This window comes from Pseudonocardia yunnanensis, assembly GCF_039534065.1.
Lineage (GTDB): Bacteria > Actinomycetota > Actinomycetes > Mycobacteriales > Pseudonocardiaceae > Pseudonocardia > Pseudonocardia yunnanensis.
In genome coordinates, this window is sequence record NZ_BAAAUS010000001.1 from 228,631 (window position 1) to 285,615 (window position 56,985).

Below are 56,985 nucleotides of genomic sequence, written 5' to 3' on the forward strand. Positions count from 1 at the left end.
GATCCGGGTGCGGATCTCGATGCCCTTGGGGTCGCAGCGCACCAGCTGCCCGTCGGTGTCGAACCGCTCGTAGCCCTCCACGTACCAACGCTTGCGCTTGATCCCCTGGTCGCCGATGCGCAGGTCGGGGTAGTCGGAGGGGTCCTCCGGTAGTGCGTCGACGACGGCCTGCAGCTCGTCGAACGGGGTGTCGGTGTAGTCGGCGAAGCTGCCGTCGGGGTGGAGCAGCGCGCACTCGTGCTCGATTCCGTAGCGGAACTGCACCGTTCGGCCTCCAGGATCTTGGTGGTCCACATGCGGAAGAAATAAGGCTAGCCTTACAGCAACTCTCACGGTCGGAGGTGTCGGTGAGCGGTGCGGATCCGCTGTCAGTACTGCGGGATCGACGATCAAGGGCTGCGCTGGCCTCGCCCGCCCCACCCCGCGAGACGCTACAAGAGATCTTGGTCGCCGCATGCTCCGCGCCCGACCACGCGCGTCTTCGCCCGTGGCGGTTCATCGTGGTCGAGGAGACGGCACGGGAGGCTCTCGGCGATGCCTTCGCCGCGGCCCACGCCGAGCGCGATCCGAACGCCGGTCCCACCGATCTGAGCCGCACCCGGGTGAAGGCGCTGCGCGCCCCGCTGATCGTCGTGGTCGTGTCGGCGCCGCGGCAGCACCCGAAGGTCCCGTTCTGGGAGCAGCGCGCGTCAGCGGCCTGCGTGGCGTACGGCGTCGTGCTCGCCGCCCACGTCCGCGGTGTCGGCGCGATGTGGCGAACCGGGTGGTACGGCGACGCGCCGAAGGTGCGTGCCCACCTCGGGCTCGACGACGGCGAAGAAGTGATGGGCTGGGTCTACCTCGGCACACCTACGGGTGCCGAGCCCGCGCCACGTGCGGCAGCCGAGCCGCCCATCACCTGGCTCGGCTGAGCTCCCGGCAGAGATCCATCGACCGGTCGCGGGGAGGATCCGGATCCTCCCCGCGACCGTGACGGTCTCGCCCTGTCAGAGCCAGCGCGGCAGTGCCGGGAGCTTCCCGCCGTCGATGCAGCGCAGCGGCCGGCCCGTGCTGCGCCCCAGCAGCCACGCCACCAGTTCGGGAGCCGGCCCGGTGACGGTCACGGGGTCGGGCACGTCGCGGGTGTTCCAGGAACGCTCAGGGGCGACCAGACGCAGGCCCGGGCAGTCGGTCTTCTCGCCCATCATCGACGCCACCTCGGTGAGCAGCTCCGCGAGCATCGGCGCCGGAAGGTCGGCGAACGACGCCCCGACGTCGAGGTCGACGGCATGGATCCACATCTCGCGCGCCCGCATCCACGGGATGTCGGACGCCGGGATCTCCCGGCCCTGCACGTTCGTGACCCGCGCCGACCACGCCTCGCGCGGCATCTTCCGCACGACCTGGGCCAGCCGGTCCGACGACGTGACGACGTCGTCACGGATCTCGGCGGGCTTGCGGGCTGCTCCGGCCTCGATGTCGGCGCTGCGCTGCTCCAGGCTGGCGTAGGCAGGTGTGCGCACGCCGGTGCGGGCCCAGGTGAGCAGGTTGACCATGCCGTCGGCGCTGCGGGCGAGGTGCGTCAGCACGTGTGCCCGGCTCCAACCCGGCAGGGCCGACGGCGCCGCGAAGGCGTCGTCGCCCATCCGCGTCATCAGCCCACGTAGGTGCGCTGCGCCGTCGGCCGCCCACGCGAGGCTGTTGGTCAGCGACCGCGGGCTCGTGCCGATGTTGGCCGGGCTGGTCATGGCACCGGCTCGAGGCGGCACGTGTTGCGGCACTCGCCGACCCCGGCCACCGTGGTGACGACCTTCGCACCGTCGGTCAGGTAGCGCGGAGGCTTGCGGGCGTGGCCGACGCCGCCGGGCGTGCCGGTGGCGATCACGTCGCCGGGGTTCAGCGTCATGATCGTGGACAGGTAGACCACGAGGTCCACCGGGTTGAACACGAGCTCGGCGGTGCTGGAGCTCTGCAGCGTCTCCCCGTCGACGACGGTGGTGACCTCCAGGCCGCCGTCCGGCACCTCGTCGGGCGTGACCAGCCAGGGGCCCAGCGGCGTGGTCTTCTCGAAGGTCTTGCCCTGCAGGAACTGCGAGGTGCGGCTCTGGTAGTCGCGCACGCTCACGTCGTTGAGCACCGTGTAGCCCGCGATCGCCTCGACGGCCTGCTCAGGCGTCGCGTGCCGCACCGGACGGCCGATCACGACGGTGAACTCGACCTCCCAGTCGATCTTCTCCGACACCCTCGGCAGCACGATGTCGTCGTAGGCACCGACCAGCGACGTGGCGTACTTCGCGAACAGGGTGGGGTAGTCGGGCATCTCGTGGCCCATCTCCCGCACGTGGTCGCGGTAGTTCAGCCCGACGCAGATGATCTTCTCGGGGGACGGCACCAGCGGCGCGTAGTCCAGGCCCTCCAGAGGGTGCGACGGACCGGCCGCGTTGGCCGCATGCGCAGCCCAGTCGGGGCGCTCCAGCAGCGCCCGCACATCGGCCTCGCCCGTCTCGACGGCTGCATTGGCATCCACCCGGACCGCGCGGTTCCCGGTCGCCGTGCGGATCGTCGCCAGCCTCATCGCGTCTCCTCACCTGTCGTCACGGTGCGAGTCTCGCCGAGCGCCGCTGCGACCACACTTTCGGGGGGCTGCATCGACGCGGCGTACCCGAATCCGGCTTCAGAGGTTCGCGTAGAGCGCACTCTCGAAGGCGTTGTACACCACGAGAGCCTCCTCCGGGACGAACGGCAGTGACTGGCTGTAGATCGCACCTGTGATCCCCGTGGTGCGGTCTACCCAGAAGTGGGTGTTCATCAGCCCGGCCCAGGCGCCGCTGCCGGCTCGGCGCATCCCTGGCACGTCAGCGGTGTTGAGCAGCAGACCGTAGCCCCACTTGTAGCCAGGACCCGGATGGAATCCGTGAGACGAACGAGGGTCCGCGGTGTCGATCGAGGCGGGGAAGTCCAGGTCCCCGATCTGGTTGGTGAACGCGGCCTCCACCGTGGCCGGCTTCAGGATCGTGGCGTCCTCGAAGGTGCCCCCGCCCAGCAGGGCCCGTTGGAACCTCAGGTAGTCGCGCGGGGTGGAGTAGAGCCCGTGCCCGCCCGCCCAGAAGTCCGGTGTGGCCGAGAGGATCTCTCCGATGTCGGTCCACCGGCCGTCCTCGCCCTTGACGTGTACCGCGGCGGTGTTCGCGCGCTGCGCGTCGGTGGGCGCGAACGAGGTCTCACGCATCCCGAGCGGGCCGGTGATGCCCTGCGCGATCGCCACGTCCAGGGTCATCCCGGACGCCGCCTCGATGACCCGCCCCAGCCAGTCGGTGTTGATCCCGTACTCGTAGCGGCTGCCCGGGTCGGCCACGAGCGGCGCGGTGAACACGATGTCCTTGCCGGAGGTGACGGTCGGAGTGCCGGTCAGCTCCTGCCAGCGGGCGATGTCGGCGTTCCAGAACCAGTAGCTCAACCCGCTGGTGTGCGTGACGAGGTGCCGTACCGTGGCCCGGCTCGCCGGCGCCCGCAGCCGGGGGGTGTCCCCGTCGAAACCCTCCAGCACCTGCACCTCGGCGAACTCCGGGCGATAAGCCTCCACCGGCGCGTCCAGGTCCAGTGCGCCCTGCTCCACCAACTGCAGCGCGGCCACCGTGGCCACCATCTTGGTCATCGACATGATCCGGAAATGGGTGTCGGGCGACGCCTGATCGGCGCCGCCTGCCACCCGGGGGCCGGCCGCCCCTTCGTAGATCACACCGTCGCGGTCGGCAGCGATCGCCACCGCATTGGGGACCGCCCCGCTCTCGACCGCGTCACGCAGCACCGCGTCGATCGCCGAGGCATCGATGGTCGAGCTCACCGGCAGCTCCTCCCCGTCCGGACGTGTGTCACTCCGGTCACACTGTGGAGCGATCAGCCGACGCGGTCACGCGCGAGCGCACCGCGCCCTATCCGGACGGGGAGGAAACCGGGGAGGCTCAGATCTCCCCGCCCTCCACGACCTCACCGTGACGCAGGGGCAGCGTGGCGAACGCGGCGGGCGGCTCGCGCCAGAAGTCGGCCGGGTTTCCGCTGCGGGCGTCCTGAACGGCCCGCCACACCCGCTCCGGGGTGCACGGGAGGTCGACGTGCCGCACCCCGAGCGGACGCAGCGCGTCCACCACCGCGTTCTGCACGGCGGGCGTCGAACCGACCGTGGCGGACTCGCCGATCCCCTTGGCGCCCAGCGGGTTCATCGGAGTGGGCGTCTCGGTGTTGGCGGTCTCGAACGTGAAGAGGTCGGCCGCGCTCGGCATCCGGTAGTCGGCCAGTGTGGCGGTGAGCGGCTGCCCCTCGGAGTCGAACACGACCTCCTCGTACAGCGCCTGCGCGATGCCCTGCGCGAGCCCGCCGTGCTGCTGCCCGTTGACGAGCAGCGGGTTGAGGATGCGCCCGCAGTCGTCCACCGCGACGTGTCGCAGCGGCGTCACCCGGCCGGTCTCGGTGTCGACCTCGACGACGGCCACGTGGGCCCCGAACGGGAACGTCGCGCCCTCCTGGCGGAAGTCGAGCGCGGCCGCGAGCTCTGCCCCGTCGCTCTCCGCCGCGCCCGCCACCTGCGCCCACGTCAGCGTCACCGACGGCACACCAGCCACACCGAACTCGCCGTCCTCGGTGAGCTGCACGTCGTCGACCGACGCCTCGAGCATCGCCGCGGCGCGCCGCCGGGCCTGCTCCAGCACGTCCTCGGCCGCGGCACGGACGGCGTTGCCGCCCATCTGCAGCGACCGCGAGCCGCCCGTTCCGCCACCGCGCGGCACGGCCGCGGTGTCGGACTGCACGAAGCGGATCTTCTCCATCGGGATGCCGAGGCGGTCGCTGGCGAGCATGGCGAACGCCGTGGGGTGGCCCTGGCCGTGGCCGGACGTACCGGCCGAGATCGTGGCCGAGCCGTCGGCGTGCACGGTGACCGAACCGAACTCGGTGCCGCCGCCACCCGCGGTGATCTCGACGTACACGCTCACCCCGACACCGAGCATCACCGGGTCGCCGGCCTCCCGGCGGGTGGCCTGCTCCTCCCGGACCTTGTCGTAGTCGACGAGGCGTAGCGCCTCCCGCAGCGGGAGGTCGTAGTCGCCGATGTCGTAGTGCGCGCCCGGGATCGTCTTGTACGGGAAGTCGGTCGGCTGGATGAAGTTGCGCCTGCGGATCTCCACCGGGTCCAGGCCGAGCTCGTCGGCGGCGAGATCCATCATCCGCTCGAGATAGGCCGTGGCCTCCGGACGTCCGGCTCCGCGGAAGGCGCCGACCGGGGTGGTGTTGGTGAGCGCCGCCGCCGCGTCGAACCCGATCTTCGGGATGCGGTAGACGCCTTGGCTCATCAGGAACGTCGGGCCCATCACCAGCCCCCCGTTGAACCCGGCGTAGGCACCGGCGTCGGCCACGACCCGGGCCCGCAGGCCGGTGATGACGCCCTCGCGGGTGAGCCCGAGCTCGTAGTACCCCACCTGTGCCCGGCCGTGCGGCATCGACACGAGGTTCTCCGAGCGGGTCTCCACCCACGTGACCGGGCGGCCGAGCGCGCGAGCCGACCCGATCACGACGGTGTGCTCGGCGAGAAGACCGGCCTTGCCACCGAACCCACCGCCCACGTGCGGGGTGATCACCCGCACGCGGTCGGCGTCGAGGCCGAGGACGGTGGCCGCCTGGTTGCGGAAGCCGTGCGGCATCTGGGTGGACACCCAGATCGTCAGCTCGTCGTTCGCGCCCTCCTCGCCCCACGGGCCCGGGAGCGCGGCGATCGCGTTGCCCTCCATGGGCATCACCGCGAGCCGCTGGTTGACCATCCGCGCCCGGACGACCACCTCGGCGTCGTCGAGCGGGTCGTTGTCGGAGCGGGCGCCTGCCGCGATGTTGCTTCCCAGTTCCGGGAACTGCGGCTCGGAAGCAGGATCCAGTGCCGCCTCCATGTCGACGACGGCGGGCAGTGGGTCGTAGTCGACCTCCACGAGCTCGACCGCGTCGACGGCGGCGGCCTTCGTCTCGCCGATCACGACCGCCACCGCCTCGCCGACGAAGCGCACGCGGTCGGTGGCGAGCGGCGGGCGCGGGAGGTCGGGGTTGACGACCATCAGCCCGTGGTGGGCGGGGAGGCCGAGATCCGCCGCGGTGAAGACCGCGACGACCCCGGGAGAGGCCTTCGCCTCGGTGGTGTCGATCCCGAGGATCTTGGCGTGGGCCAGCGGGGAACGGACGAAAGCGGCGTGCAGGACGCCATCGAGGGCGAGATTCCCGACATAGGTGCTCTCACCGGTGATCAGTTGAAGGTCTTCCACTCGGCGGACGGAGGTGCCGAGAATCGATCCAGCCATGGCGCTGACCCTACGGATATCTGATTAGCCATGCCCACAAGTTGACGTTCCGGGCTCCACGGGAGAAGGTCTCAGGGCGTGCTTGCGCGGTCGGCCCGTCCGCTCGCGCGTCCCCGGGGGGTCGGACTGGTCGGGGGCCGGTCCGGCCTCCCGACCCACGCCCCCCTCACTCCATCACCAGCGCGCTGTTACTTTCGGTGCGTGCCCGAGTTCCGCCACACAGACGTGCTTCCCCTCGGCCCCGACGACACGGAGTACCGCCGTCTCGACCTGCCGCCGGGACAGGTGATCGAGGCCGCGGGTCGCACCTTCCTGAACATCGACCCCACCACGATCACCGCACTCGTGCGCGAGGCCGTGCACGACATCCAGCACATGCTGCGCCCGTCGCACCTCGCGCAGCTGCGCGCCATCGTCGACGACCCGGAGGCCTCGCCGAACGACCGGTTCGTGGCCACCGACCTGCTGCGCAACGCGTGCGTCTCGGCGGGAGGCGTGCTCCCGATGTGCCAGGACACGGGCACCGCGATCGTCATCGGCAAGCGCACCGAGACGGTACTGACCGGCGGCAACGACGAGGAGGCCGTCTCACGCGGCATCTTCGAGGCCTACGACGAGCTCAACCTGCGCTACTCGCAGATGGCACCCACGTCGTTCTGGGACGAGAAGAACACCGGCACCAACCTCCCGGCGCAGGTCGAGCTCTACAGCGCACCGGGTCAGGCGCCGAAGTACGAGTTCCTGGTGATGGCCAAGGGCGGCGGCTCGGCCAACAAGACGTTCCTCTACCAGGAGACCAAGGCGCTGCTGAACCCGAAGAAGCTCGCCGGGTTCCTCGACGAGAAGCTGCGCTCGCTCGGCACCTCGGCCTGCCCGCCCTACCACCTCGCGATCGTCGTCGGCGGGATGTCCGCCGAGTACACGCTCAAGGTCGCCAAGCTCGCCTCCGCGCGCTACCTCGACACGCTCCCCGACGCCGGTTCCGACATCGGCCACGCGTTCCGCGACCGCGACCTCGAGCAGCAGGTCCTCGAGCTCACCCGCGAGTTCGGCATCGGCGCCCAGTTCGGCGGCAAGTACTTCTGCCACGACGTGCGCGTCATCCGGTTGCCCCGCCACGGCGCGTCGCTCCCGGTCGGCATCGCGGTGTCGTGCTCCGCCGACCGGCAGGCAAAGGCCAAGATCACGCCGGAGGGTGTGTTCCTGGAGCAGCTCGAGCGCGACCCCGCGCGCTACCTGCCCGAGACCAGCTCCGAGGACCTCTCCGAAGAGGTAGTGCATGTCGACCTGAACCGGCCGATGGACGAGATCCGCGCACAGCTCTCGTCGCTGCCGGTGAAGACACGCGTCTCGCTCACCGGCCCGCTCGTCGTGGCGCGCGACATCGCGCACGCGAAGATCGCGGAACGGCTGGAGGCAGGCGAGCCCATGCCCGAGTACCTGCGCAACCACCCCGTTTACTACGCCGGGCCTGCCAAGACGCCTGAGGGCTACGCCTCCGGCTCGTTCGGGCCCACCACGGCGGGCCGCATGGACTCCTACGTCGAGCAGTTCCAGGCCGCAGGCGGCTCGCTGGTGATGCTGGCGAAGGGCAACCGGTCGAAGCAGGTCACCACCTCCTGCGCCACCTACGGCGGGTTCTACCTCGGCTCGATCGGCGGCCCGGCCGCCCGGCTCGCCCAGGACTGCATCCGCAAGGTCGACGTCCTGGAGTACCCGGAGCTCGGCATGGAAGCGGTGTGGAAGATCGAGGTGGAGGACTTCCCGGCGTTCGTCGTGGTGGACGACAAGGGCAACGACTTCTTCGCCGGGGTCAGCCAACCGACGTTGCAGGTGTCGTTCCGGCGGTGAGCGCCCGCACCGCGTAGCGGTCGGGGGTCGTCTCTCAGATGCGGCGGGGGCCGCTTTCCTGCCGCGTGGGCGGCGGCCCCAGCACGATCCGCGCTCCGGTGACGAACACGCCCTCGGCCGAGGCGAGCACCGGGTCGAGGGCGAGCGAGCGCACCTCCGGCAGGTCCTCGGCGATCCGGCCGACGCGCAGCACCAGGTCCTCCAGTGCGTCCAGCCGGACCGGCTCGGTGCCGCGGTAGCCGGCGAGCAGCGGGGCCGCCCGCGGTGCGCGGACCAGTGCGGCCGCGTCCTGGTCCGACACCGGCACCACCCGGAACGCACGGTCCCCGAGCAGCTCGGTGGCCATCCCCGAGAGCCCGAACGACAGCAGCGAACCGAACGACGGGTCGTCGACGACCTCCAGGACGCACGACACCCCCTTCGGCGCCATCCGCTGCACGTAGACCTCGCCGCTGCCGGTCAGCCGGGCGATGTCCGCGTGAGCGCGGCGCACCCCGCCGCTCGTGCCGACGTCGAGGTGCACTCCGACGAGATCGGTGCGGTGTCGCCAGCGGTCACCGACCGCCTTCAGCACCACCGGGTAGCCGAGCTCCTCGGCGGCGGCGACGGCGGCATCGGCTCCGCAGACGCGGCGGAAGTCGACGACCGTGATGCCGAAGCAGGCAAGCAGGTCGACCGCCTGCTCGTCGCTGAGCTCGGTGCGTTGCCCACCGCCGAACCGCTCCACCAGCTCCCGGGCCCGCTCCGTGTCGAGCCCCGGCGGGCAGACGAACTGCCCGACGGGCCGCGAGCGCCACCGGGCGTACCGGCTGACCCGAGCGAGCGCCGCCGCCGCCCGCTCCGGGCTCGGGTAGCTGGGCACCGATCCCGGCCCCGGCCCGCCGTCCTCGCGGGGAACCGCCAGCTCGGCCGGCACCCCCTCCGCCGCGAGGAAGACCGCGACCACGGGCTTGTCCGCTCTCGCGACGGCCTCACGCAGCGCCCGTGCGTAGGCCGCACCCGGGACGGCGATGGGGGGCACGAACACCACGACGAGTGCGTCGGCCTGCCCGCTGGCCTCGCCCGGCGCCCCGGCGTCGCCGATGGCCCAGGCGACGGCGGCGGCGAGCTCCTCGGGTGGAGCGCTCGCACCGACGTCGACCGGGGGCCCGGCAAGCTCCATTCCCTCGTCGAGCAGCGCATCACCGACGAGCAGCCCCAGCGCGGTGGAGTTGCCCACGACGGCCACCCGCGGCCCGGCCGGCAACGGTTGGTAGGCCAGCAGGAGCGCGGTGTCGAAGAGCTGCGACAGCGTCTCGACGCGGATCACGCCTGCCTGCTCGAACAGGGCCTGAACGCTCGCCTCGTCGATCGGTACACCGCTCGCCGCGAACGCCGGCACGGTGGCGGAGTGGCGGCCGCTCTTCACCGCCACGATCGGCTTGGTACGCGCCAGGCGGCGCGCGAGCCGGGCGAACTTGCGCGGGTTGCCGAACGTCTCCAGGTAGAGCAGCACGACGTCGGTGGCCGGGTCGGTCTGCCAGTACTGCAGCAGGTCGTTGCCCGAGAGGTCCGCCCGGTTGCCCGCGGAGACGAACGTTGACAGGCCGAGCCCCCGTTCCTTGGCGGCGGCGAGGATCGCGATGCCGAGCGCCCCTGACTGGGAGAAGAACCCCACCCGGCCGCGGCCGGGCAGGTCAGGGGCGAGGGTGGCGTTCAGCCGGACCTCGGAGTCGGTGTTGGCGACCCCGAGCGCGTTCGGACCGACCACCCGCATCCCGTGGGCCCGCGCCTCCGCGACGAGCCGCCGTTCCGCGACCAGGCCTCCCTCCCCCGCATCGGCGAACCCCGCGCTCATCAGAACCAGCGCCTTCACGCCCTTGGCCAGGCAGGAGTCCATCACCGTGTCGATCCCCGCGGCGGGCACGGCGACCACCGCGAGGTCGACGGCGTCCGGGATGTCCGTGACCGAGCCGTAGGCACGCACGCCGCGGACCGAGCGGGCCTCGGGGTTGACCGGGTAGACCGGCCCGCTGAAGTTGGCCCGCAGCAGGTTGGACAGGGCGGCATGGCCGATCTTGGCGGGGTCGGTGGACGCGCCGATCACCGCGACGGAGGTGGGGTGCAGCAGGTTGTGCACGCTGCGCGCCTCGGCCCGCTGCTCGCGGGAGTCGCGGACGGCGAGCGAGCGCTCGGTGGGATCGACGTCGAACTCGAGGTGCAGGACGCCCTCGTCGAACTTCCGGCTCACCTGGTAGCCGGCATCCCGGAAGACCCGGACCATCTGGTGGTTCTCGATGAGCACCTCGGCCTCGAACCGGCGAAGCCCGTTCTCCCGGGCGGCGGCGGCCAGGTGTTCCAGCAGGATCGAGCCGAGACCGCGGCCCTGGTGCGAGTCGCGGACGACGAACGCGACCTCCGCCGAGTCCGAGCCCTCCGTGCCCGAGGTGCCACCGGGCCCGCCCTCCCCGGGAAGGCCCTCGTAGCGCCCGACCGCGATGATCTCGTCGCCCAGCAGGCAGATGAACGCCACGCGCGTGTGGTGGTCGACGCGGGTGAACCGCTCGAGGTCGCGCGGCGAGATCCGCGGATAGTGCCCGAAGAACCGCAGGTAACGGGTGCGTTCCGACAGGCTCGCGTGGAACCGCACGAGCGCGTCGGCGTCGCTGGGCAGGATCGGGCGCAGATGCACGATGCCACCGTCGGAGGCCACGACGTCGGCCTCCCAGTGGCGGGGGTAGCCCGGCTGCGCTTCAGCGCCCGGCGCGGGGTCGACCTCAGTCACGGGGGTCGTCGGGGTCGAGGCCGTGTAAGGGGAAGACCGCTCGCCTGGTTTCGAGCACGGCGGTGTCGACGCGGTCGGAACCCTCGGTCCAGGGCTCGTAACCGATCTCGCGGCCGTCGGTCATCTCGGTGGGCAGCCGCTGCCCGGTGAGCGCCGCGGCGTGGGCCACCCACCCGGCCGGCAGCGGCCGATGCGGCTCGACGTCGCGATCGAGCACCGTGGAGACGAGGTGCGTCCAGGACCGCGGTACCACGCGGAACAGCCCGTACCCGCCGCCCCCGAGGGCCAGCCATTTCCCGCCCGCGGCGTGCTCGGCCAGCTGACGTAGCTCCCGGTAGATGGCCCGGTGGCCGTCCACGGACAGCCCGAGGTTGGCCAGAGGGTCCTCGACGTGGGTGTCCACCCCGCACTGGGTGACGAGGATCTGTGGGCGGAACGCGGTGATCAGCGACGGCACCACCGCGTGGAACGCACGCAGCCACGCTCCGTCGGCCGTGCCGGGCGGCAACGGCAGGTTGACCGCGTATCCGGCCCCCTTGCCCTCGCCGTACTCACCCGGCCACCCGGTGCCCGGCCACAGCGTCATCGGGTGCTGGTGCAAGGAGATGGTGAGGACCCTCGGGTCGCTGTAGAACGCGGCCTGCACGCCGTCGCCGTGGTGGACGTCGACGTCGATGTAGGCGATCCGGTCGAACCCGTGGTCGAGCAGCCAGGAGATCGCGACGGCGCAGTCGTTGTAGACGCAGAACCCGGACGCGTGGTCGGCCATCGCGTGGTGGAGCCCGCCGGCGATGTTGACGGCGCGGTCGGCCCGGCCCTCGGCGATCTCCCGGGCCGCGAGCAGCGAGCCGCCGCACACCAGCGCGCTGGCCTCGTGCATGCCGAAGAAGACCGGGTTGTCCTCGGTGCCGAGCCCGTGGCCGACCTCGAACGGGGCGTCGGGAGCCGACTTCACCGCCGCAAGGTACGGGGGCACGTGGACCCGCTGGATCTCCTCGTCCGGCGCCTGTTCGGGAACCAGCGGCTCGACGCCCTCCAGAACGCCGAGCCCGGTGGCGAGACGCATCGTCAGGTCGAGACGGACCGGGTCGAGCGGATGCTCGCCGCCGAGGTCATAGCGCAGGAACTCGGGCGTCCACACGACCGCGGCTCGCGGAGTCATGGCGCGACCGTAAGGGATCAGCAGGCCCCGCGCGCCTCAGGGCGCTTGCCTCGGTGGCCGCCAGGCGGGCGTGGGGATGCGGGTGGCAGGTCGGACGAGGCGACCAATGGTGGCAACAGGGTGGCCACCTGGCCGATTCTGTCGGGGTTGGCGCACCTCGACGAGCCACTGCCCCGATAAGATGGGGTATTGACGAAGGGGCTGGGCGCGTGAATGAGCTCATCGACACGACCGAGATGTACCTCCGGACGATCTACGAACTCGAGGAGGAGGGCGTCGTACCGCTGCGCGCGCGGATCGCGGAGCGCCTCGGCCAGAGCGGCCCGACGGTAAGCCAGACCGTGGCCCGGATGGAGCGCGACGGCCTCGTGGTGGTGGCCGGCGACCGGCATCTGGAGCTGACGGACAACGGTCGGGCCCGGGCCGTGTCGGTGATGCGCAAGCACCGGCTGGCCGAGCGGCTCCTCTCCGACGTGATCGGGCTCGAGTGGGAGCTGGTGCACGCCGAGGCATGCCGGTGGGAGCACGTGATGAGCGACGCCGTCGAGCGCAAGCTCGTGCAGCTGCTCGACAACCCCACCATCTCCCCCTACGGCAACCCGATCCCCGGGCTGGACGAGCTCTCGCAGCGCCACGACGCCGCGGCGGTGGGCGTCTCCGCACCGCCCACGCTCGAGGTGGGGCTGCAGCGGCTCGACGAGTTCGCCCGGCGCGGTGGCGGCATGGTGGAGGTGCGGCGCATCGCCGAGCACGTGCAGGTGGACGCCGACCTGATGGCCGAGCTCAAGTGCGCGGGCATCGTGCCGGGGGGCGACGTGCAGGTGCGTTCCATCTCCCGCTTCGGCGATGCGGTGCCCGTGGCGGCCGAAGGCGCGGAGGCCACGGTGGCACCGCTCATCGCTCACGCCGTGCTCGTGCGGGCGCGCTGACCCCGCTCCTCCCCCTCGTCCGGTGGGCGGAAGCGGCATGAGACGGTGTGCGCCGCCGGCCTGCTCCGCCTCGCGGCGGCGGTCGGCGAGACGCCCCGGCAGCCGGCCCGTCCCAGGAGGAACCTCGTGAAGCTGCTCGTCACCGGTGGAGCCGGCTACGTCGGCAGTGTCTGCGCCGCACACCTGGTGGACGCGGGCCACGACGTGACGGTGCTCGACGACCTCTCCACCGGACACCAGGACGCGGTGCCCGACGGCGCCCGTTTCGTGCGGGCCGACCTCGCCGAAGCGGCGGACGACGTGCTGGCCGAAGGCTTCGACGGCGTGCTGCACTTCGCCGCCAAGTCGCTCGTGGGCGAGTCGGTGAAGCGGCCGGAGCTGTACTGGTCGGGCAACGTCGTGACCACGTTCCGGCTGCTCGAGGCCATGCGCCACCACGGAACGCCCCGGCTGGTGTTCTCCTCCACCGCGGCCACCTACGGCGAGCCCGAGCAGGTGCCGATCCGGGAGGACGCCCCCACCCGGCCCACCAACCCCTACGGCTCCAGCAAGCTCGCCATCGACCACGCGATCAGGTCGTACTCGATCGCGCACGGCCTGGCGGCGGTGAGCCTGCGCTACTTCAACGTGGCCGGCGCGCACGGCCGCTTCGGCGAGCGGCACACGGTGGAGACGCACCTGATCCCACTCGTGCTGCAGGTGGCGTCCGGCACGCGCGACGTGGTGCAGGTGTTCGGGGACGACTGGCCCACCCCCGACGGCACGTGCGTGCGCGACTACATCCACGTCGACGACCTGGCCGCGGCTCATCTGCTGGCGTTGGAGTACGCCCAGCCGGGCGCGCACTCCATCTACAACCTCGGTAGCGGCACCGGCTTCTCCGTGCGTGAGGTGATCGAGGCCTGCCGGACCGTGACCGGCCACCCGATCCCCACCACCATCGCACCGCGACGGGACGGCGACCCGGCGGTGCTCATCGCCTCCAGCGAGGCCGCGATGTCCGATCTCGGCTGGCGCCCGCAGTTCACGGACATCACCAGGATCGTGGGCGACGCCTGGCGCTTCACCCAGAGCAGGCAGCCCGTCTGAGCCGCGCCGTGGCGTGATCACGAGCGACCCCTGCGTAGCAGCCGCTCCCGACGGACGGCGCCACCGACCTGCCCCTCGCAGTCGCGCAGCAACTCCCTGATCTGCTCGGGGCGCATTCCGAGCAGACCCGAGCGCACGATCGCGGCCAGCCGATGGCCGGGCCATGCGTGTTCGGCCCGGTCGAGCGCGATGTTGGCCAGTGCCCCGTCGCCGCGCATCAGGGCCGACACGGCCAGCAGCACGGCGGGTTCGGCGGCCTCGGGATCGGGGGTCTCGCGGACCAGCGCCGTCCAGAGTTGTTCGGCTGCCACCGCCGCAGGCCCGATGCACTGCAGCAGAGCTGCATCACGGATGGCCGGAACGGCGAGCGCCGCGGCGAGCGCGACGATCCTGGCGTCATCGAGCACCAGCCGATCGGCTGCGGCATCGGCGATGGCGGCATCGACGACCGCGGCATCGACGGTGGCACCGGGATCGGGTCGGGCCAGCGCTTCGTCCGTAGCCTCGATCAGCAACGCCTCCCGCCTCCGGATCCGCTCCACGTCGGCAGGCGCGACCAGCGCCTCGAGCTCGCGCCGATCGGCCCACACGACCTGGCCCGCGGTGACTGCCGCCGCTGCGAACGTGGTGGTGGAGAAGTCCGGCACAACTCCGGTGCATTCGCAGGTGTCGTAGCAGGACCAGCGGGCGCCTTCGCTCGTGCTCTCCGCCCACAGCACGGTGTGGGCGCGGACCTGGTGCCGTTCCAACGTCTGGATCACATGCCCGACCAGCTCCGCGTGCGGTGCAGCGGCGGCGGCGATCACGACGACCGCTGCTCCGGTGGGTGTGTCGAGGAGCAGGTGCTCGGCGGCGCAGGCGGCGTGGTCGCGGACGTGTTCGGGCGGAGGGAGGTCGACCCGCAGAGTGAGCCCCAGCCTGCGGCCGGACCGACCGCCGGTGGCCACGAGCACGAGGGACTCCCGGGGATGGAAGCCGAGCAGCACGGGAATGGCTGCCACCAGCTCGCCCGGCTCACGGACCCGGACAGGCGAACCTGACGGTGATCGCAAGGGCGAAGCAGAGCGGGGAATGTCGGGAGTTGCCATGCGCCGAGCATCGGGGACGCAGGAGCGATCCGGCCGCCGTTGGCCCTGCACCTGTGGACAACCGGGCCCTCGCGCGCCCGAGATCGGCGCTCGAAGCTGCTCTGTGGACGATGACGCCGGATTGTCGTCGTCGACTGTTAACCTCCTGCGCTTGCCGCGGGGTGCCTCCTCCCACGACGCTGGCCTGCGTGGCTGGGCCGCCACCGGCGCTGATCGGGTGGGCGCCTGCCGAGAGTGCGAGTGGGAGGACGTTCCTGTGTACGACTACGACCTGCTGGTGATCGGCTCCGGGCCCGGCGGTCAGAAGGCGGCGATCGCGGCCGCGAAGCTCGGCAAGCGGGTGTGCGTGGCCGAGCGGCGCAACATGATGGGCGGTGTCTGCGTCAACACGGGCACGATCCCGTCGAAGACGCTGCGGGAGGCCGTGCTCTACCTCACCGGGTTCGCCCAGCGGGACATGTACGGCGCCAGCTACCGGGTCAAGGCCGAGATCACGATCAGCGACCTGCTCGCCCGCACCGCCCACGTCGTCGGGCGTGAGGTCGAGGTGGTGCGCAACCAACTGCTGCGCAACCACATCGACATCGTGGGCGGCACCGCCCGCTTCGAGGACCCGCACACCGTTGTCGTCGAGGGCGAGGGGCGCGGCGACCACAACACCGTCACCGCGGAGAACATCATCATCGCCACCGGCACGAAGCCGGCCAGGCCGCCTGCGGTCGAGTTCGACGAGGAACACGTGATCGACTCCGACGCCATCCTCACGCTGCAGCGCGTGCCCGGCTCGCTGGTGGTCGTCGGTGCCGGTGTGATCGGCATCGAGTACGCGTCGATGTTCGCCGCTCTCGGCACGCGCGTCACCGTCGTCGAGAAGCGGCCCTCGATGCTCGACTTCTGCGATCCCGAGGTCGTCGAGTCGCTCAAGTTCCACCTGCGCGACCAGGCCGTCACGTTCCGGTTCGGCGAGGAGGTCGAGAAGGTCGAGATCACCCCGAAGGGCACCGTCACGAGCCTCGCGAGCGGCAAGCGGATCGCCGCGGACATGGTGATGTACTCGGCAGGCCGTCAGGGCGTCACCGACGAGCTCGCCCTGGAGAAGGCGGGCTTGGCAGCCGACAAGCGCGGGCGGATCACGGTTGACGGGCAGTACCGCACCGCGGTGCCCCACATCTTCGCCGTGGGCGACGTCATCGGCTTCCCCGCGCTCGCGGCCACGAGCATGGACCAGGGGCGCCTCGCCGCCAACCACGCGTTCGGGGAGCCCGTGCGGGAGCTGCAGCAGCTGCAGCCCATCGGCATCTACACGGTTCCCGAGATCTCCTACTGCGGGAAGACCGAGGCGGAGCTGACGACGTCGGCAGTGCCGTACGAGGTGGGGATGTCGCGCTACCGAGAGCTCGCCCGCGGTGCGATCGTCGGTGACTCCTACGGGATGCTCAAGCTGCTGGTGTCCACCGAGGACCACAAGCTGCTCGGCGTGCACGTGTTCGGCACCAACGCCACCGACCTCGTACACATCGGCCAGGCGATCATGGGTTGCGGCGGCACGGTCGACTACCTCGTCGACACGGTGCTCAACTACCCGACGCTGTCCGAGGCGTACAAGGTGGCGGCGCTGGACGTCATGAACAAGATGCGTGCGCTCAGCGTGTTCGGGATCGGGGATGAGTAGCGGTAGGGACAGCCGCTCTCGGTCGGGGCCCTAGACATCTGAAGAATTTCGACGGTCGCTGTCCCCTGCGGTGCCGCCTGTTCGTCTCGATGTCGAGAGATGATCCCCCAAGGAGGCACGGATGAAGTACGCACTGCTCATCTTCCCGAAGCCGGGTAGCCACGAGGCGCTCGGACCCGACGAGTACGGACCGGTGAACGCGGAGTACCTGGCGCTGCGCGAGGACCCGCGCTGCCTCGGAGGTGCCCATCTGCAATCAGCCGAGACGGCGACCACGGTTCGTTACAGCCCTGGCCAGGCCTTGATCACCGACGGTCCCTTCGCCGACACCAAGGAGGTGCTCGGCGGCTACTACGTGCTCGACGCCTCCGACCTGGACGAGGCGTTGGAGTTCGTCCAGCGCATTCCGGCGGTGCGGCTGGGCGGTGCGGTCGAGGTCCGGCCGTTGGTGGAGATCCCGATGGAGGACGGCTTCTGATCGAGGAGGTTTTCCGGCGCGAGTGGGGCCGCGTTCTGGCGTCCTTGGTCGGCTTCCTCGGTGACATCGATCTCGCCGAGGAAGCCGCACAAGAGGCCTTTGCGATCGCGGCCGAGCGGTGGCCCCGTGACGGCATGCCACAGCACCCCGTGGCCTGGTTGGTGGCCACCGGGCGCAACCGCGCCATCGACCGTGTGCGACGCGAGCGGACGCTCGAGGACAAGCGTCGGCTGCTCCAGAACGATCGGCTGACCGCGAGCATGGACGAGATCGACTTCGACGACAGCACGATCCAGGATGAACGCCTGGAGCTGATCTTCACCTGCTGTCATCCGGCGCTGGCCGTCGAGGCGCAGGTGGCGCTGACGCTGCGGGCTCTGGGAGGCCTCACCACCGAGGAGATCGCGCGCGCCTTCCTCGTGTCGGAGGAGACGATGAAGCGCCGGCTCTCGCGGGCCAAGGTCAAGATCAAGGCGACGGGGATCCCGTTTGCGGTGCCGGCTGACCGTGTGCTGCCGGACCGCTTGTCAGTTGTGTTGGCGGTGATCTACCTGATCTTCAATGAGGGCTACCCCGATCGCAGCGATCTTGCTGCCGAGGCGATCCGGCTGGGGCGACTGCTGGCTGACCTGATGGCCGACGAACCGGATGTGTACGGGCTGCTTGCTCTGATGCTGCTCCACGACTCACGCCGTCAGGCGCGTGTGGTGGGCGGTGAGCTGATCCCGTTGGCCGAGCAGGACCGTTCGCGGCACGACCAGGCAAAGGTCGAGGCCGGCCGATCGGCGCTCGATCGGGCACTGGCGTTGCGATCGGCGGCCGGGCCGTACGTGCTCCAGGCGGCGATCGCGTCGCTGCAGGCCGAGGAGGACATCGACTGGAACGAGGTCACGGTGCTCTACGAACGCCTCGAACGTCTCACCGGCTCGCCAGTCGTTGCCCTCAATCGCGCGGTGGCTCTCGCCGAGGCGGGCGCACCCGAACGAGCGCTCGAACTCGTCGACTCACTCGACCTCGGCGAGTACCGCTACCACCATTCCACCCGGGCCGAGCTGCTACGCCGTCTGGGACGCGACGACGAAGCCCGGGAGGCTTTCGAGCGCGCCCTGCGGCTGGCCGCCACTGACCTGGAGCGTCGGTTCCTCGTCCGCCGGCTGTCGGAGCTTCGACCAGCGTGAAGCCAGGCCGGCTCCACACCGGTTACTTCAGATATTCGAATGACGGACCACTAGTAACGGATGCCGTGCTGGTCGAGCCACGGGCGCGGGTTGATCTTCTTGCCTGCCGGGGTGACGACCTCGATGTGCAGGTGCGGCCCGGTCGACTCGCCGCGGTTGCCGACCTCGGCGATCTGTTGGCCGGCCGCCACCTTCTGGCCCACCTTCACGAGCGAGCGGTTGATGTGCCCGTAGACGGTGATCGTGCCGTCGGCGTGCCGGACCCGCACCCAGAGCCCGAAGCCGCTGGCGGGCCCTGAACTGATCACGGTGCCTGCGATCGGGACGCGGATGGGGGTGCCGATGGGGGCGGCGATGTCCAGGCCCTGGTGCGTGGTGCCACCGCGGAGCCCGAACCCGGACGTGACCCGTCCGGTGACCATCTGGATCGCGCGGCCCACGGCCGCCGCAGGTGCCACCTTCTTGGCCTGCTCGGTACGGGCGGCCTCCGCCTTGGCCTGCTCGGCCTTGGCCGCGGCCTGATCGGCGGAGCGAGCGGCTGCGTCGGTGACGGAGCGCTGTAAGTCGGCCACCTTGACGAGCGAGGCCGCGTCGGCGATGACGGGTGCGGGGTCGACCCCCGCCACCGCGGCGGCGGGAGGAGGATCGGCGACCAGCGGAGCGGCGTCGGCTGCCACGCGGAAATCCATGTCGGGGCCGACGAGCCCGTTGATGCCGAGGCTCAACGCGCTCGCGCCGTCGACGACCGCCGGGAGAGCGGTGGCGAGCACGTGCTGGCCTGTTGCGGCGACTGCGCCGCCTGCCACGACCGTTGCGACGAGACGAATCGAGAGTGAGGGGGTGAGTTGCCGGGCTGGGGTCGACCGGTGTGCGCCACCGACCCCCGCTGTCGCCATGGCGAGCGACAGCGGGGGCCCAAGGTGTGCGCGCCGGCCCGAGGGGGAGCGGTGCCGTGCCACAACCATTCCTTCCGGATCTGAGCGACCCGGCCGGACGTCCCGCTCGGGGGTGCGGGGCGAACCGCTCGGGGTTGCGGTCCGTGTCCGGTCTGTGACCAGGTCGTGATCGATCCGGGGGAAACGTTAAACGCCGATGACCCGCCTTTGACCCACGCGGCACCGGAACTGAGGCCGCTGAGCAGCACCGGGCGACGAGTGGCGGAATAGGCATGTCGGCCGCGACACGCCGTTCGAAGGGCTCCGTTCGGCGCAGAATCGGCCCCAGTCCTCCGCCCGATCGGCGTTCCGTCGTAACCACAGAGCGGCCACGGTGGGAGCGGTACCAGCGAACGGAGCAGTCACGGTTGCCGGTCGCCGCAGGATCAACACCGCACACGGGCCGCGTCGTGATCGAGAGCACGGGAGCCTCCGAGCGTCAAGGGTCGGCAAAGCTTTCAGAGTGTTGGTCATCTTCGAATAAAGAGCGCTTCACGATGCGTATCAGGACAGGACACGCAAAGCGCCTGTCCGGGTACGGTTCGACCAGCCCGGTGCACGCGCGAGGGGAGCACGTTGTTCCGCAGGTCCGACCCCAGGGACGAGCCCGCCGACGAACGCGCGGTGGCCGCGCGCAACGCCGCGACACAGGCCTTCCTCGCGCTCGACGACGAGCAGCGCGCCGTCGCCGAGGCGGTGCTGGCCGCCGAGGAGCTCGAGATCGCGCCAGGACTCGCGGAGGCCTGGCGCGAGGTCGCGGCCATGGGGGACGCGGCCACGGAGGCCTACCTGTCGGCGACCGCCAACCGGCCCGCGACCGGGAGTCACGCGGCCACGGCCGCCCGCTCAGCCGACGAGCGGGCGCTGCGGGAGATCGAACGGGCCCGCGAGACGATCCGCCGATTTCGCGACTCGCACGCGCGTCCGCTCGACGAGGCGGCCTACGCGCGCAGCAGCGTGCCCCGCATGGTGCAGCAGGCGCGCACGGCGCTGATCGAGGCACGCACCGCCGTGGAGGTGGCGGAGGCGGGCGGCACCAGGTCCCGCCGTGCGGCGGAGCGGCTCACCGAGGCCGAGCGGGCCGCCGGACGGCTCGAGGCCCCCGGCGCCCGCTTGCGAGAACACTTGCAGGCCGCCGAGCACACCCTCGAGCTGGCGCGATCAGCGGCGACGCTCGCCGCGGAAGCCCCTGGCACCGCCGAGGCCGCCCGGACCGCGCTGCGCAGCATCGCCACCCGCCGGTCGGCTGCGGCCACCAAAGCCGGGCGCATCCAGCCCGCGCTCTCATCCCTACGCCGGGAGTTCTCCGAGCCCTGCTCCCGCGACCTCACAGGAGCCGAGGCGCTCGCCCACGAGGCGATCGCCGAGGCCGACCGGGCGATCACACAGACCCGGCGCCTGGCCGCGGATGGTGACTGGGACGAGGCCGCGGACCAGATCGCGGCGGCCCGTTCGGCGCTCGGACGTGCCGAGGAGCACCACGACCTCGTCACCGACCGGCTCTCCCTGTTGCGCGACGTCCGGGCCGATCCCGGGCAGCAGGCCGCCGACGCCCGGTTCGTGCTGCGCGACGCCCAGCGGCTCGTGGTGGACCGCGGGCTCGTCGCCGAGTTCGGCCCCGTCCTCGACGCACAGTCGGTGCGACTCGCGAACGCCCAGGAGCGGCTCACGGGCGCGCATCCCGACTACTGGCTCTACCTGACGGAGGTGCGCGGCATCCGTGACCGGGTCAAGGACGTGGTCGCCCGCGCTCGGAGCACCCCACCACGGAGCTGACGAGCCCGTGCCGACCCTCCACGAGCCGGCACGGACCCATCGGGAGCGTTCGCGGCCCCGTCAGCCCTTGAGCGCGGGAGTGACGCCGTCGGTCCAGTTCCCGTCCATCTGCGCCACACGCGAGCCGATCACGGTGACCGCGTCGAGCCGCTCGACCTCGGCGTCAGTGAGGGCGACGGTGGCGGCGTGGGTGTTCTGCTCCAGATACGTGATCCGGCGGGTCCCCGGGATCGGGACGACGTCGGGGGCCTTCGCGAGGAGCCACGCCAGCGATACCTGGCCGGGGGTGGCGTCGTGGGCCTTCGCGATCTCCCGGACGATGTCCAGGGTGGCCAGGTTGGCGTCGAGGGCGCCCTCGGCGTAGCGCGGCATGGTGCGCCGGTAGTCGTTCTCCGGGAGGTCGTCGCGGGAGGTGATCGTGCCGGTCAGCGCCCCACGTCCGAGCGGGCTGAACGGCACGACGCTGATGCCCAGCTCCTTGCAGACCGGCACGATCTCCGCCTCGATCTCGCGCGACCAGAGCGACCACTCGGTCTCCAACGCCGTGATCGGGTGCAACGCGTGGGCCCGGCGGATGGTGTCGGGCGCGGCCTCGGACAGGCCGAGGTGGCGCACCTTGCCCTCCTCGACCAACTCCGCCATCGCCCCGACCGTCTCCTCGATCGGTACCTGCGGGTCGCTGCGGTGCAGGTAGTACAGGTCGACGTGGTCGGTGCGCAGGTTCTTCAGAGAGCGCTCGATGCGCTCACGCATGTACGCGGGCGTGCCGTTCAGCACGGCTGGCGCACCGTTCCTGGGCGCACTGATGATGCCGAACTTGGTGGCCAGCACCACCTCGTCGCGACGGCCTGCGATCGCCTCGCCGATCAGCTCCTCGCTGTCGGTGTAGATGTCGGCGGTGTCGAGCAGGGTGGTACCGAGGTCGATCGCGCGGTTGATCAGGTCGCGGGGGGTGTCGCTGGTGTCCGAGGCCTTCTGCCCGTAGGGCATGGCGAAGCTCATGGCGCCGAAGCCGACGGCTCCGACCTCGAGGTGGCCGCCGAGGGTACGGGTCGGGATGGTCATCACGTGCCTTTCGAATGGCGTCGTCTGCGTCGTGGTCGTCCGCGTCGACGATGTCCACGACTGAGGACAAGCTATATCCACGACTGTGGACATGCAATGACGGATCAGCTTGACTGGAGCCCGTGACCGACGGTCGAACCACCCGTTCCGGCCCGGAGAGCCGGACGCCGCGCACACGGGACGCTGCGGCGACGCGCAGCGCGATCTTCACCGCAGCTCGGCGGCTGTTCACGAGGCTCGGCTACGACGGCGCCGGAATGCGGGAGATCGCTCAGGAGGCAGGTGTGGACGCGCGCCTGATCGGCCGGTACTTCGGCTCGAAGGAGCTCCTCTTCGCCGAGGTCGTCGAAGCCGCCCACCAGAAGACACTTCTGATGGCGCCCGGCGTGAACCACGAGGCTGCCATCGCGTTGCTGGCCCGGAGCAAGGACTCCGAACTCGACGGCATGCTGCTCACGATCCGCTCGGCGTCCAACGAGCGGGCCGTCGCGATCATTCGCTCCAACCTGGAGGGCAACTACCAGCGCAAGCTGACGTCGGCGCTCGACGGCCCGGACGCCGACGGTCGCGCAGCCCTGCTGGTTGCCATCTGCACCGGCGTGCAGTTCATGCGCAACGTCATCGGCAGCACCGCCCTCGCCGACGGCGATCACCCTGAGCTGGTCGACTACCTCGAAGCCGCACTCGATGCCGTCGCCGTCGCGAGGCCGCGAACGTCACGTGCGCCGGCTTCGGACCGGTCGTCGCCGAACACACCGGTGCCGGAGAACGCGGTGGCCGCAGGCGAACGTGACCTGCGATCGGCCGTGATCGACGCGACGGCACAACTGCTCGCACTCGAGGGGCCGAGCGGGCTCACGATCCATCGCGTCGCCTCCGAGGCCGGCTGCTCGACGATGGTCGTCAACCACTATTTCCAGGGGACGCAGGGCTTGCTCGACGCCGTCCACGTCGAGGGCTTCGAGCGCCTGACCGCCGCCCAGCGGATCGCCCGGACCGGCGACCCCGAAGCGGACCTCATGCGGATGTGCCACATCTACCGCGAGGTCGCTCTCGCTCACCCGGCCTACTACCAGGTCATGTTCGGCAGGCCTGCTCCCGACCACCGCCCCTCGGAGGACAGCCGCAGCTACGAGCGCCGGTTTCATGATCAGTTCGTCGAGGCCGTGCGCCGCTGGGGCGGCGACAGACCGTTGACCGTTGACGTCCCGGCCGCCGCGCACATGCTGTGGGCGACCGGGCATGGGCTGGTCATGCTCGAACTGACCGGCAACGCACCACCCGGCGATCCCCGGGCCGCCTACGACTCCGCGATCGCAGTCACCCTTCATGGACTCCGGGCATGACAAGTCGCCGAATTCAGCCCCGTCCCCGTCGCACGTCGCCGCAGCGCTGACGAGCCCGTGCCGGCCCCCGAGACCGGCACGGGCGCGCCGGGCTCGCTACTCGTCCCGATGCTCAGCCGACGCGCCACACGCGAGTCGCGCCTTCTCCGCGGGCACCGGCCCGGAACCGGTGTAGATCACCTTGATCTTCTTGCCGTGTGGAACGGCATGGTCCCCATCGGGGGGCGAACCACGGTGGAAGCGGACCTTGTCGCCCCGCTCCCCCGCCCGCACCGCCTTCAGCTTCGCCCGCTCCTCGTCCGTGAGCGGGCGAACAGTGGCCTTGCCGTCCTCGCACGTGACGACGACTGCTTCGCCCGACGGCTCACCAGGGTCGGGTGTGCTCGCGCTGGCAGCCCCGGTCAGGGCGGTCATCAGGCCCGCGGCCGCCAGGACGGGACCGGCGATCGTACGGATGCGCATGGGTGCTCTCCTCTCGGTCGATCGAACGCGCACAGGCTTGCGCCGGCCTGCTGAAACCGGACTGAACAGCGCTGAACACGTCTTCAGGTTGACCTCAGGCGCCCTGGCCAGACTGATCGGCGTGCGCCTGCTGCTGGTTGAGGACGAGAAACGACTGACCGACGTGCTGGCGGGCGGCCTCGCCGGAGAGGGCTTCGCCGTCGACGTCGCCCATGACGGCCCCGACGGGCTCTGGATGGCCGGCGAGCACGAGTACGACGTGATCGTGCTCGACGTGATGCTTCCCCGGATGAACGGCTACACGGTGTGTGCCAAGCTCCGCGCCGCCGACGTCTGGACGCCGATCCTCATGCTCACCGCGAAGGACGGTGTGCACGACGAGGCCGAGGCGCTCGACACCGGCGCGGACGACTACCTGTCGAAGCCGTTCTCCTACGTGGTGCTGCTCGCCCGGCTACGCGCGCTGGTGCGCCGAGGCGGCCCCGTCCGGCCGGTGTCGATCACGGTGGGTGATCTGACCCTCGATCCGGCAGGGCTGCGCTGCCGGCGGGGACGCGTCGAGATCGCGCTGACCCCGAAGGAGTTCGCCGTGCTGCACACTCTGGCCCGGCGACCGGGCGAGGTGGTCTCCAAAGGCGAGTTGCTCGCGCAGGCCTGGGACTTCGCGTTCGACGGCGACCCGAACATCGTCGAGGTGTACATCAGCGCCCTCCGCCGCAAGATCGACAGGCCGTTCGAGCGCACCTCGCTCGTCACGGTCCGAGGCGCCGGGTACCGGCTCGAGGCGGCCCAGTGAGCAGCCGGTTCACGTCACGGCTGTCCGTGCGCCTACGAGCGACGCTCGCGGCCACCGCCATCGTCGCCGTCGCACTCGCCGTCGCGGCGGCCGCGCTGGTGAGCGTGCTCCGCGGAAGCTTGCAGGACAGCGCCGCGGCCGATGCCGCCCGGCGCGCCGCGATCACGGCCGAGCTGTTGGTCGACGGCAGCGGAGCGGGCACGGCAGGCTCGCCCGGCCTCGCCGTCGACCCCGATGTGGTGATCATCGGCGAGCCGCCGACGCGGAACGTTCTGGTCGTGCCCAAACAATGGACCCCGTCGGCGACCTACACGGTGGTGAGCAAGCCGGTGGACACCGCCGGAGGGAAGGTCCTCGTACAGGCGAGGGCTTCCCTGCAGCCCGTCGCCACCGCACTGGCCACCCTGTGGAGCGTGCTGCTACCCGGCATCCCTGCCCTGCTCCTGCTGGTCGCGGGTCTCACCTGGCTCGCGGTGGGACGGGCTCTCGCGCCGGTCTCGGCGATCCGTCAGGAGCTCGCGGACATCACCGCGAGCGACCTGCACCGTCGGGTGCCGGTGCCCCCGGCCGGTGACGAGATCGCCCGCCTCGCCGCGACGACGAACCGGACACTGGACAGGCTCGAGCACGCCGTCGTCCGCCATCGGCGGTTCGTGGCCGACGCCGCCCACGAGCTGCGGAGTCCGCTTGCCGTGCTCCGCGCCCGCCTGGAGATCGCGCCACCCCAGGCGCTCACCACCGAAGCGCTCACGGACGTCGACCGGATCCAGCGCCTCACCACCGATCTGCTGTTGCTCGCCCGCCTCGACGCCGACGAGCCGACGGAGCACGAGGAGGTCGACTTCGGCCAGGTCGCCGCGGAAGAGGCCTCCCGCGCCCGCTCCCGGACCGAGGTCGGGGTCTCGCTGGACATCAGCAGCGAGATCGTGGTCGACGGATCCGGTGAACAACTGCGCCGTGTGGTCGCCAACCTCGTGGACAACGCCGTGCGGCACGCCCGGACGTCCGTGGTCGTCCGCCTGGTGCGCTGCGGAGGCGACGCGGTGCTCGAGGTCGACGACGACGGACCGGGTATCCCTCCCGAGCACCGGGAGGCGGTCTTCGACCGCTTCACCCGGCTCGACGAGGCCAGGGCCCGGGACGCGGGAGGGTCCGGACTCGGGCTCGCCATCGCCCGCGACATCGCTGTTCGCCACGGCGGCACCGTCGTCGTCGTCGACGGCACGGCGGGAGCATCCCTGCGGGCGAGCATCCCCATGCGACGAGGTGTGCCAGTGTCCGTGGACGCACAGATCCGTTCTTCCTAACGTCGACGCCATGCCGGACGACACCGCTCCCGACCGTCACCTGATCCGCTACGCGGGCCGCGGCGCCTTCAGCCCCGGAATCGTCGACCGCGCGGCAGGCAGCTGGGTGTTCACCGAGGACGGACGTGAGCTGCTCGACTTCACGTCGGGTCAGATGAGCGCGATACTCGGTCACTCCCATCCGGCGATCGTCGCAACGGTCCGCGAGCAGATCGGCCGGCTCGACCACCTCTACAGCGGGATGCTGTCCCGTCCGGTTGTCGACCTGGCCCGGCGACTGGCGGACAGCGTCCCTGCGCCGCTGGACAAGGTGCTGCTGCTGACCACCGGTGCCGAGTCGAACGAGGCCGCGATCCGGATGGCGAAACTCGTCACCGGGAAGCACGAGATCGTGTCGTTCGCCCGGTCCTGGCACGGGATGACCCAGGCCGCAGCGAACGCCACCTATGTCGCAGGCCGCGCCGGCTATGGACCTGCCGCGCCGGGCAACTTCGCCTTGCCGGTGCCGGACCGGTTCCGGCCCGACCTCGTCGACGTCGACGGGAACCTCGACTGGCGCCGTCAGCTCGACCTGGGGTTCGACCTGATCGACGCCCAGTCGGTCGGCAGTCTCGCCGCCTGCCTGGTCGAGCCGATCCTGAGCTCCGGCGGTGTCGTCGACCTGCCGCCCGGCTACCTGGCGGCGCTGCGGGACAAGTGCCACGAGCGAGGGATGCTGCTGATCCTCGACGAGGCCCAGACCGGGCTGTGCCGGACCGGGGACTGGTATGCGTTCGAGCGGGACGGCGTGGTGCCGGACATCCTGACGCTGTCCAAGACCCTCGGTGCCGGGCTGCCGCTCGCGGCCGTCCTGACCAGCGCGGAGATCGAGCAGGAGGCCCACGACCGCGGCTACCTGTTCTTCACCACGCACGTCAACGATCCGCTTCCGGCCGCTGTCGGGAACACCGTGCTCGACGTGCTGGTCCGCGACCGGCTCGACGAGCGAGCCCGTGATCTCGGGAAGATCCTGCAGGACGGGTTGCGGGAGCTGGCCGGCAAGCACCCGGTGATCGGGGACGTGCGCGGGCGCGGCCTGCTGGTGGGGCTGGAGCTGGTACCCGGGCCGGGCATCGGCGACACCGACGCGCTCGGTACCGCGGTGACCCAGCGGTGCGCCGAGCTCGGCCTGCACATGAACATCGTGCAGCTGCCCGGCATGGGCGGGACGTTCCGGATCGCGCCGCCGCTCACCGCGTCCGACGGCGAGATCGGCCGTGGTCTGGAGATCCTCGACGCCGCTCTGAGCGACGTGACGGGCTGAGCCGCGACAGTCGGCTCAGGTCGTCAGCACCAACTTCCCGGTGGTGTGCCCGAGCTCGCCTGCTCGATGGGCGTGCGAGGCCCGTTCCAGCGGGAAGGTCTCGGCCACGAGCACCCGCAGCCGCCGGTCGCCGACCAGCTCGGCGAGTTCGTCGAGACCGTCGCCGTCGGGTTCCACGAGCATGCCGGTGGCGCGCAGGCCCCGGTCCCCCGCCGCGGCCACGGCATCCGCCGCCGCTGCCGAAGGCAGGCAGATGAGCCGGCCGTCGGGGTGCAGCACGTCGAGCGAGCGCACCGCCACCTCGCCGCCGAACATGTCCAGGACGAGGTCGACGGGTTCGATCACCTTCTCGAACGCCTCGGTCCGGTAGTCCACGGCCTCGTCGATCCCCAGGTCGTTGAGCAGGTTGTGCTTGCCGACGGAGGCGGTGCCGATCACGTAGGCGCCCCGGGCCTTGGCGATCTGGACGGCCAGGTGCCCGACCCCGCCCGCGGCACCGTGCACGAGGACCCGCTGGCCCGGCTGCACGCCCGCGATGTCCACCAGCGCCTGCCACGCGGTGAGCCCGGCGAGCGGGAGCCCGGCCGCCTCCACCTCCGACAGGCCGGCGGGCCGGTGCGCGAAGTGCCGCGAGGGAGCGGTGACGAACTCGGCGTACGCGCCGGCTTGCCGCGGGAACCACGGCATCCCGAACACCGAGTCGCCCACGGAGAACCTGGTGACCCCGGGGCCGACCGCGTCGACGGTGCCCGCGACGTCCCAGCCCACGGTGAACGGGGGCGGACCGATCACCGGGGCCATGCCTGCACCTGCGCGCGTCTTCCAGTCCACCGGGTTGACCCCCGCTGCTGCGACGCGAACGCGGATCTCGGTGGGCAGCGGCGTCGGTACCTCCGCCTCGCCGAGCTCGAGCACCTCGGGTCCGCCGGTCGAGAGCTGCGTGATCACGCGCATCGTTCCCACGGTCGATGCCTACCATCAGGACCGCGTGGACACCTGGCGGGGCACGAAATCTGCGGCGACCGGTAGGTGCACCCGCTACGGTGCGCCAGTGGCCACCCTTCCCGACAGCGCTCGTGCCCTGATCGAGTCCGGGCGGCTCGCCCACTGCGCCACGGTCAACGCCGACGGCAGCCCTCACCTGAGCGCAGTGTGGATCGGGCTCGACGGCGACGAGATCGTGATGGCGCACCTTCCCGAGCACCGGAAGGTTCGCAACCTACGACGCGATCCCCGCATCGTCCTGTCGCTGGACTCCGAGGAGCGCAACGCGATGGGGATGCAACACAACCTGCTGATCCACGGCACGGCCACCGTCACCGAGGGCGGGGCGCCCGAGCTGCTGCAGCGGCTCGTCAAGGTCTACGCCGGGCCGGACGCGGAGTTCCCGCTGCCGCCCGACCCGCCGCCCGGCTTCGTGGTGCGGATCGCCGTGGAGCGGGTGGGTGGCGTGGGCCCCTGGATCCAGCACTGAGCAGGAACCGGCCGGAAGCAACCGGCTGCAGGAGCTCGTTCAGGTGCCGGTGACGGCGCGTGCGCGCGGCTCGCCCCGGCGGGCGGTGGCCGGCACGCCACCGATCGCCCAGTCCTCGGGCCGCACCGAGATGATGCGGCCCTGCACCATCCGCCGGTCGGCCCCGAGCACGTCGACGATGATGTCGGTGACGGCACCGAGCAATCGGTGGCGCTGCTCGGTGGACCGGCCCTCCAGGAGGGTGACCGTGAAGTACGGGGCCGAGCGTCCCGACGCGGGGCTACCCGCGGTGGCCCAGTGCTCGGGCCGGTGCAGCGTGACGTAGGCACGCACGTGGTCCAGGGGCGAGTCCAGCAGCTCAGCGCAGCGGAGGCTCATCGCTGTGAGCATCTCGGCGTGCTGCGCGGGGGTGTGCATCCCCTCGACGAGATGGACTTCGAGGATCGGCATGGCGCTCACCGTAGGGGGCCGCCGGTGCGGTACAAGATCGACCCCGCGTCAGGCGGGCTGCTGGTCCACGACGACCGGCTGGTTGCGCTCCCACGCGAGGAACCGCTCGGTCTCGACGAGAACGGCGCCGCCGAGCCACGCCGCGACGATGACGTCGTCGCCGATGCCCAGCAGGGCCAGGAAGGCCTCGGGGACGAGGTCGACCGGCGAGACCACGTAGGCCAGCGCGAGCAGCAGGAGCCCGAGCCGGCCGCAGGTCAGGTCGGGGTAACGCCCCGAGACGGCACCACGCAGCATCCGGGGCACCGAGCGCAGCCGATCGCCGAACCCGGGGGCTCCCGGCTTGAGTCCGCTGACCAGTACACGCCCGAGGGCGGTGAAAGCCGCGATCCGGCGAGGTCCGATGGTGGCCACGTCCGGAACAACGATCAGGACACCGAGAACGTTCCGGGCGGGTGAAGTGCCCCCATTCGGGGCAGCCGCCTCACAAGGACCGATCCGGGCGAGGTCTATCGTCTGCACCTCCACAGATCGCTTTCGGGGAAGTGACGATGGGTCTCGTTCCGCGTGCCACGATGCTGGCCGCCACGCTGGTCGCCTGCGCCTTCGCGGCGGGGTGCGGCGGGTCCGTCGCCGATGCCGACGGCCGCGAGCCGACCCGTGCGGCGCCGCCCGTCTCGAGCCCGTTCTGCGTCGCCGCCCAGCAGAACGTTGCTGCGGTGCGGCCACTGTCGGCCCTGATCACCCGCGGCGGCGCCAGTCCCGAGGAACTGACGAACACCATCGACGGGGTGCGGCGCGCGGGCGCCGCGATGCTGAACTCCGCGCCCGACGAGATTCACGACGACGTCCAGCTCACCGTGGACTCGATGGGTCTGCAGCTCGATGCGCTGCTGGCCAACGGCGGCAACGGGGCGGCAGTGGCCCGCGACCCACAGCTCAACGCCCGGCTCGGGGCGCCGGAGCTCGCCGCCGCACGCGAACGCGTTCAGGCCTATGTGAACGAGACCTGCGGCGCGCTTCCGGGCACCGGTCGCTAGCGACCGATGGACCGGTGGGAGCGCCCGGCCTTCACGGCGGAGTACGCGACCACGCCGACCACCGCCACGGCACCGATCACGAGCGCGGTGCCGAGGAACTCGAACACCGCCCCCAGCACCGCGAGGGCCAACCAGATGACCACCACGATGCCCAGGATCTTCAGCAGCATGTGATCCGACCTCCTCGGTCCCATCCGGTCCCGCGGCTCCTCGAACGACCGGCTCCGTGTTCCTACCAGCCCCGAGCGGGTGACGCACCTCGTTACCCCCGGCGTAATCGACCGGCCACGCTGCATACCCGATCGTCGACATCGACACATTCGGTAGGCGTGAAGGGAAAAGGGACATGCCGCACATCGAGGCCGCGGACGGCACCAGGCTCTACTACTACGACGGCGGCGGCACGGGTCCGGTGGCCGTGTTCGTCCACGCCTGGTCGCTGAGCTCGACCATGTGGGAGTACCAGGTCGCAGCCTTCCGCGAGGCGGGGTACCGCTGCATCGCGCTCGACCGGCGCGGCCACGGCCGCTCGGACGTCCCGGGCACGGGATACGACCTCGACACCCTCGCAGGCGACCTGGCCGCGCTGCTCGACCGGCTGGACCTGCGCCGGGTCGTGTTCGTCGCGCACAGTCTCGGGACTCTCGAGCTGACGCGCTACCTCGCCCGGTACGGCACCGACCGGGTGGACCGCGCGGCGTACGTCGGCGGGATGGCGCCCGGCCGCGTCCCCCCGGAACGCCTGGAGGCGATCGCGGCGGCACTGCGCGCCGACCGTCCGAAGTGGTTCCACGACGGGGCACCGGCGTACTTCGCCACGAGCGGCACGGGCGCGTGGCTCTCGCCCGCGCTGGTGGACGACGCGGTCCGGTCGATCCTGCTCACCCCCCTCGAGGTGCAGACCGACACCCTGCAGGCAATGGGCGCCGACCTGTCGGCGGAGCTGCGCTCGATCGACATCCCCACGCTGGTGGTGCACGGCGACGCCGACGCATCGGCCCCGATCGACTTCACCGGGCGGCCGACCGCCGCGTTGCTCCCGAACAGCAGGCTCGAGGTCTACCCCGGTGCACCGCACGGGCTGTACGTGACCGAGAAGGACCGGCTGAACAAGGAGCTGCTCGCCTTCGCGGCAGGCCACTAGTACGTGACCCACGTCACACGCGATAGCTCTCCGCCGTATCGCGATATATCGTGATGGCACACGAGCTACTCGCTGCTATCGGAGCAGGAGGCTCGCACCGTTCAAGGAGACACCGAGATGAACGCGATGAACCCCGCGTGGAACCTTCCCTTCCCCGGCTTCGGAGGCGCAGGCCTGCGAGGCAACCCCTTCGGCCGCGGACACGGACACGGGCACGGACCCGTGGTGCCGCCGGCCGGACCGATGGCCGCCGCGATGGGCGGGCCACGGCCGTTCGACGGTCCGGACGACGACGGCGACCACGGGCACCACGGCCGGCGCGGCCACGGGCGGCGTGAACGCCGTGGCCGACCCCCCTTCGGCCCGGGTTTCGGCCCGGGCATGCATCCCCGCGGTGGCTTTCCGGGACACCACGGAAGGCGCGGCCGCCGGACAGCCCGCGGCGACATCCGCGCCGCCGTGCTGGCCCTGGTCGCGGAGCAGCCGCGACACGGCTACGAGATCATCCAGGAGATCAGCGAGCGCACGGGCGGAGCCTGGCGCCCGAGTCCGGGATCGGTCTACCCCACCCTGTCCCAGCTGGAGGACGAGCGCCTGGTCCGCGTGGAGCAGGCCGACGGCCGCCGGGTCGTCCACCTCACCGAGGAGGGCACCCGATACGTCGAGGAGCACCGCGACGAACTGGACGCGGTCTGGGCGTCGGCGGGTGGCGACGACGGCGACGACAACGGGGCGGGTGAGCTGTGGGAGCAGCTCGGCCAGCTCCATGCCGCTGCCCAGCAGGTGATGGCCGCCGGCAACCCGGAGCAGATCACGGCAGCCACCACGGCTCTGACCGAGGCACGCAGGACGATCTACCGGCTGCTGGCCGAATAATCAGGGGGACGTGCGCGGCTACGAGCCTCTGGGCCGTAGCCGCGCACGGTCATGTTCACCGCAGGATCAGCAGTCCCGCAGCTCCGGGCTCTGGTTGAGGACCTGGCCGCGCGGGCTGATGAACTCCCGGTACGCCGCACCGTCGACGTCGGCGGGGGCGAACGCCGCAACGCGGTGGCAGTTCTGGAATGCGAACACCACGCCGAAGTGCCGCTCGAGCGCACCCCGGATCGCATTGCTGGCCAGGGCGCGCAGGAGCTGACCGCGCTCCCCCTCCGACGGCGGGGGCACCTCGTGCTCGCCGAACCGGGCGTCGGGACGCGCGACGCGGTCCTCGGCTGCCGCGGTGACCACCTCCCAGGCATAGGGCAGCGAGTCCCGGACGACGGCGACGAACTGCGCGTCGTCGAGCTCGCCGCGTTCTGCTGCGGTCAGCACGTGGGTGGGGACGTCGAGGGACACGGAACCTCCTGGATACGAACGGATCGGCGGATCGGTCGGTCACACACTTGCGGCCCGGACCGCCACCGGTCCGGGGACGAACTCCGGGTCGACCTGCGCGGCGAGGTCGGCGCCGACCGCACGGTTGGCCCAGGCAGCGGCGTTACGCAGATGGAACTCCACGGTGCCCCGGTGGTAGGCCGCCCAGTCGCGCCGCTGGTCGTCCAGCGCGGAGAGCACGGTGTCGAGCACCGCGAGGTTGGCCGGCTCCAGCGCGGCGATCGGGGCGGGCTCACCGCGCTCGGCCGCCCGCACCCACGCCGACTGGCCGAACCATCCGAGCAGGGCGTCGCCGGCGTGCTCGCGCAGGTAGGCGACGTCATCCGGATCGGCCACCTTGTTGCCGACCACCCGCAGCGCCACGCCGTGACCGGCGGCGTGCTCGGCGTACTGCCGGTAGACCCCGATACCGCGCTTGGTCGGCTCGCTCACCAGCACCGTCAGGTCGAAGCGGGTGAAGAGGCCGGACGCGAACGCGTCGGCACCCGCCGTCATGTCGACCACCACGTACTCACCCGGGCCGTCGACGAGGTGGTTGAGGTAGAGCTCCACCGCGCCCGTCTTCGAGTGGTAGCAGGAGACGCCCACGTCGGCCTCGTCGAACTCGCCGGTGACGAGGTAGCGCACGCCGCCCGCCATGGCCGAGTACCGCTGGAGCAGCTCGCCGTCCGTCGCGAGGTCGAGCAGCCGCGACCCCGGGCCGGGCGGGGTCGTCTTGATCATCACATCGGCGGAGGGGATGCGCGGGTTGGTGCCGCGCAGGTGCTCCTTCAGCCAGGCCAGATCGGCGCCGAGCGCCCGGGGCGGCGGCCCGTCGTCGCCCAGAGCCGCGCCCAGATGCTGGTTGATGTCGGCGTCGATCGCGAGGACCGGGCGGCCGAGCTCGGCGAGGTACCGGCTGAACACCGCCGCCGACGTCGTCTTCCCACTACCGCCCTTGCCGACGAACGCGATTCGCACCCGGCCTCCCAAGATCGACTTCACCGTACCTGGGAATGATAAGCATTGTCACTATCGGGTGACGGGCTCGGGTCGGGCGTGTGTGGGCGGGATCGGGACGGTCAGCGGGCGCGGCGCCGCGCGGCCAACAGCTCGCGCAGCGGAGGCACCACGACGCCCTCGACCGCCAGCTTGCGGCGAGCGCGACGACGGGCCCCCAGCACTCCGACCAGTGCGAGGCTCCAGATCACGTACTGCACGAGCCAGGCGCCCCGGAACGCGTCGGGGCTGTACCCACCGTCCGGGCCGATCTGCCCGAGCACCACACCGACCGCGAGCGACACGAGCAGCGACGCGCAGAAACCACCGACGTTGACGATGCCGACCGCCGCGCCCTGCCGGTGGCCGGGATTGAAGGTGCGGGCGTAGTCGAAGCCCACCATGGACGCCGGGCCGCCCAGTGCCAGCACGCACACCAGCAGCACCAGCAGCCATCGCGGAGCCGGCGGCGGCACCGCCAGCACGACCGTCCACATCACCGCGGTCGTCCCGATCACCGCCAGCACCAGCCACGACCGGCGCAGCGGGTGCCGGGCGGTGAACTCGCCGAACAGCGGTCCCGCGACGATGCCGACGCCGACGAGCAGCGCGAGCATCGCGCTCGCCGCAGCGGCCGAGAGCCCCTGGCCCACCACCAGGTACGGCACGCCCCAGAGCAGCGCGAACACCGTGCCCGAGAACTGCGTGCCCATGTGGGTCCACAGCCCGAGCCGGGTGCCCGGCTCCCGCCACGACGAGACGAGCCCGTCGACCACCTCACGCGGCGAGGCCGCCGGTGGCGGCGGGGGTGCACCCGGCGGCCGGTTGCGCACCACCGCCAGCGCCGCGAGCGCGACGGCCACCCCGAGCCCGGCCGCCGACACGAACGCGGTGGTCCAGCCGGAGCCGTGCAGCAGCAGGGCGAGCGGAACGGCGCTCAGCACCTGCCCGAGCTGTCCGATCAAACCGGTGAGCTGCGTCATCAGCGGCACCCGCCGGGCCGGGAACCAGGCCGTGACCACGGAGAGCACGCTGATGAACGTCAGCGCGTCGCCCGCGCCGACCAGCACCCGCGCGAGGATCGCCGACGGCAGGTCGGTGGCGAGCGCGAGCACCAGTTGACCGGCGGCCATCGTGAACGCGCCGGCCACGATGAGCCGCCGGGCGCCGAACCGGTCGAGCAGCACACCGACGGGTATCTGGAGGCTCGCGTAAACGAGCAACTGCAGCACCACGAACCCGGACAGCGCCTCCGGTCCCGCGGTGAAGCGGGCCGCCGCGTCGAGTCCGGCGACGCCGAAGGAGGTGCGATGCATGACGCCGACGAGATAGGCGGCCAAACCGACGGCCCAGACCACCCAGACGCGATGATGCAGCTTCATTTCCTCCTCATGGTGCGGGCAGGGACGCCCGAACGGGATGCTGTGCGGGGAAGTTCACGTTGCACGGGGAGACTTGCTCGCCGGGGGACCCCGGACCGTGCGACGTTGCGAGGGGCGGGGTAGGTACCCCGTCGAGGAACCGGAGGTGTGCGGTGCTGGACCCGGCTGAGCTGTACGAGGTGGCGGCTGATGCGCCGGAGGTCGACGAGCCCGTGCTACTCGTGGCGCTCGAGGGTTTCGTCGACGCGGGAAACGCGGCACAGCTGGCCGTCGACGCGATCCTGGCGGACCGTGAGGCACGGACGGTGGCGCGTTTCGACATCGACCAGCTCGTGGACTACCGATCGAGGCGGCCGCCGCTGCGCTTCGAGTCCGACCACTGGGCCGCCTACGAACGGCCGCGGCTCGACGTCGTCGCCCTGAAGGACACGGGCGACACCGACTACCTGCTGCTCACGGGGCCCGAGCCGGACGTGCAGTGGGAGCGGTTCTGTGTCGCCGTCGAGCAGATCGTGCGCCGGTTCGGCGTCCGGCTGGTGATCAATCTCACGGCGATCCCGATGGCCGTGCCGCACACCCGTCCGATCGGGGTCACCGTCCACGGCACGCGGCCCGAGCTCACCGAGGGGCACGAGGCGTGGTTCGCCACGGCGCAGGTCCCGGGCAGCGCGGTGGGGCTGATGGAGTTCCGCCTCGGTGAGGCCGGGCTCGACGCGATGGGTTTCGCCGTCCACGTTCCGCACTACCTGGCGCGCGCGGAGTACCCGCAGGCCGCCCGGGTACTGCTCGACCACATCGGGATCGCCGCGGGGCTCTACCTCCCCACCGAAGGACTGTCCAAGGCCGCTGAGCTCGCCGAGGCCGAGATCGCCGAGCAGGTGGCGGGCTCCGACGAGGTGCGCCAGGTCGTCCAGGCTCTGGAGCGGCAGTACGACATGGTGTCCACCGGCCGCGGCGACCGCTCGAGCCTCGGTCTCTCGGGCGAGCTGCCCAGCGCCGACGAGCTCGCCGCCGAGGTGGAGCGGTTCCTGGCCGGTCACGACGACAAGGACGGCGACGGGGGCGCGGGCGACGACGACGGGGGCGCGGGCGACCAGGGACGCGGAGGCGCCCAACCCAGCTGAACCGCCCTGTGGACAACTCCTCGGCAGCGCGCCGCGCAGGCCCGTCGCCGTCGGTGGCGACGGTCACGGTTGCCCGGTCGGAGTCGACCGACCGAGGAGGAACCGATGTGCTGGAAGTGCGACGACCCCGGCCTCACCCCCGAGGAGTACCTGGCACGCATGGCCCGGCTGGTCCGGAAGCACTGCTGGGTGGTGCAGGGGGTGCGAGGCGAGCGCGGCAGGCCCCCGTGGTCGTACACCGTGGGTCTCACGTCCCACCAGCGCCCGGAGCTCGTCACCACGGGGTTGCAGGCGGCCCGGGCCGCGGCGCTGCTCGACGGCGTCGCGGCACACCTCGTGCACGCCACCGCGCCTCCGCCGGGTGAACAGGTGCGGCTCGTCAGCGGGCCGCTCGTCGAGTTCGTCGAGGTCGACCATCCCGAGATCCACCTGGCCATGGCCCAGGCCCTCTACGGGCCCGCCGTGCGCGCACTGCAGGTGGTCTGGGCCGATGAGCGCGACCACTGGCCGTGGGACGAGGGCTTCCGTGCACGCCGGGGCGGCCAGCCCGTGCTGGGCAGGCGGGCGAGATGAGGCCCGTGCCCTGGGCCGGCTCAGGCGGTCAGGTCGAGCCCCGCACTCACGATGGTGCCCGCGTCCAGGCCGTGGTGGCGGTAGACGTCGTCGAGATCGCCGGACTGCCCGAACCGCGACACTCCCAGGTGGGCGGCCCGCACCTGGTTGATCCCGGCCAGGAACGCCAGCGTGTGGGGGTGTCCGTCCAGCACGGTCACCAGCGGCGTCGCGCGGCGGGCCGGGAACGCGGCGTCGAGAATCCAGGTCTCCGCGTCGCCGCGCCCGCTGCGTGCCTGCTGCGCGTCGAACATCAGCCCCGCGCTCGTCACGCAGACCACGTCGGTGGGTGTGCCCAGCCCCTCCAACCGCTCGGCCGCGGCCAGTGCCTCCGGCACCACGGCGCCCATCGCGGCGATGGTCAACGCGGGAGCCACGGCACGGCCGTCCTGCGTCGCCCGGCGCAGCGGGTACGCACCGGCCACCACCTGGCGCCGGCGGCGCTCCCTCGCGGCGGGGTCGGTGGGCACCGCGGCGAGCGTCTGGTCCACCGGCCGGGTGGAGAGGCGCAGATAGGCCGAGGTCCCGTCGGGGCGGCCGAGCCGGGCCAGCGACGCCAGCAGCGCCCACTCCACGTCGATGGCGAAGGCGGGGTCGTAGCTGATGCAGCCGGGCTGCTCCAGCCCCACCGACGGCGTGCTGATCGACTGGTGCGCCCCGCCCTCCGGCGCGAGCGACACCCCCGACGGCGTGCCGACGAGGATCGACTGGCCGCCCGCATAGATCCCGAACGACCACGGTTCGAGTGCACGCTCCACGAACGGGTCGTAGAGCACGCCGATCGGCAGCAGTGGCTCGCCCCAGCGGCTCCAGGTGGCGCCCAGCTCCCCGAGCAACCCCACGAGGTTCGTCTCGGCGATGCCGAGCTCGAGGTGCTGACCGGTCGGCCGCTCGCGCCAGTGCAGGATCGTCTCGGGATCGTCGGCGAACCAGTCCACCCGCTCGCGCGCCGACCACACCCCCACCTTGTTCACCCACCCGCCGAGGTTCGTCGACGAGCTGACGTCCGGGCAGAGGGTCACCACCCGCCGGGCAGCGTCCGGAGCGGAGCGGGTGAGGTCGAGCAGTGCGCGGCCCAGCGCCGCCTGCGTCGTGGCGGTGCCGGACGGCGTACGGCCGATGTCGGCCGGAATCCGGGTCACGGCGTCGCGCACCACCGGCTCCCGACGCAGCCGGGCGCCCACCGAGGAGCAGAGCCGGGCAGCGGGGCTCCCGGCCGGGAACCGCGCCCACGGGTCGTCCACGGAGGCTCCCACTGCCGCACCGAGCTGATCCATCTGCTCGGTCGTGAGCAGCGAGGAATGGTTCTGGGGATGCCCCTCGCTCGCGAGCCCGTAACCCTTCACGGTGTAGGCGAAGATCACCGTGGGGCGGGAGTCGTCGATCTCTGCGAAGGCGTCCCCGAGCGCTGCGAGATCGTGGCCGCCGAGGTTGCGGATCGCGGCGTGCAGCGTCGCGTCGTCGAGCTCGGCCACGAGCGCGGCCAGCTCCGCATCGTTACCGGGCAGTCGCTCGCGCAGCTGGGCGGGGGTACAGCGCAGCAGGCGCTGGTACTCCGGGTTCGGCATCTCGTCGATCCGGCGCCGCAGGGCGGGGCCGCCGGGCCGGGTGAAGAGCTTCTCGAGCAGCCGGCCGTACTTCACGGTGAGCACCTGCCAGCCGGCGGCGTCGAACATGCCCTGCAGCCGGGGGGCGCCGATGTTGGGCACCACGCGGTCGAGCGACTGCCGGTTGAGGTCGACGATCCACACCACCTCACCCAGCTCGGCCACCATCGGGTCGAGGATCGCCTCCCAGCAGGCGCCCTCGTCGAGTTCGGCGTCCCCCACCAGGGAGTACTGGCGGCCCGTCCCCGGGTCGGCCCCGAGGGAGGTGACGTACCGGCGGGCGAGTGCTCCCCAGATCGGGGCGGTCGCGCCGATGCCGACCGAACCGGTGGAGTAGTCCACGGGGTCGGGGTCCTTGGATCGGCTCGGGTAGCTCTGCAGCCCGCCGAACTCGCGCAGGGTGGTCAGGTAGCGCTCGTCGAGCTCCCCGAGCAGATAGTTGATCGCGTGCAGCACCGGCGAGGCGTGCGGCTTCACCGACACCCTGTCGCCGCTGCGCAGGTGTTCGAACCAGAGCGCCGTCATGATCGTCACCATCGACGCGCTCGACGCCTGGTGTCCGCCCACCTTCAGCCCACTCGGATTCGGGCGCACGCGGTTGGCGTGGTGCACGATCGCGGTGGCGAGCCAGAGCACGCGCTGCTCGATCTCCCGCAGCACCTCCGACGGATCGGCTCCGGACGCACCCCCGGCGACGCCCGTCCGGTCCTCGATGCTCGTCATCACATCCTCCTGACCAAAGTTGCCGCTCAACTGCACCATCACCACGATGACTGCACAACTGAGGGCGGATTAGCTGAGCAGAATGCTCAAGCACGAACGATCAGCGTGGGAAAGGAGCGGGCAGAATGCGCAACGCGGAGGGTGTCGACGCCACCGACGCTCGCTTGCTGCTCGCGCTCGCCGAGAGCCCACGGGCGTCGGTGCTCGCGCTGGCGGAGCGGCTCGGGCTGTCCCGCAACACGGTGCAGGCCCGGCTGTCGGGGCTCGAGGCTCGGGGCGCGGTCAGGTCGTTCGAACGCCGGATCGACCCAGCCGCACTCGGCTACCCGCTCACCGCCTTCGTCACGGTGCAGGTCGTGCAGCGCAGGCTCGACGAGGTGGCCGCAGCGCTCTCCGAGGTGCCGGAGGTGGTGGAGGTGCTCGGGCTGTCGGGCCCGGCCGACCTGCTGGTCCAGGTCGTCGCGCGCGACGCCGACGACCTGTACCGCATCGCCGGTCAGCTGCTCGCCACGGAAGGGGTCGAGCGCACCAACACCTCGCTCGTGATGCGCACGCTCGTGGAACACCGCCTCTCCCCGCTGCTGCAGCGAGTCGCCGAGCACCAGCGATCCGGGCGATCGGAGCCACAGTGAGGTAGCCCCGCGGCGAGCCTCAACCCGCTCGACCCGGCACTGCGCACACGGCGGTGATGGGTGACGATCACGCCATGAGCACACCCAAACGCGAGCTGCCACCCGAGATCGTCGAGATGCTGCGCCGTGCCAACCCTGCGGTGATCGGCACCCTGCGTAGCGACGGGGCACCGGTCACCGTGGCCACCTGGTACATCTACCGCGACGGACAGGTCGTGGTGAACATGGACGCGCAGCGCCGCCGCCTCGACCACATCCGCCGCGACCCCCGCGTGTCGATCACGGTGCTCGACGGTGACGACTGGGGCAGTCACGTCAGCATGCAGGGCAGGCTGACCCTGCACGACGATCCCGATCTGCACGACATCGACGAGATCGCCCAGCACTACATCGGCAAGCCGTACCCGCAGCGGGACCGGCCCCGCGTCACCGGTGTGCTCGAGATCGAGACCTGGCACGGCTGGGGCCGCTTCGCCTGACCCACAGGTTTCGCGTTGCCGCCTTTTACACAACGAGAAGGTTGCGGTGGCCGGCGCTCAAGTTGACGGCGCCACCTCGGCCGACGCAGTGTGACCCATCCGCGAACGTCGCCCGTACATCCGCTTCATCCGCACGTGAGGGGGAGGCTCCGCCGCATCGGGGCCGCAGACCATGACCGTTTCGGAGACACCCAGGAGCAGCGAGACACCCGGGGGCAGTGATCCCACCCCGGCGGCCACGGCCTCCCCCGGAGGCTCGGCCGAGCAGCGCCAGCCGATGGACTGGTGGGTCTTCGGTGTGGCCGCGGCGCTCGTCGTCGCATTCATCGTCTGGGGCACGCTGTCCACCCACACGCTGAGCGCGGTCGCCGCCGCGGTGCTCGCCGGCGTCATGAACGCGGGCGGATGGGCGTTCGTGCTGGCCGCGAGCGGCTTCGTGGTGTTCGCGCTGTGGCTGGCGGTCAGCCGGTACGGGAAGATCCCGCTGGGCCGCGACGGTGAGAAGCCCGAGTTCCGCACGGTCTCGTGGGTCGCGATGATGTTCAGCGCCGGGATGGGCATCGGCCTGATGTTCTACGGGGTCAGCGAGCCGCTCGCCCACTTCACGAGCCCGCCGCCGGGCACCGTGCCCGCGGATTCGGCCGCGGCACTGGACGTGGCGATGGCCACCACGCTCTTCCACTGGACGCTGCACCCGTGGGCGATCTACGCGGTGGTCGGGCTCGCGATCGCGTACAGCACGTTCCGCAAGGGTCGTCGTCAGCTGATCAGCTCGGCCTTCGCGCCTCTCCTGGGCGAGCGGCGCAGCGAGGGCACGTTCGGCAGGGCGATCGACATCCTCGCGATCTTCGCCACGCTCTTCGGCTCCGCGGCGTCCCTCGGGCTCGGCACGCTGCAACTCGGCGGCGGGCTGCAGGCCTACGGGCTTCCGCCGCTGGGCGACCTCCTGCTGGTCGCGATCATCGCGGTACTGACCATCGCGTTCATCTGCTCGGCCGTCACCGGGGTCGCCAAGGGCATCCAGTGGCTCTCGAACATCAACATGGTGCTCGCCGCAGTGCTGGCGATCGTCGTGTTCGTGGCCGGGCCGACCATCCTGATCCTCAACCTGATCCCGACGGCCATCGGCGACTACCTCGGCAACCTCTCGCAGATGGCCGCCCGCACCGCCGCCACGGGGGGCGACGCCACTGCTGAGTGGCTGGCGAGCTGGACGGTCTTCTACTGGGCCTGGTGGATCTCCTGGACGCCCTTCGTCGGCATGTTCATCGCCCGGATCAGCCGCGGTCGCACGATCAAGCAGTTCATCACGGGCGTCATCCTCATCCCGAGCCTCGTGAGCCTGCTCTGGTTCGCGATCTTCGGCGGGGCGGCGATCAACCTGCAGCGCAGCGGCACCGACCTCGCCTCCCAGCCCACCGAGGCCCAGCTGTTCGGGCTGCTCGACACGCTGCCGCTCGGGAGCGTGCTCAGCATCATCGCGATGGTGCTGATCGCGATCTTCTTCGTGTCCGGTGCCGACGCCGCAGCGGTGGTGATGGGCACTCTCTCGCAGCGCGGCTCGATCACCCCGGCCCGTTGGGTGGTGGTGTTCTGGGGCGTCGTGATGGGTGCGATCGCGATCATCATGTTGCTCGTGGGCGACGAGGGCGAGGCGCTCACCGGCATCCAGAACATCACGATCATCATGGCCGCGCCGTTCGCGGTGGTGATGGTGGTGCTGTGCGTGGCGCTGGCGAAGGACCTGCGCCACGACCCGCTCATGCTGCGCGACCGGCGCTCGGTGGCCGTGGTCGAGCAGGCGGTCGACTACGGCACGAAGAACTACCGCGACGGGTTCGTGGTCTCGGTGAAGCCGCACCCGGGGATGCACGGGTCGAGCGAGGACGCGGGCGGGACCAACGGGGCGGCCGGCGGCGCCGCCCCACCCGAGCGCACCTGACCAGTGGAGCGGCCGCGGGCCCGATGCGTTCCCGCGGCCGCACAGTCAGGACGTCTCCAGCACGACCTTGCCGGTGACCTCTCGCTCGTCGAGCCGGGCCAGGGCGTCCGCCGCCTGCACCAACGGGAAGGTCTCGGAGATCACGGGATCGAGGGCGCCCGATCGCAGGTGCGGCTCCAACTGGGCCCACTGCTCGGCGACGTAACCGGGCCGGGCGAGCGCGTAGGCACCCCAGCCGACGCCGACCACGTCGATGTTGTTGAGCAGCAGCCGGTTCACACGCACGGTCGGGATCTCGCCCGCGGTGAAACCGATGACGAGCAGCCTGCCCTCCGGCGCGAGGCTGCGCAGCGAGTCGGTGAAACGGTCGCCACCGACCGGGTCGACCACGAGATCGACACCCGCACCTGCGGTGAGGCTCTTCACGGCGTCGCGGAACCCGTCGACGAGCACCGTGTCGTGGGCGCCGGCGGCGCGGGCCACCTCGGCCTTCTCCTTGGTGGAGACCACCGCCACCACCCGGGCGCCCAGTGCCACCGCGAGCTGGATGCACGCCGTGCCGACCCCACCGGCCGCCCCGTGCACGAGCACCGTCTGGCCCGCCTGCAGATGGCCGCGCACGAGCAGCGCGAAGTGCGCGGTCAGGTAGTTCATCGGCAAGCACGCGCCTGCGGCGAAGGACACCTCGTCGGGCAGGGGCAGGACGTGATCGGCGCTCACCGCCACCACCTCGGCGAACGCGCCGGTGTCGGAGAACGCGACGACCCGCTCCCCCGGCGTCAGCGGCGAGCCGTCGGGCGCCTCCCGCACGACGCCGGCCACCTCTGACCCCAGGACGAACGGGAGGTCGGACTTGTACTGGTAGAGGCCCTTGCTCCGCAGCACGTCGGGAAAGTTCACGCCGGCGGCACGTACCTCGATCAGCACCTCGTCGGCTCGTCGCCGAGGCTCCGGGACGTCCCGCACCTCGACAGCCGCCGGGCCGTCCAACCGCACCACCTGCACCGAACGCACGTCGCTACCTCTCCGTAGGGGTCACCTGCCCCCATCCTCACCCATGCAGGTGACGCAGCCGCTCACCTGCCCCGCCGACCAGCGCGTCGCCGTGCCCGAAGCACGCGATATCGACGTCCAGGGCGGCAAGCAGACGCATCGACGCGGCGGCTCGGTCGCGGTCGAGGTTGAACGGGCCGAGCATCACCTCTCCGCCGTGCTCCGCGATCACATCGCCGGTGAACAGCATCCGGTCGGCGAGGTGCAGGGCGATGCTGCCGTCGGTGTGGCCGGGTACGTGCAGTACCCGGGCGCCCTCACCGATGTCGAGGTCCTCCCCGCCGTGCAGTTCGACGTCGACGCGGGCGGGCGGGGCGGGCAGCAGGCCGTGCGCGACACGCGCGTGCAGCTCGCGCTCGGCCTCGCTGAAGTCGGGGGGTGGCCCTGGTCGCTCCCCGCGGATGATCGGTGCGTCGGCACCGTGGGCGAGCACGGTGACGCCGGGCCATGATCCGATCTCTGCAGCGGAGCCGGTGTGGTCGTCGTGGAAGTGGGTGAGTACCACTCGCCGCAGCGTGCCGAGCCCCTCGACCGCGGCAGCGATGGCCGGTGCGGAACCGACAGGCCCCGTGTCGATCAACGTCAGGTCGTCGCCGTCCTGCCACAGGTAGGCCTGGCCCACCGAGAAGCGCAGCACGTGTAGTCGGGGTGCCAGCTCGAGGAGGTCCATGGGGCGACCGTAGGACCGCTGACGGCGTCGTCCTGTCCGGTTTCGCCCTCGGAGGATCAGCTCAGGGAATAACCGTCAGGCCGGCACGCCGTCGTCGTAGTGCACGACCCGCGGCGCGTGGGTCAGCTCGTCGACGAGCACGCCGAGCCATCCGTCCACCCGCTCCTGGACACGGTCGAGGGTGTCGAGCTCGCAGGCCAGGTCGAGCGCGCGGTCCACGCCGCAGTCGCCGCCGTCGAGGGCCTGGCTCAGCTCGTGGCGCACCCGGGCCGCGCGGGCGCGGCAGCCGTCCGAGGTCTGCACGTGGGCGAGCAGACGGGCGCGCTGCTCCGAAGTGATGTTGTCCGGAACGGAAGCGACGAGCTGCTGCAGTCGGTGCGGATGCACGAGTACCCCCTCAGGTGACAGCCATCACCTCGACGGTACCGGCGCGCGGCTCCGTGGCGGTACCCCGCTACGGTGCTGATCATGTCGCGGTCGCCGTGGGCAGACACCGGCCTTTTCCTGCGCGAGTTCGTCCGTCATCCCCTCAACACCGCGGCTGTCGCCCCCAGTTCTGCGGCGCTCGCCGCCGCGATGACGGCGCCGCTGGCCACCACCGGCGACCCCGTGGTGGTGGAGCTCGGCCCCGGCACCGGCGCGTTCACCCGCGCCATCCAGGAACGCACCGGCGGGCGGGTCCGGCACATCGCCGTGGAGCTCAACCCGGGTTGGGCGCAGCTGCTCAGGGAGCGCCACCCCGAGGTCGACGTGGTGCTCGGCGACGCCCGTGAGCTGCCCGCGCTGCTCGCCGACCGGGGGATCACGGCCGTCGACGGGGTGGTGAGCGGGCTGCCGTGGGTGGCCTACTCCCCCGGCCCGGACGGGCGCGGCCTGCACGCCGTGATCACCGACGCGCTCGCGCCGGGCGGCGTCTTCACCCAGTTCGCCTACACCTGGACGCGCTGGGCACCTCCTGCCCGGCAGCAGCTGGCCGACCTGCGCGCGCACTTCGGCGAGGTGACGATCACTCCGGCCGTGTGGAGGAACCTGCCACCCGCCGTGGTCTACGTGGCGCGGAAACCGCTGCGGCGCCACGGCGACTGAGTCTCCGACGGCTCAGAGGTAGGGCTCCACGAGTTCGACGTAGCGGCGCGCGAGAGTGGCGAGCACCTGATCCCCCGGCGCGGCCCAGACGTCGGCGTGGAAGATCTCCACCTCGACGTCGCCTGTGTAGCCCGATGCCGCGACCGCCTTCGTGAAGGCGGGGAAGTCGACGTGGCCGTCACCCATCATCCCGCGTGCGAGCAGCGTGTCGGCCGGGAGCGGGGTGATCCAGTCGCAGATCTGGTAGCTCAGGATCCGTTCGCCCGCCGCAGCGATCCGGGCGTGCACACCCGGCTCCCACCAGAGGTGGAAGGTGTCGGCGACCACGCCGACCTCGTGCGGAGCGAACGCCTCGGCGATCTCCAGGGCCTGCGCCAAGGTGGAGACGACCCCACGGTCGGCGGCGTAGATCGGGTTCATCGGCTCGATGCCGAGCGTGACTCCCCGCTCCACGGCGTGCGGCACCAGCGCCGCGATCGCCTCGGCCGCCCGCGCCCTGGCCCCGCTGAGGTCCTTGTCGCCCGCCGGCAGGCCACCGGGGACGAGCACCAGCACCCGGGTGCCGAGCGCCGCGGCCTCGTCGATGGCGCGCAGGTTGTCCTCGTGGGCGGTGGCGCGGGCCGCCGGGTCGGACGCCGTGAAGAACCCGCCGCGGCACAGCGACGAGACACGCAGGCCCGCGTCGTCCACCCAGTGGCGGGCGGTGTTGACACCGACCTCGGCCACCGGCTCCCGCCAGAGCCCGATCGCCGGCAGGCCTGCTGCCACTGCGCCGTCGATCGCCTCGCGCAGGCTCCAGTGTGCGGTGGTGCGCTGGTTGAGCGACAGCCGCGAGAGGCGTGGGTCGCCCGGTTCGGGCGTGCCGATACGGGCGGGCGCGCCGCTGGGGACGTCGAGAACGGCCGTCACCGCGTCGCCCCGGCCACGGCGAGCAGCCCGCGGAACTTCTCGGCGGCGCGTTCCGGGTCCGGGACCAGCCGCGCGGCGTTGGCCAGCGCAAACGCCTCCGCGAGGTGCACGATCGACCGCGCCGACTGCAGGCCGCCCACCATCGTGAACCCGGGCTGGTGGCCGCAGAGCCAGGCCAGGAAGGCGATGCCGGTCTTGTAGTAGAAGGTCGGCGCTGCGAACACGTGCCGCGACAGCTCGAGCGTGGGGGCCAGCTCTGCGTCGTAGCGGTGGACGTCGCCGTCGTCGAGTGCGGCCAGTGCGGCCGACGCCGCCGGGGCGATGGCGGAGAACGCGCCCAGCAGCGCGTCCGAATGGTGGGTGCCGTCGCCGCGGATCAGCTCCGGGTAGTTGAAGTCGTCGCCGGTGTAGAGGCGCACGCCCGCCGGGAGCGCGGCGCGTAGCCCGATCTCGTGCTCTGCCGAGAGCAGCGACACCTTCACGCCGTCGACCTTCGCCGCGTGCGATCCGACGAGCTGCAGGAACGTGGCTGTGGCCGCCGGGATGTCGGTGGAGCCCCAGTAGCCGCGCAGCTGCGGGTCGAAGGCCTCGCCGAGCCAGTGCAGGATCACCGGTTCCCTGACCTGGCGCAGCAGCTCGTCGTAGACGCGCAGGTAGTCGTCCGGTCCGGACGCGAGCGCGGCCAGCTGGCGCGAGGCCATGAGGATCACCTGGGAGCCGGTTCCCTCGACGAACTCGACCTGCTCGCTGTAGGCGGCGATGACGTCGTCGACCGAGGTGAGGTCGGTGCGGTGGTCGGTGCCGGCTCCGGCCGCGATCCGGGCGCCGTCGGCCCTCGCCTGCTCGGCGCTGCGGCGCACCAACTCCTGGACGGCCACCCAGTCGAGGCCCATGTTCCGTTGCGCGGTGTCCATCGCCTCGGCGACACCGAGGCCGTAGGAGAAGAGGTGCCGTCGGAACGCCAGCGTGGCGTCCCAGTCGACCGCGGCGGGAGCGCCGGGGACGTTCTCGCCCCACGGGTCGGCGGCGACGTGAGCGGCGGCGAAGGCCACCCGGCTGCGGTAGGGCCCGGGGTGCTGGGCCCACTGCCGGGGTTCGGCGAGCTCGACGGTGCGCCAGCCGCCTCCGGCGACCGGTAGGTCGATCCGCCGGCCGGTGCGCGGGGCGACCTGCGTCATGCCGACGCCCCCGGCAGCTCCACGCGCACGCCCTCGGCCGAGGACTTCAGCGCCGCGGCCACCAGCCGCAGACCGCGCACTCCGCTCATGAAGTCGTAGGGATGGGGGCGTCCCGCCTCGGCGTCGAGGAGGAAGCGCTCCCACTGGGCGCGGAAGCCGTTGGTGAACTCCTGGTTGTCGGGCACCTCCTCCCACTGGGCGCGGAAGTCCTGGTCGGTCGGCACGTCCGGGTTCCACACCGGCTTGGGCGTGCGTACCCGGGGCTGGATGCGGCACCCGAAGAGGCCTGCCACCGCTGACCCGTGCGTCCCGTCCACCTGGAACTCGACGAGCTCCTTGCGGTCCACCCGGACCGCCCACGACGAGTTGATCTGGGCGATGACGCCGCCGGCCAGCTCGAAGATCCCGTAGGCGGCGTCGTCGGCGGTGGCCTCGTAGCGGTTGCCCTGTTCGTCGAAGCGGTGCGGGATGTGCGTGACGGACCTGGTCATCACGGCCTCGACGCCGCCGAACAGATGCTCGAGCACGTAGCTCCAGTGGCAGTACATGTCGAGCGTGATGCCGCCGCCGTCCTCGGCGCGGTAGTTCCAGCTCGGCCGCTGTGCGGGCAGCATGTCGCCCTCGAACACCCAGTAGCCGAACTCCCCGCGCACCGACAGGATCCGGCCGAAGAACCCGGCGTCGATCAGCCGCTTCAGTTTGATCAGGCCGGGTAGGTAGATCTTGTCGTGCACCACCCCGTCGACGATTCCGGCGGCGCGGGCCGCCTCGACGAGCTCCATGCCCTCGTCCACGGACTCGGCGAGCGGCTTCTCCGTGAAGACGTGCTTGCCCGCGGCGATCGCCCGCAGGATCGCCTTCTTGTGCTCGCTCGTGACCTGGGAGTCGAAGTAGATCGACGTCCCCTCCTCGGCGAGGGCGGCGTCGAGGTCGGTGTGGAACAGGTCGATGTCGTGGCGGCGGGCGATGTCGGCCAGCTTGTCACGGCTGCGACCCACGAGCACCGGCTCGACCTGGAGACGGGTGCCGTCAGGACGCAACACCCCGCCCTCGTCACGGATCGCGAGCACGGAGCGGACGAGGTGCTGGCGGTATCCCATCCGCCCGGTCACGCCGTTCATGACGATGCGGACGGTGGGTCCTGACATGGGCTCTACCTGCTCTCTCCGGGCTTCAGCGGTGAATGGTCCGGCGTTGTCGACGCGCCTGTAAGCGCTTTCCGAGGATAGGGTGCATGACGACGGAGCGGCAAGACCGGCGCGGGTAGCACCCCGCGGGACAACGTTGGCGGCGCCCCGGATGTAGTCCGTTCGGAGGCAACTGACAGGGTGGGCGGAGTGCGTCTCGTCTTCCGCTCCGCCGATCATGAGGAGTACTCGGCCGTCCGCGACCGCCTGCGCCTGCACATCGTCGCCTGGGCCCGCCGACGCGGCATCGAGGTGGAACCGTCACTCGTCGCCGCGGCGCTCGACCACAAGCACAGCGTCGACGGCCGCCTCGGCCACTGGACGCGCGAGCACGTCGCCGACGCGCTGGCAGTGTGGTTCCCGCGCACGGTCGCGCTGCTCGAGGACGATCGCGAGGCCGTCCCCACCGCGCTGCACGCCCTGATCGGCTTCCTCGCCGACCACGACTGGCTCGACTCCCGCTCCGCCTCGCCCGCCGAGCTGCACGCGCAGGTATCCGACTCGACGCCGGCCCTGCACGACGCCCTCGACGACGAGCGCAACCACGACCTCGGCACGTTCTGGGCGGTGCAGATGCTGCGCCACGGCGTCGCGACGGCCGACCCCGCCGCCGTCGCCCGGTTCCTCTCGCAGGTGCACGCCGGGGAGCTGGAGATCAACCGGGATGCGCTCGACGAGATCCGGCGCCGCCAGGAGAACGAGACCACCGAACCCGCTCGCCCCGAGCTGGCGCCCGTGCTCCTGCCCAGCGCCGCGCAGATGCTGGCGGCCGCCGACTCCAGCGTCGCGGTCTCCCGGCTGCGCGCGTTCACGCGGTGGGTACGGGCCGGGCGCGCGGTCACGCGGGAGGGCAGGCTCCTGCTCTCCGACGCCCGCGCGGTGGCCGACGCCCTCGACCTCGACCACTTCAGCCGCGACCACGCCCGTACCAGCGACGACCTCCCGGAGATCAGCCTCCTGCTGCACTGGGCCCGGCAGGCGCGGCTCGTGCGTGTGGTGCGCGGACGGCTGCTGCAGGTCAAGAGCGCGGCTCCGATCCTCAGCCGGCCGATCGAGCTGTGGCGGCGGGCGTTCGAGGCCGTGGGCGGCATCGGCGAGCACTTCGGCGGCAGCAACGTGTTCGGCGCGCCGTCGCTGTTCGGGATGAGCCTCGGGGAGGCCTTCCCGATCCTGCTGTTCCAGCTGTACTCCGCAGGCGGGGACCCGATCCCGGTGGAGCTGTTCCACCGGGTCGTGCGCGACACCGTCAACGAGCGAATGGGATGCGTCGTCGACGACCTCGCCGGGGACGTCGAGCATCGGCTCTGGCGCCGCGACGTCACGGCCCTGCTCGACGCGCTGGAGCTGCTCGGCGCCGTGCACCTGTCCGAGAGCCTCGACGGTGAGAACCAGGACGAGCTGATCCAGCTCGCCGGCCGTGACGACCCGGACCCCACGCTGGTCTCGCTCACGCCGATCGGCCTCTGGGCAGTGCAGGAGATGCTCACCGACCAGGGGGTGCACGCGCCCATCGTCGGCGAGATGGCCGACGAGGACATCGAGTACGTCTGCGTGCGCTGCACGGGCCTGCGCCCCGAGGTCGTCGACGCCGAGCTGACGGCCTGGGTGCGCGCCCGCAGCGGACGGGCGGCGGCGCAGGAGATCATGCGGTACCTCCAGCGGGTGGAGGAGCCGGCACACCGGGAGCTCGCGCTGTTCGCGCTCTCCCGTGCCGGCGTGCCCGGCCGCGAGGCGGTGCGGTGGCGCGGGCGTCCGGCAGCCGCGCTGCGCGCGCCTGCCACGGGGGCCCAACCGCGTGTCGAGTGCGACGCGCGGGCACGTCGCCCCTGACCGATCATCCGTTCGGGTGGCCCGCGTCACATCGGTATCGCGCTGTGCGAGTAGGAAGCGGGCGGCTGTCGCCGCCCGTGCGCACGGAGGAGAACAGCGGCGATGTGCGACCCCTACTCGAGCTGGTCCGGAGCACCCAAGCACTGGATCGTCGTTCCGGAACAGCGGCAGGAGTCGCCGGAGCTCGCGTCGGACGCCCGCCCTGAAGCGCCGCAGCACTCCGGTCGGCGGGGGGAGCTCGCGACGTTCGCGATGGCCGCCATCCTGCTCGCCCTCGGTGCCCCGGACAGCTCGGCCACGGACCTCGACGCGCCGACACCGCCCGCCCCGGCGCCGGCCCCCTGACCCGGCCCCGGGCCCGCGATCACGCCTTGAGCGCCGACTCCACCACCTGCCGGGCCTCGTCCTGGATCCGGGCGAGGTGCTCGGGCCCGCGGAAGCTCTCGGCGTAGACCTTGTAGACGTCCTCCGTGCCCGACGGCCGCGCCGCGAACCATCCGCCCTCGGTGACGACCTTGAGCCCGCCCAGAGGGGCGCCGTTGCCGGGCGCGGAGGTGAGCCGCTCGGTGATCGGGTCGCCCGCCAGCTCCGTGGCCGTCACGTCCTGCGCCGACAGCTTGCCCAGCTTGGCCTTCGACTCCGGATCGGTCGCCACGTCGACACGGGCGTAGGCGGGCTCGCCGAACTTCTCCGTCAGCGCGCGGTAGCGCTCGCTCGGTGTCTCCCCGGTGACGGCAGCGATCTCCGAGGCGAGCAGCGCGAGGATGATCCCGTCCTTGTCGGTGGTCCAGACGGATCCGTCGGTGCGCAGGAACGACGCGCCGGCGCTCTCCTCGCCCCCGAAGCCGATGGTGCCGTCGATCAGCCCGGACACGAACCACTTGAACCCGACGGGCGTCTCCACGAGCTTGCGGCCGAGGTCGGCCGCCACCCGGTCGATCATGGACGAGCTCACGGCGGTCTTGCCGACGCCGGCGTCGGGCGACCAGCCGGGACGGTGGCCGTAGAGGTAGCCGATGGCGACGGCGAGGAAGTGATTGGGGTTCATCAGCCCGTCGGCGGTGACGATGCCGTGGCGGTCGGCGTCGGCGTCGTTGCCGGTGGCGATCCGGAAGTCGCCGCGGCGCTCCACGAGGGAGGCCATCGCGTACGGCGAGGAGCAGTCCATCCGGATCTTGCCGTCCCAGTCGAGCGTCATGAAGCCGAACTGCGGGTCCACGGCCGCGTTGACGACAGTGAGGTCCAGCCGGTACCGCTCCGCGATCGCGCCCCAGTACGCCACGCTCGCGCCGCCGAGCGGGTCGGCGCCGATCCGCACGCCCGCGTCGCGGATGGCGTCGAGGTTCAGCACCGAGGGCAGGTCGGAGACGTACTCGCCGAGGAAGTCGTAGCGCCCGAGCGCCTGGCGATCGATCCGGCTGCGCCGCACGCCGGACAGCTTCCCGACGAGGAGCTCGTTGGCCCGCGCGGCGATCCAGCTCGTGGCATCGGTGTCGGCTGGGCCGCCGCTCGGCGGGTTGTACTTGAAGCCGCCGTCGGCGGGCGGGTTGTGCGACGGCGTGACGACGACCCCGTCAGCCACCCCGCTCACCCGCGCCCGGTTGTGGGTGAGGATCGCGTGGGAGACGGCGGGCGTCGGCGTGAAGGCGTCGTCCGCGTCGGCGAGCACGTGCACGTCGTTGGCCTGGAACACCTCGATGGCGGTGATCCACGCCGGCTCCGAGAGCGCGTGTGTGTCCCGGCCGATGAACAGCGGGCCCGTCGTGCCGTGGGCCGCCCGGTACTCGCAGATCGCCTGGCTGGTGGCGGCGATGTGATCATCGTTGAACGTGGTGCGCAGCGAGGAACCGCGGTGCCCCGACGTCCCGAACGACACCCGCTCGGCCGGGTCGGATGGGTCGGGGTGACGGTCGTGGTAGGCGGCCAGTAACGCGTCGACGTCGACGAGATCGCCTGCCTGGGCGGGGGTTCCGGCGCGGGGATCGATCGACATGGAGGCTCCTGCGGTGCTGTGGCGGGGGTCGGAAACACCTTGCCACCGGGATCGAGCCGATGCAGGGCACGCGAGAGCGATCACAGACTGCAACCGGTCATCCGATCCGGGTGTCCTGTCCCGAAGGCCCGTATCCGCCTCTGACAGCCGGCGTTGGGCGTGACAGCGGGTACAGCGACTGTCACGTTCAGTGCTGACGGCTCCCCGCCCGACCCCTCAGGGAAGGCACTCATGCGCATGCGCACGACGGCCGCCGCAATCATCCTCGCCGCGGCCACCTCGATCCCCATGGCCGGCCTGGCTCACGCCCAGGACGTCAGCTACGCCCCCGCGCAGTCGGGCGACAACGGTGGGGACAACGCCGACAGCAACAACGCTGACGACAACAGCGGCGACAACACCGACAACACCGACAACACCGGCGCCGACAACACCGACAACACCGACAACACCGGGGCCGACAACACCGGCGACGCCACGTTCACCGGGGACGACAACGGCAACGGCGACAACGGTGACAACGGCAATGGGGACAACGGCAACGGCGACAACAACGGCGGTGGAGGTGGCGGCGGCGGTGGCGGTGGCGGCGGTCCGCAGGTCCCCACTCCCCCGGTGGGTGGCGTGGAGACGGGCGACGGATCCGGCTCCGACGAGCTGCTCCCCGGCCTGCTGGTGCTCGGCGGCCTGACCACGCTGGGTGCGGGCGCTGGTGCCATCGCCCTTCGCCGTACCGCCCGCAGGTCGAACTGAATCAACGCTGGTCGCCGGGTCACAGCCCGGCGGCCACGGCAGGGCGTCCTCAGGCCGGATCAGTCCGGTAGCCGCTGAGCCCGCTCCGGCCGGAGCACCATCGGGGAGGGCTCCGGGCGGAGGCGGCTCAGGCGGACAGGGGCGGGCGCTGCTGAGGAATGCGCAGGTGCAGGGGCGTCTGGCCGGCGCGGAACCCGGTGTCGGTCGTGAGGTGGTAGTGCCCGCCTCGCGACCGGCCGCAGCGGTACGAGCGAAGCAGCCGTGAGCCGAGCGACTCGAGCTCACGGGCTGCGGCCTCCGCGGCCTCCCGGGTGGGGTAGATGACCTTGCCGTCGGTGCCACGACTCTGGCGGGGCAGCATGTGCCCTTCGATCTCGGCGCGGCTGGGTGTGCAGAAGATCGGCCGGCCGCCCTTGGTCAGCCGGGCGTGGCGGTGCAGAACCTCACCACGGGCGTGATCACGGACGCCGCGCTGCTCCGGCACTCCAGGTCCGGGGATCGCGTCGCTCATGTCCGGGCTCCTCCTGCACATCGCACCATCGGAAGATCGCGAGGCACAGCTTCCCGTTTACGCGGCAGTAGCGGGATACCACCATCGTGTCCTTTTCTCCGAAGATCTCACCGTCAGTGACAAGACCTCCCGCGTACGGAACTGTCCGACCCGCCACCTACCTTTGTCCCGCACGAGGGAGGGGGGTGATCCGAGTGGGGCTGCACGTGCACAGGTCCGAGCGGGCCGACGCACTGGCCGATGCGCTTGGTGAGCTCCTCGCCCATCCGCTCGACGATCCGTTCGCCGACGAGGTCGTCGCGGTTCCGGCGAAGGGCATCGAGCGCTGGCTGGCGCAGCGGTTGTCGCACCGGCTGGGCGCGGCATCGGGGCGGGGCGACGGTGTGTGTGCGGGGGTCGCGTTCCCATCGCCGGCAGCAGTGGTCGCGGTGGCCATCGGGGGCGCCGTCGGCATCGACCCACGGGAGGACCCGTGGCGTCCGGAGCGGGCGGTGTGGCCACTGCTGGAGGTCATCGACGAGAGCGCGGGCGAGCCGTGGTGTGCGCCGCTGGGGGTCCACCTCCGCGACGGCGGATCCCAGCGCAGCCGTAGGCACGCCACGGCTCGCCACCTCGCCGATCTGTTCGCTTCCTACGCCGCTGCCCGGCCCGACATGCTGGCCGGCTGGCAGGCGGGCGAAGGCGTCCCGAGCGAGCGCGCCGCCGACCTCGCGTGGCAGCCGGAGCTGTGGCGACGGCTGCGGGAACGGATCAGCGTCCCCGGCCCGGCCGAACGTGTCGGCGCCGCGTGCGCGGCCCTGCGTGCGAACCCCGCCGCGGCGCCGCTGCCACCGCGGCTGTCGTTGTTCGGCCCCACCCGGCTACCGGCCGAGCACCTCGCCGTGATCGCCGCCCTCGCCGAGCACCGTGAGGTGCACCTGTGGCTCGCCCATCCCTCCCCCGCGCTCTGGGCCGCCGTCACCTCCGCAGGCAACGTTCCGCTCCGGCGCGCCGACCCCACCGCCGGTCTGCCGCGGCATCCGCTGCTGTCGTCGCTCGGTCGTGACGTCCGCGAGCTCCAGGTCCGGCTCGCCGGCTCGGCCCCCGCGCTCGCCGACCACCACCACCCGCTGCCCGACCCTCCGCCCACCCTGCTGGGCAGGCTGCAGCGCGACCTGAGGGACGACCTGCCACCCAGCGGCGACGCCCCGCTGCACCCGGAGGACCGCAGCGTCCAGGTCCACTCCTGCCACGGCCCGGACCGCCAGGTGGAGGTGCTGCGCGAGATCGTCCTCGGGCTGCTCCACGCCGACCCCACGCTCGAACCGCGCGATGTGCTCGTCATGTGTCCCGACATCGAGACGTTCGCGCCGTTGATCTCCGCCGCCTTCGGGCTCGCCGAACCGGACGCCCCGGGTGCGCACACCCATCCCGGCCACCAGTTGCAGGTCCGGCTGGCCGACCGCGCGTTGCGGCAGGTCAACCCCCTGCTCGACACGGTCGCGCAGCTGCTCGAGCTCTCCGACGCCCGGCTCACCGCGTCCCAGGTGCTCGACCTGCTGGGCTCCATCCCGGTGCGCCGCCGCTTCCGCCTCGACGACACCGACCTCGACCGCCTGCGCGAGCTCGTCGTCCGGTCCGGAGTGCGCTGGGGGCTCGACGGACCCCACCGCGCTCCGTTCCATCTCGACGGGTTCGCGCAGAACACCTGGTCCGCCGGGCTCGACCGACTACTCCTGGGCGTCACGATGGCGGGCGGCTCCGGGGAGCAGGGATGGCTCGGCACTGCGCTGCCGCTGGAGGAGGTCGACTCCGGCGACGTCGAGCGCATCGGGCGGCTGGCCGAGTTCGTCGATCGGCTGGCCACCACCCTGGCCCGGCTGGCGGGCGAGCACACGCTCGACGAGTGGGTCATGGCGCTGGTCGCCGGGCTCGACGCGCTCACCGACACCACCACCACCGACGCCTGGCAGGCGGCTCAGGCCCGCAGCGAGCTGGCCGACGCCGCCCGTGCCGCCGGACCCCACGCCGGCACCGTCCCTCTCGGGCTCGCCGACGTTCGGGGGCTTCTCACGGAGCGGCTGCGCGGCAGGCCGACACGCGCCAACTTCCGCACCGGCACGCTCACGGTCGCCACGCTCGTGCCGATGCGGTCGGTCCCACACCGGGTGGTCTGCCTGCTCGGGCTCGACGACGGGGTGTTCCCCCGCGTCGGCGTCCCCGACGGCGACGACGTCCTCGCGCGCGATCCCCTGGTGGGCGAGCGCGACCCCCGCAGCGAGGACCGTCAGCTGATGCTCGACGCGATCTGCGCGGCCACCGAGCATCTCGTCGTCGTGCACTCGGGGGCCGACGAGCGCACGGGCGCCCGGCGCCCGCCCGCGGTGCCACTCGGGGAGCTGCTCGACACGATCGAGGCCACCGCCGGTCCCGCCGGTCGCCGGCACGTCATGGTGCGCCATCCGCTGCAGCCGTTCGACGCCCGCAACTTCACCCCGGGAGCGCTGGCCACGCCCGGCCCGTTCAGCTTCGACCGCACCGAGCTCGCCGGGGCGCGGGCAGCGGCAGGCACGAAGGCGCCTCCCGCACCCTTCGTCGGGGGGCCGCTCCCGCCCGTCGAGCGCGAGGTCGTGGCGTTGGACGATCTCGTCGCGTTCCTCGAGCATCCGGTCAAGGAGTTCCTCCGGCAGCGGGTCGGGCTGTCGCTCTTCGCCGGGGAGGACGACCCGTCCGATGCGCTGCCAGTGGATCTCGACGGGCTGGCCACGTGGGCGATCGGCGACCGCCTGCTGCGTGACCGGCTCGCCGGCCACGATCTCGACCACTGCCGGCAGGCGGAGTGGCGCCGCGGGGAGCTGCCCCCGGGTGCGCTGGGCGACGCCGTGCTCCGACGGGTGCTCGACGACGTCGAGCCGATCGTCGCTGCTGCGGCGCCGCTCCTGGTGGACGAAGCAGGGGACCGCGACGTGGACGTCGCGCTGCCCGGCGGCGTACGCGTGGTGGGCACGCTCGGCGGACTCCACGGCACGGCGCTGGTGCGCGTCGAGTTCTCCCGGCTGGCGCCGAAGCAGCGCATCCGGGCGTGGGTCAGGCTCCTGGCGCTCACCGCGTCCAGCCGGGAGCCGTGGTGCGCGGTCACGATAGGCCGCGGCACGCGGTTCGGGCTGAGCAAGGCGAGCGCGGGCCCGCTCGATCCCGATCGGGCCACCGAGCTGCTCGCCGAGCTGGTGGAGCTCCATCGGGCGGGCCTACGGGAGCCGCTCCCGCTGCCCACCGTCGCGGGCCACACCTACGCCTCGGTCCGGCGCGGTGGCGCCGATGCCGAGGCGGCCCTCGACGAGGCGCTGCGGAAGTGGA

53 protein-coding genes (2 of these 53 cut by a window edge) are annotated in these 56,985 nt (G+C 71.7%); 26 read left to right on the plus strand and 27 right to left on the minus strand.

The annotated features are described in order from the left end of the window. Window positions 1-264, minus strand: the beginning of a protein-coding gene (locus tag ABD743_RS01050; protein ID WP_344717792.1) for a glutamate-cysteine ligase family protein. The gene continues 837 nt to the left of window position 1, outside the view; only the first 264 of its 1,101 coding nucleotides appear in the window; its start codon is at window positions 262-264; the stop codon falls past the left edge of the window. 83 nt (window positions 265-347) lie between these two features. On the opposite strand from ABD743_RS01050, the gene ABD743_RS01055 reads away from it, so the two are divergent. Further along, window positions 348-911: a nitroreductase family protein gene (locus ABD743_RS01055; RefSeq protein ID WP_344717793.1), complete on the plus strand. Its 564-nt coding sequence runs from the start codon at window positions 348-350 to the stop codon at window positions 909-911. Window positions 912-986: 75 nt separating this feature from the next. On the opposite strand, the gene ABD743_RS01060 is transcribed toward ABD743_RS01055, so the two are convergent. From ABD743_RS01060 to ABD743_RS01075, 4 genes are all read right to left on the minus strand, one after another. Then, entirely contained in the window at window positions 987-1,727 is a 741-nt protein-coding gene (locus ABD743_RS01060) for a maleylpyruvate isomerase family mycothiol-dependent enzyme (RefSeq protein WP_344717795.1), read from the minus strand. Then, window positions 1,724-2,554, minus strand: a complete 831-nt coding sequence (locus ABD743_RS01065) for a fumarylacetoacetate hydrolase family protein (protein WP_344717797.1) — start codon at window positions 2,552-2,554, stop codon at window positions 1,724-1,726. The genes ABD743_RS01060 and ABD743_RS01065 overlap by 4 nt, the downstream gene beginning before the upstream one ends. A 99-nt stretch (window positions 2,555-2,653) precedes the next feature. Further along, window positions 2,654-3,823: a serine hydrolase domain-containing protein gene (locus ABD743_RS01070; RefSeq protein WP_344717799.1), complete on the minus strand. Its 1,170-nt coding sequence runs from the start codon at window positions 3,821-3,823 to the stop codon at window positions 2,654-2,656. 118 nt (window positions 3,824-3,941) lie between these two features. After that, window positions 3,942-6,314, minus strand: coding sequence for a xanthine dehydrogenase family protein molybdopterin-binding subunit (locus ABD743_RS01075; protein ID WP_344717801.1), 2,373 nt, complete (start codon window positions 6,312-6,314; stop codon window positions 3,942-3,944). A 201-nt stretch (window positions 6,315-6,515) separates the two neighbouring features. On the opposite strand from ABD743_RS01075, the gene ABD743_RS01080 reads away from it, so the two are divergent. Next, window positions 6,516-8,165 carry a fumarate hydratase gene (locus ABD743_RS01080; protein WP_344717803.1) on the plus strand — a complete coding sequence of 550 codons (1,650 nt, stop codon included), beginning with the start codon at window positions 6,516-6,518 and terminating at the stop codon, window positions 8,163-8,165. Between the two features lie 34 nt (window positions 8,166-8,199). Here ABD743_RS01080 and ABD743_RS01085 read toward each other — a convergent pair whose 3' ends face one another. Then, a complete protein-coding gene (locus ABD743_RS01085) occupies window positions 8,200-10,929 on the minus strand; it encodes a bifunctional acetate--CoA ligase family protein/GNAT family N-acetyltransferase (RefSeq protein WP_344717805.1) in 2,730 nt (909 codons plus the stop codon). Beyond that, window positions 10,922-12,091, minus strand: a complete 1,170-nt coding sequence (locus ABD743_RS01090; RefSeq protein ID WP_344717807.1) for an acetoin utilization protein AcuC — start codon at window positions 12,089-12,091, stop codon at window positions 10,922-10,924. Before ABD743_RS01090 ends, ABD743_RS01085 begins: the two co-directional genes overlap by 8 nt. 209 nt (window positions 12,092-12,300) lie before the next feature. Between ABD743_RS01090 and ABD743_RS01095 the strand changes: the two genes are divergently transcribed. Continuing rightward, on the plus strand, window positions 12,301-13,020 hold the full coding sequence (locus ABD743_RS01095) for an iron-dependent transcriptional repressor DtxR (protein ID WP_344717809.1): 720 nt from the start codon (window positions 12,301-12,303) through the stop codon (window positions 13,018-13,020). A gap of 126 nt (window positions 13,021-13,146) precedes the next feature. Beyond that, window positions 13,147-14,109, plus strand: a complete 963-nt coding sequence (galE, locus tag ABD743_RS01100) for a UDP-glucose 4-epimerase GalE (RefSeq protein ID WP_344717811.1) — start codon at window positions 13,147-13,149, stop codon at window positions 14,107-14,109. A gap of 17 nt (window positions 14,110-14,126) precedes the next feature. On the opposite strand, the gene ABD743_RS01105 is transcribed toward galE, so the two are convergent. Beyond that, a complete protein-coding gene (locus ABD743_RS01105; protein ID WP_344717813.1) occupies window positions 14,127-15,110 on the minus strand; it encodes a DUF4192 domain-containing protein in 984 nt (327 codons plus the stop codon). 343 nt (window positions 15,111-15,453) lie between these two features. On the opposite strand from ABD743_RS01105, the gene sthA reads away from it, so the two are divergent. The 3 genes from sthA to ABD743_RS01120 all read left to right on the plus strand — a co-directional run bounded on the left by sthA (window position 15,454) and on the right by ABD743_RS01120 (window position 18,525). After that, window positions 15,454-16,869, plus strand: a complete 1,416-nt coding sequence (sthA, locus tag ABD743_RS01110) for a Si-specific NAD(P)(+) transhydrogenase (protein WP_344717815.1) — start codon at window positions 15,454-15,456, stop codon at window positions 16,867-16,869. Between the two features lie 121 nt (window positions 16,870-16,990). Next, window positions 16,991-17,347, plus strand: coding sequence for a YciI family protein (locus tag ABD743_RS01115; RefSeq protein ID WP_344717817.1), 357 nt, complete (start codon window positions 16,991-16,993; stop codon window positions 17,345-17,347). Next, a complete protein-coding gene (locus ABD743_RS01120) occupies window positions 17,347-18,525 on the plus strand; it encodes an RNA polymerase sigma factor (RefSeq protein ID WP_344718761.1) in 1,179 nt (392 codons plus the stop codon). Before ABD743_RS01115 ends, ABD743_RS01120 begins: the two co-directional genes overlap by 1 nt. A gap of 50 nt (window positions 18,526-18,575) precedes the next feature. Here the strand turns inward: ABD743_RS01120 and ABD743_RS01125 are convergent, their stop codons facing one another. Next, entirely contained in the window at window positions 18,576-19,331 is a 756-nt protein-coding gene (locus ABD743_RS01125; protein WP_344717819.1) for a M23 family metallopeptidase, read from the minus strand. A 705-nt stretch (window positions 19,332-20,036) separates the two neighbouring features. On the opposite strand from ABD743_RS01125, the gene ABD743_RS01130 reads away from it, so the two are divergent. Then, window positions 20,037-21,236 (plus strand): coiled-coil domain-containing protein, encoded by a 1,200-nt coding sequence (locus ABD743_RS01130; RefSeq protein ID WP_344717821.1) that lies wholly within the window; start codon window positions 20,037-20,039, stop codon window positions 21,234-21,236. 60 nt (window positions 21,237-21,296) lie between these two features. Here the strand turns inward: ABD743_RS01130 and ABD743_RS01135 are convergent, their stop codons facing one another. Beyond that, entirely contained in the window at window positions 21,297-22,301 is a 1,005-nt protein-coding gene (locus tag ABD743_RS01135) for an aldo/keto reductase (RefSeq protein WP_344717822.1), read from the minus strand. 122 nt (window positions 22,302-22,423) lie between these two features. On the opposite strand from ABD743_RS01135, the gene ABD743_RS01140 reads away from it, so the two are divergent. Continuing rightward, entirely contained in the window at window positions 22,424-23,647 is a 1,224-nt protein-coding gene (locus ABD743_RS01140; RefSeq protein ID WP_344717824.1) for a TetR family transcriptional regulator, read from the plus strand. A 96-nt stretch (window positions 23,648-23,743) separates the two neighbouring features. Here the strand turns inward: ABD743_RS01140 and ABD743_RS01145 are convergent, their stop codons facing one another. After that, a complete protein-coding gene (locus ABD743_RS01145) occupies window positions 23,744-24,109 on the minus strand; it encodes a hypothetical protein (RefSeq protein WP_344717826.1) in 366 nt (121 codons plus the stop codon). A gap of 121 nt (window positions 24,110-24,230) precedes the next feature. On the opposite strand from ABD743_RS01145, the gene ABD743_RS01150 reads away from it, so the two are divergent. From ABD743_RS01150 to ABD743_RS01160, 3 genes are read left to right on the plus strand one after another with little or no spacing between them, the layout of a single operon-like run. After that, a complete protein-coding gene (locus ABD743_RS01150; protein ID WP_344717828.1) occupies window positions 24,231-24,905 on the plus strand; it encodes a response regulator transcription factor in 675 nt (224 codons plus the stop codon). Then, entirely contained in the window at window positions 24,902-26,212 is a 1,311-nt protein-coding gene (locus ABD743_RS01155) for a sensor histidine kinase (RefSeq protein WP_344717831.1), read from the plus strand. Before ABD743_RS01150 ends, ABD743_RS01155 begins: the two co-directional genes overlap by 4 nt. Window positions 26,213-26,222: 10 nt before the next feature. Further along, window positions 26,223-27,515: an aspartate aminotransferase family protein gene (locus ABD743_RS01160; protein ID WP_344717833.1), complete on the plus strand. Its 1,293-nt coding sequence runs from the start codon at window positions 26,223-26,225 to the stop codon at window positions 27,513-27,515. A gap of 15 nt (window positions 27,516-27,530) precedes the next feature. Here the strand turns inward: ABD743_RS01160 and ABD743_RS01165 are convergent, their stop codons facing one another. Beyond that, entirely contained in the window at window positions 27,531-28,469 is a 939-nt protein-coding gene (locus ABD743_RS01165) for an NADP-dependent oxidoreductase (protein WP_344717835.1), read from the minus strand. 97 nt (window positions 28,470-28,566) lie between these two features. Here ABD743_RS01165 and ABD743_RS01170 point away from each other — a divergent pair, with 97 nt between their 5' ends. Next, a complete protein-coding gene (locus ABD743_RS01170; RefSeq protein ID WP_344717837.1) occupies window positions 28,567-28,989 on the plus strand; it encodes a PPOX class F420-dependent oxidoreductase in 423 nt (140 codons plus the stop codon). A gap of 39 nt (window positions 28,990-29,028) precedes the next feature. Here the strand turns inward: ABD743_RS01170 and ABD743_RS01175 are convergent, their stop codons facing one another. Together ABD743_RS01175 and ABD743_RS01180 are read right to left on the minus strand one after the other, a co-directional pair. Then, a complete protein-coding gene (locus ABD743_RS01175; protein ID WP_344717839.1) occupies window positions 29,029-29,439 on the minus strand; it encodes a tautomerase family protein in 411 nt (136 codons plus the stop codon). A gap of 48 nt (window positions 29,440-29,487) precedes the next feature. Beyond that, window positions 29,488-29,853, minus strand: a complete 366-nt coding sequence (locus ABD743_RS01180) for a YkvA family protein (RefSeq protein WP_344717842.1) — start codon at window positions 29,851-29,853, stop codon at window positions 29,488-29,490. A gap of 137 nt (window positions 29,854-29,990) precedes the next feature. On the opposite strand from ABD743_RS01180, the gene ABD743_RS01185 reads away from it, so the two are divergent. Then, entirely contained in the window at window positions 29,991-30,479 is a 489-nt protein-coding gene (locus ABD743_RS01185; RefSeq protein ID WP_344717844.1) for a hypothetical protein, read from the plus strand. On the opposite strand, the gene ABD743_RS01190 is transcribed toward ABD743_RS01185, so the two are convergent. Then, window positions 30,476-30,649: a hypothetical protein gene (locus tag ABD743_RS01190; RefSeq protein ID WP_344717846.1), complete on the minus strand. Its 174-nt coding sequence runs from the start codon at window positions 30,647-30,649 to the stop codon at window positions 30,476-30,478. The two genes, ABD743_RS01185 and ABD743_RS01190, sit on opposite strands and share 4 nt — an antisense overlap. A gap of 176 nt (window positions 30,650-30,825) precedes the next feature. Between ABD743_RS01190 and ABD743_RS01195 the strand changes: the two genes are divergently transcribed. After that, a complete protein-coding gene (locus tag ABD743_RS01195; protein ID WP_344717848.1) occupies window positions 30,826-31,623 on the plus strand; it encodes an alpha/beta fold hydrolase in 798 nt (265 codons plus the stop codon). Between the two features lie 117 nt (window positions 31,624-31,740). Next, window positions 31,741-32,499 (plus strand): PadR family transcriptional regulator, encoded by a 759-nt coding sequence (locus ABD743_RS01200; RefSeq protein WP_344717850.1) that lies wholly within the window; start codon window positions 31,741-31,743, stop codon window positions 32,497-32,499. 66 nt (window positions 32,500-32,565) lie between these two features. Here the strand turns inward: ABD743_RS01200 and ABD743_RS01205 are convergent, their stop codons facing one another. The 3 genes from ABD743_RS01205 to ABD743_RS01215 form a co-directional block, all read right to left on the minus strand. Further along, a complete protein-coding gene (locus tag ABD743_RS01205) occupies window positions 32,566-32,961 on the minus strand; it encodes an SCO5389 family protein (RefSeq protein ID WP_344717852.1) in 396 nt (131 codons plus the stop codon). 39 nt (window positions 32,962-33,000) lie between these two features. Continuing rightward, a complete protein-coding gene (locus ABD743_RS01210; protein ID WP_344718763.1) occupies window positions 33,001-33,960 on the minus strand; it encodes an ATP-binding protein in 960 nt (319 codons plus the stop codon). A gap of 101 nt (window positions 33,961-34,061) precedes the next feature. After that, window positions 34,062-35,360, minus strand: a complete 1,299-nt coding sequence (locus ABD743_RS01215) for an MFS transporter (RefSeq protein ID WP_344717854.1) — start codon at window positions 35,358-35,360, stop codon at window positions 34,062-34,064. 152 nt (window positions 35,361-35,512) lie between these two features. Here ABD743_RS01215 and ABD743_RS01220 point away from each other — a divergent pair, with 152 nt between their 5' ends. After that, window positions 35,513-36,484 carry a PAC2 family protein gene (locus tag ABD743_RS01220; RefSeq protein WP_344717855.1) on the plus strand — a complete coding sequence of 324 codons (972 nt, stop codon included), beginning with the start codon at window positions 35,513-35,515 and terminating at the stop codon, window positions 36,482-36,484. Between the two features lie 105 nt (window positions 36,485-36,589). Then, window positions 36,590-37,057: a DUF4262 domain-containing protein gene (locus ABD743_RS01225; protein WP_344717856.1), complete on the plus strand. Its 468-nt coding sequence runs from the start codon at window positions 36,590-36,592 to the stop codon at window positions 37,055-37,057. Between the two features lie 20 nt (window positions 37,058-37,077). Here ABD743_RS01225 and ABD743_RS01230 read toward each other — a convergent pair whose 3' ends face one another. Beyond that, window positions 37,078-39,426, minus strand: a complete 2,349-nt coding sequence (locus tag ABD743_RS01230; protein ID WP_344717858.1) for a transketolase-like TK C-terminal-containing protein — start codon at window positions 39,424-39,426, stop codon at window positions 37,078-37,080. 125 nt (window positions 39,427-39,551) lie between these two features. On the opposite strand from ABD743_RS01230, the gene ABD743_RS01235 reads away from it, so the two are divergent. The 3 genes from ABD743_RS01235 to ABD743_RS01245 all read left to right on the plus strand — a co-directional run bounded on the left by ABD743_RS01235 (window position 39,552) and on the right by ABD743_RS01245 (window position 42,479). Beyond that, window positions 39,552-40,058, plus strand: coding sequence for an Lrp/AsnC family transcriptional regulator (locus ABD743_RS01235; RefSeq protein ID WP_344717859.1), 507 nt, complete (start codon window positions 39,552-39,554; stop codon window positions 40,056-40,058). 74 nt (window positions 40,059-40,132) lie between these two features. Further along, window positions 40,133-40,537, plus strand: coding sequence for a PPOX class F420-dependent oxidoreductase (locus ABD743_RS01240; protein WP_344717861.1), 405 nt, complete (start codon window positions 40,133-40,135; stop codon window positions 40,535-40,537). A gap of 172 nt (window positions 40,538-40,709) precedes the next feature. Next, a complete protein-coding gene (locus ABD743_RS01245; protein ID WP_379659127.1) occupies window positions 40,710-42,479 on the plus strand; it encodes a BCCT family transporter in 1,770 nt (589 codons plus the stop codon). 45 nt (window positions 42,480-42,524) lie between these two features. Here the strand turns inward: ABD743_RS01245 and ABD743_RS01250 are convergent, their stop codons facing one another. The 3 genes from ABD743_RS01250 to ABD743_RS01260 form a co-directional block, all read right to left on the minus strand. After that, window positions 42,525-43,493: an NADPH:quinone oxidoreductase family protein gene (locus ABD743_RS01250; RefSeq protein WP_344717863.1), complete on the minus strand. Its 969-nt coding sequence runs from the start codon at window positions 43,491-43,493 to the stop codon at window positions 42,525-42,527. Between the two features lie 37 nt (window positions 43,494-43,530). Beyond that, on the minus strand, window positions 43,531-44,202 hold the full coding sequence (locus ABD743_RS01255) for an MBL fold metallo-hydrolase (protein WP_344717865.1): 672 nt from the start codon (window positions 44,200-44,202) through the stop codon (window positions 43,531-43,533). A 75-nt stretch (window positions 44,203-44,277) separates the two neighbouring features. Continuing rightward, window positions 44,278-44,589 (minus strand): hypothetical protein, encoded by a 312-nt coding sequence (locus ABD743_RS01260; RefSeq protein ID WP_344717867.1) that lies wholly within the window; start codon window positions 44,587-44,589, stop codon window positions 44,278-44,280. An 81-nt stretch (window positions 44,590-44,670) separates the two neighbouring features. Here ABD743_RS01260 and ABD743_RS01265 point away from each other — a divergent pair, with 81 nt between their 5' ends. Continuing rightward, the gene (locus ABD743_RS01265) at window positions 44,671-45,288 is read left to right on the plus strand and encodes a class I SAM-dependent methyltransferase (protein WP_344717869.1); all 618 of its coding nucleotides are present in this window, start codon (window positions 44,671-44,673) and stop codon (window positions 45,286-45,288) included. Between the two features lie 12 nt (window positions 45,289-45,300). On the opposite strand, the gene ABD743_RS01270 is transcribed toward ABD743_RS01265, so the two are convergent. The 3 genes from ABD743_RS01270 to ABD743_RS01280 are packed head-to-tail and all read right to left on the minus strand — an operon-like array spanning window position 45,301 to window position 48,523. Next, entirely contained in the window at window positions 45,301-46,197 is an 897-nt protein-coding gene (locus tag ABD743_RS01270) for a sugar phosphate isomerase/epimerase family protein (protein ID WP_344717871.1), read from the minus strand. After that, the gene (locus tag ABD743_RS01275; RefSeq protein ID WP_344717872.1) at window positions 46,194-47,375 is read right to left on the minus strand and encodes a dihydrodipicolinate synthase family protein; all 1,182 of its coding nucleotides are present in this window, start codon (window positions 47,373-47,375) and stop codon (window positions 46,194-46,196) included. Before ABD743_RS01275 ends, ABD743_RS01270 begins: the two co-directional genes overlap by 4 nt. Next, the gene (locus ABD743_RS01280; RefSeq protein WP_344717873.1) at window positions 47,372-48,523 is read right to left on the minus strand and encodes a Gfo/Idh/MocA family protein; all 1,152 of its coding nucleotides are present in this window, start codon (window positions 48,521-48,523) and stop codon (window positions 47,372-47,374) included. Before ABD743_RS01280 ends, ABD743_RS01275 begins: the two co-directional genes overlap by 4 nt. Before the next feature lie 189 nt (window positions 48,524-48,712). On the opposite strand from ABD743_RS01280, the gene ABD743_RS01285 reads away from it, so the two are divergent. Both ABD743_RS01285 and ABD743_RS01290 read left to right on the plus strand, forming a co-directional pair. Further along, window positions 48,713-50,392, plus strand: coding sequence for a hypothetical protein (locus ABD743_RS01285; protein ID WP_344717875.1), 1,680 nt, complete (start codon window positions 48,713-48,715; stop codon window positions 50,390-50,392). A gap of 102 nt (window positions 50,393-50,494) precedes the next feature. Continuing rightward, window positions 50,495-50,737, plus strand: a complete 243-nt coding sequence (locus ABD743_RS01290) for a hypothetical protein (RefSeq protein WP_344717877.1) — start codon at window positions 50,495-50,497, stop codon at window positions 50,735-50,737. 19 nt (window positions 50,738-50,756) lie between these two features. On the opposite strand, the gene pgm is transcribed toward ABD743_RS01290, so the two are convergent. Next, on the minus strand, window positions 50,757-52,385 hold the full coding sequence (gene pgm, locus ABD743_RS01295) for a phosphoglucomutase (alpha-D-glucose-1,6-bisphosphate-dependent) (protein WP_344717879.1): 1,629 nt from the start codon (window positions 52,383-52,385) through the stop codon (window positions 50,757-50,759). A gap of 231 nt (window positions 52,386-52,616) precedes the next feature. Here pgm and ABD743_RS01300 point away from each other — a divergent pair, with 231 nt between their 5' ends. Next, entirely contained in the window at window positions 52,617-53,138 is a 522-nt protein-coding gene (locus tag ABD743_RS01300; protein ID WP_344717881.1) for a hypothetical protein, read from the plus strand. 127 nt (window positions 53,139-53,265) lie between these two features. Here the strand turns inward: ABD743_RS01300 and ABD743_RS01305 are convergent, their stop codons facing one another. Next, complete coding sequence (locus tag ABD743_RS01305) at window positions 53,266-53,649, minus strand: hypothetical protein (RefSeq protein ID WP_344717883.1); 384 nt, start codon at window positions 53,647-53,649, stop codon at window positions 53,266-53,268. 185 nt (window positions 53,650-53,834) lie between these two features. On the opposite strand from ABD743_RS01305, the gene recC reads away from it, so the two are divergent. Continuing rightward, window positions 53,835-56,985, plus strand: partial view of an exodeoxyribonuclease V subunit gamma gene (gene recC / locus ABD743_RS01310; protein WP_344717885.1) — the 5' portion only. It continues 179 nt past the right edge of the window; only the first 3,151 of its 3,330 coding nucleotides appear in the window; the start codon lies at window positions 53,835-53,837; its stop codon lies beyond the right edge, outside the window.

Coding starts and splice junctions, on each gene's coding strand:
- pgm (WP_344717879.1), bottom strand. CDS start 52,385: ATGTCGATCGATCCCCGCGCCGGAACCCCCGCCCAGGCAGGCGATCTC.
- ABD743_RS01175 (WP_344717839.1), bottom strand. CDS start 29,439: ATGCCGATCCTCGAAGTCCATCTCGTCGAGGGGATGCACACCCCCGCG.
- ABD743_RS01245 (WP_379659127.1), top strand. CDS start 40,710: ATGACCGTTTCGGAGACACCCAGGAGCAGCGAGACACCCGGGGGCAGT.
- ABD743_RS01195 (WP_344717848.1), top strand. CDS start 30,826: ATGCCGCACATCGAGGCCGCGGACGGCACCAGGCTCTACTACTACGAC.
- ABD743_RS01300 (WP_344717881.1), top strand. CDS start 52,617: ATGCGCATGCGCACGACGGCCGCCGCAATCATCCTCGCCGCGGCCACC.
- ABD743_RS01115 (WP_344717817.1), top strand. CDS start 16,991: ATGAAGTACGCACTGCTCATCTTCCCGAAGCCGGGTAGCCACGAGGCG.
- ABD743_RS01230 (WP_344717858.1), bottom strand. CDS start 39,426: ATGACGAGCATCGAGGACCGGACGGGCGTCGCCGGGGGTGCGTCCGGA.
- ABD743_RS01240 (WP_344717861.1), top strand. CDS start 40,133: ATGAGCACACCCAAACGCGAGCTGCCACCCGAGATCGTCGAGATGCTG.
- ABD743_RS01190 (WP_344717846.1), bottom strand. CDS start 30,649: ATGCTGCTGAAGATCCTGGGCATCGTGGTGGTCATCTGGTTGGCCCTC.
- ABD743_RS01280 (WP_344717873.1), bottom strand. CDS start 48,523: ATGTCAGGACCCACCGTCCGCATCGTCATGAACGGCGTGACCGGGCGG.
- ABD743_RS01255 (WP_344717865.1), bottom strand. CDS start 44,202: ATGGACCTCCTCGAGCTGGCACCCCGACTACACGTGCTGCGCTTCTCG.
- ABD743_RS01145 (WP_344717826.1), bottom strand. CDS start 24,109: ATGCGCATCCGTACGATCGCCGGTCCCGTCCTGGCGGCCGCGGGCCTG.
- ABD743_RS01265 (WP_344717869.1), top strand. CDS start 44,671: ATGTCGCGGTCGCCGTGGGCAGACACCGGCCTTTTCCTGCGCGAGTTC.
- ABD743_RS01290 (WP_344717877.1), top strand. CDS start 50,495: ATGTGCGACCCCTACTCGAGCTGGTCCGGAGCACCCAAGCACTGGATC.
- ABD743_RS01225 (WP_344717856.1), top strand. CDS start 36,590: ATGTGCTGGAAGTGCGACGACCCCGGCCTCACCCCCGAGGAGTACCTG.
- ABD743_RS01075 (WP_344717801.1), bottom strand. CDS start 6,314: ATGGCTGGATCGATTCTCGGCACCTCCGTCCGCCGAGTGGAAGACCTT.
- ABD743_RS01185 (WP_344717844.1), top strand. CDS start 29,991: ATGGGTCTCGTTCCGCGTGCCACGATGCTGGCCGCCACGCTGGTCGCC.
- ABD743_RS01060 (WP_344717795.1), bottom strand. CDS start 1,727: ATGACCAGCCCGGCCAACATCGGCACGAGCCCGCGGTCGCTGACCAAC.
- ABD743_RS01215 (WP_344717854.1), bottom strand. CDS start 35,360: ATGAAGCTGCATCATCGCGTCTGGGTGGTCTGGGCCGTCGGTTTGGCC.
- ABD743_RS01200 (WP_344717850.1), top strand. CDS start 31,741: ATGAACGCGATGAACCCCGCGTGGAACCTTCCCTTCCCCGGCTTCGGA.
- ABD743_RS01065 (WP_344717797.1), bottom strand. CDS start 2,554: ATGAGGCTGGCGACGATCCGCACGGCGACCGGGAACCGCGCGGTCCGG.
- ABD743_RS01135 (WP_344717822.1), bottom strand. CDS start 22,301: ATGACCATCCCGACCCGTACCCTCGGCGGCCACCTCGAGGTCGGAGCC.
- ABD743_RS01160 (WP_344717833.1), top strand. CDS start 26,223: ATGCCGGACGACACCGCTCCCGACCGTCACCTGATCCGCTACGCGGGC.
- ABD743_RS01090 (WP_344717807.1), bottom strand. CDS start 12,091: ATGACTCCGCGAGCCGCGGTCGTGTGGACGCCCGAGTTCCTGCGCTAT.
- ABD743_RS01165 (WP_344717835.1), bottom strand. CDS start 28,469: ATGCGCGTGATCACGCAGCTCTCGACCGGCGGACCCGAGGTGCTCGAG.
- ABD743_RS01305 (WP_344717883.1), bottom strand. CDS start 53,649: ATGAGCGACGCGATCCCCGGACCTGGAGTGCCGGAGCAGCGCGGCGTC.
- ABD743_RS01235 (WP_344717859.1), top strand. CDS start 39,552: ATGCGCAACGCGGAGGGTGTCGACGCCACCGACGCTCGCTTGCTGCTC.
- ABD743_RS01275 (WP_344717872.1), bottom strand. CDS start 47,375: ATGACGCAGGTCGCCCCGCGCACCGGCCGGCGGATCGACCTACCGGTC.